This window comes from Stappia sp. WLB 29 (genome assembly GCF_023507705.1).
Taxonomy (GTDB): domain Bacteria; phylum Pseudomonadota; class Alphaproteobacteria; order Rhizobiales; family Stappiaceae; genus Stappia.
In genome coordinates this window covers 509,125-565,985 of the sequence record NZ_JALBGD010000001.1, presented here as the reverse complement: position 1 = coordinate 565,985, position 56,861 = coordinate 509,125, and the positions used below count along the sequence as shown (strand labels likewise).

The following is a 56,861-nucleotide window of genomic DNA, read 5'->3' as shown; positions in this document are numbered from 1 at the left end:
TGGGTGTCGATGGCGTTGGCCTTTTCCTTCGGTGCCTATGGCTATCTGCGCAAGACGGTGGCGGTGGGCGCCTCGCCCGGGTTGATGGTCGAGGCCATCGTGCTGGCTCCACTGGCCTTTGCGTATCTGGTCTATGCGGGCCTTTCCGATGGTGGCGCTGCGATGGCCGATGTGGTGCCGGTGGATCGGCCGGGCCTGTTCCTGCTGTTGATGGGCACCGGCGTGGTGACGGCGGTGCCGCTGGCGCTGTTCGCGGCCGGTGCAAGGCGCCTGTCGCTGACGGCCGTCGGGCTGATGCAGTATATCGCGCCGAGCATCCAGTTCCTGTTGGCGCTCTACGTCTACGGAGAGGAAGTGGAGCCGGTGCGGCTGGCGACCTTCGGCCTCATCTGGGTTTCGCTGGCGATCTTCACCACCGATACGCTGGTCAGGCACGAGCGCTCGCGCGGCTGAAGAAAAGCTAAGCCCTCGCTTGTCGGGGAGCGGCAGGCAGACTAAAACCCATCCATCGGTAAATTACGATGAATGGGTACTCCATGCGCGACCGAACCGCTGCCCGGCTCCGCGACGAGCCGGCCCGCCCCCCTGCTGCCGCCATCGACAGCGAGCGGCTTGCCCGCATCTTCAAGGCCCTGTCGCATCCGGTGCGGGTGGAGATCGTCTCCTCTCTCGCTGCCTGCGCTGGTGCCTTTTGCGGCGACATCGTTCGCGGTTTGCCGCTGGCGCAGTCCACGGTCTCGCAGCATCTCGCCATCCTGCGCGAGGCGGGCCTGATCGAGGCGGAGGAGAACGGCCGCTGCTGCCACTATCGCCTCACCGACGGCGCGCGGTCGCTGGTCGAGGGCGCCGCGGCAGAGCTTTTTGCGGCGGCCTGCTGCGCAGAGGCGCCGGCAGAGGCGAGCGGAACGCGCATGGATGCCTGTCGAAAGGACACGGAATGACAAGCCGCCGCTCAGGCGTACCCGGCCCCGCGCCCCGCATATCGGCGGACGAGGTCTCGACCTTCCGCACCCTAGGCCAGCTGTGGCCCTATATCTGGCCGTCCGATCGTCCGGACCTGAAGGCGAGGGTCGGCCTTGCCGTTCTGGCACTCGTCGTGGCGAAGATCGTCACGGTGCTCTCGCCCTATTTCTTCAAGTGGGCGACGGATGCGCTGACCCTGCAGCAGGGCGATGCGTCGGCTGCCGGCGGCACGCTCGGCCTCGACGTGCTGCCTGCGTGGCTGGTGGCGCCGGTGATGCTGGTCATCGCCTACAACGTCGCGCGGGTGCTGTTCGTCGGCTTCAACCAGCTGCGCGACGCGCTGTTCGCCCGCGTCGGCCAGCATGCGGTGCGCCAGCTGGCGTTCCTGACCTTCCGACACCTGCATGCGCTGTCACTGCGGTTTCACCTGGCCCGGCGCACCGGAGGCCTGTCGCGGGTGATCGAGCGCGGCGTCAAGGGCATCGAGAACATCGTCCGCTTCACCATCCTCAACGGCATCCCCACCGTGATGGAGTTCGCCGTGATGGCGGCGGTGATCTGGTACCAGTTCGGCTGGATCTACGTTGCTGTCGTCGCGATCATGATCGTTGCCTACACCTGGTTTACGGTGCAGACGTCGAACTGGCGCATCACCATCCGCCGGGAGATGAACGACAACGATACCGAGGCGAATTCCAAGGCCATCGACAGCCTGCTGAACTTCGAGACCGTGAAGTATTTCGGCAATGAGCAGATGGAGGCGGAGCGCTTCGACCGCTCGATGGCCGGCTACGAGCGCGCGGCCACCCGCACCTGGACATCACTGGCCTGGCTCAACTTCGGCCAGGCGGTGATCCTGGGCGTTGCCACGGCGATCTGCATGGTGATGTCGGCCCGGGCGGTAATGGCCGGCACCCAGACGCTGGGCGATTTCGTGATGATCAACGCGCTGCTGTTGCAGCTGTCGATCCCGCTGAACTTCATCGGCTTCCTCTACCGGGAAATCCGCCAGGGCCTTACCGATCTCGAGGCGATGTTCCAGCTGCTCGGTCAGCCGGCGGAGATCACCGACCGGCCGGGTGCCGCTCCGCTTGCCGTTCAAGGCGGCACGGTGCGCTTCGAGGACGTGACCTTCCATTACGATGCCGACCGGCCGATCCTGCAGGGCATCGCTTTCGAGGTTCCGGCCGGGCAGACGGTCGCCATCGTCGGGCCGTCGGGAGCAGGCAAGTCGACCATCTCGCGGCTGCTCTTCCGCTTCTACGATATCACGGGCGGACGCATCACCATCGACGGACAGGATGTGCGGGAGGTAACGCAGGAGAGCCTGCGCCGAGCGACCGGCATGGTTCCGCAGGACACGGTGCTGTTCAACGACACGGTCGCCTACAACATCCGCTACGGGCGCCCCGAGGCGAGCGAGGAGGAGGTGCGCGAGGCGGCCCGCATGGCCCAGATCGCCGACTTCATCGAGGCGCTGCCGCAGGGCTACCGTACCGAGGTCGGCGAACGCGGGCTGAAGCTGTCGGGCGGCGAGAAGCAGCGTGTGGCGATTGCCCGCACGATCCTCAAGGCGCCGCCGATCCTGATCCTCGACGAGGCGACCTCGGCGCTGGATACCCATACGGAACGGGAAATCCAGGCCGCGCTGGACCAGGTCTCGCGCAACCGCACGACGCTGGTGATCGCGCACCGCCTGTCGACCGTGGTCAATGCCGATGAGATCCTGGTCCTGGAGAAGGGCCGGATCGTCGAGCGCGGGCGGCACCAGGAACTGCTGGCAAAGGACGGGCTCTACGCTTCCATGTGGGCACGCCAGCAGGAGGCGAGCGAGGCGGAGGAGCGGCTGCGGGCCGCCACGGCCGACAGCGAGGGCTTCGTGGTGCGCGGGCCGCGCGCCGGCGAGGAGGTGCCTGCGGAATAGGGGCGAAAGGTGCCTTGCCTGGGGCAAGGTGCCGCCATGGATTGATTTTGCGACCCGCTCCGGTGCAAAAGGGGCGGGTTCGCCTTGTCTGCGGAACCCTTTCTTCCGCGACCGGCCGCCACAAACGGAACCGTCCATGTCGCTGACCGATACGATCACCAAGACCTTTGTCCCCATTCACCGTGAGGGCTGGCCCTTCGTTGCCGCAGCCGGTGCGGCGACGCTGATCATCGGGTGGTTCGTCGACCCGCTGTTCTGGATCGGCCTGATCCTGACCGCGTGGGTCGCCTATTTCTTCCGGGACCCGCAGCGTGTGACGCCGATCGACGACGATCTGGTCGTCTCGCCGGCCGACGGGACGGTGTGTCAGGTGGGTCAGGCTGTGCCGCCGCCGGAGCTGGATCTCGGCAGCGAGCCGATGATGCGCGTCTGCATCTTCATGAATGTCTTCAACTGCCACGTGAACCGCGCGCCCTTTGGCGGCCGGATCACCCGCGTCGCCTATCGCGCCGGCAGCTTCCTCAACGCCGAGTCCGACAAGGCGAGCGAGGAGAACGAGCGCAACGGCCTTGTCATCGAGAGCGGGGAAACCCGCATCGGCGTTGTGCAGATCGCCGGCCTTGTCGCGCGGCGCATCGTCTGCTTCGTGCGCGAGGGCGAGAATATCGGCGCGGGCGAGCGTTTCGGCCTGATCCGCTTCGGCTCGCGGCTCGACGTCTACCTGCCGGAGGAGGCCAGCGTGAAGGTCGCCGTCGGCCAGACGATGATCGCGGGCGAGACCGTGGTCGCAGACCTCACCAGCGAGACGCGCGGCAGCGTGCTCGCGCGTGTCAGTTGATCGGCAGCCACGGATGACCGGACCCTTCGCGCCCTACGATCCAGGCCCCACGCGTCGCCGGCGCGGCCATGCCCCGCGTTTTCGCCGGGTCCCGTTGCGGCTGATCCTGCCCAACCTGGTGACGCTGCTGGCGCTGTGCTCGGGTCTGACGGCCATCCGCATGGCGCTGGAGTCGCGCTGGGACTATGCCATCGGCGCCATCGTCATCGCGGCGGTGTTGGATGCGTTGGACGGGCGGGTGGCGCGGCTGCTCAAGGGCACGTCGAAATTCGGAGCGGAACTCGATTCCCTTGCCGACTTCGTCAATTTCGGCGTGGCTCCGGCGCTGATCCTCTATTCCTGGCTGCTGCAGGAGGTGCGCTCCATCGGCTGGATCGCGGCGCTGATCTTCGCGATCTCGGCGGCCTTGCGGCTTGCCCGCTTCAACGTCTCCATCGACGATCCGAACAAGCCCGCATGGTCGGTGAACTTCTTTACCGGGGTGCCGGCACCGGCCGGTGCCTTGAGCGTGCTGTTTCCCGTCTATCTCGAATTCGTCGGCATCCTGCCGCACTGGCCGGAACTGGCGCCGGCCGTCGCGGTCTATGTGGTGGCGATCGCGCTGCTGATGGTCAGCCGCTTGCCGACCTTCTCGGGCAAGAAACTGGGCACGCGCGTGCGCCGCGACCTCGTGCTGCCGCTCTTCGTGGCCGCCGTATTCCTGGTGGCGTTGCTGGCGAGCTATCCGTTCGAGGTGCTGGCGCTGGGGGCGGCCGCTTACCTGGTGTCGATCCCCTTTGCCTGGCATTGGTACGAGCGCTATCGCAAGGCCGACCCGGCGGTGGAGGATTCGGACGAGGCAACGCTGGCGGTCGAGGACGAGGACACCGATCTCGATCACCTGAGCGAAGACGATAAGGACGACGCACCGTAGTCCGCGGCCTTCCGCTTTCTGGAAAGTGTATCGCCTCAAGAAAAAAGCCCTGCGCCGCGGACGCAGGGCTTTTTCGTTTCTAGCCGTCCGTGAAACTCGGGGCGGCGTTACGAGGACACTTGCACGAAGTCGCGCAGCTCCTTCGACGGGAAGTCGAAAAGCTGGCCGTTCGCAGTGTTTTCCGGTGCCACGAAGTCGAGCAGGGATGCTGCCACCTCGGACGGATGCGGCAGGGTCTGCGGATCTTCGCCCGGCATCGCCTCGGCCCGCATCGCGGTGCGGGTTGCGCCCGGATTGACCAGCATGCCGGTGATCCGTGTCTGCGCGGTCTCGGCGACATAGGTGCGCACCAAGGCCTCGAGGGCCGCCTTGGATACGGAGTAGGGGCCCCAGAACGCCTTGCACTTGTGCGCGGCACCCGAGGACAGGAACAGCACGCGGCCGGCATCCGACTGGCGCAAGAGCGGGTCGAGCGAACGGATCAGCCGCCAGTTGGCGGTGACGTTGATCGCCATCACCTTGTCCCAGATCCGCGGCGAGACATGTCCGAGCGGCGACAGGCCGCCGAGGATGCCGGCATTGCCGACCAGGATGTCGAGCTTGCCCCACCGCTCATGGATGGCGGCGCCCAGCCTGTCGATGGCGTCGTAGTCCGTCAAGTCGACAGGAACCAGCGTCGCCTGACCGCCGTCCGAGCGGATCTCGTCGTCGAGTTCCTCCAGGCCGCCGACCGTGCGGGCGAGCGCGATCACATGCGCTCCCTCAGTGGCCAGCGCCTTGGCGGTGAAATAGCCGATGCCGCGGGAGGCGCCGGTGACGACGGCAACCCGTCCCTCGAAGCGTTTCGTCATGTCCTGTCCGTTATCCTACTTCGACGAGACGAGGCATGTGCGTGACGTCCCCGTCTTCAGCCATGTCGGTCAGCGGCGTCGGGTAGTCGCCGGTGAAGCAATGGTCGGTGAACTGCGGCGCCTCGTTGTTGCGCCCCTCATAGCCGATGGCCTTGTAGATGCCGTCGACCGAGAGGAAGGCGAGCGTGTCTGCGCCGATGTAGTTGCGCATTTCCTCGAGGCTGTACTTCGCGGCCAGCAGCTTCTCGCGCACCGGCGTGTCGATGCCGTAATAGTCGGAGAAGCGGATCGGCGGCGAGGCGAGGCGGAAATGGACCTCGCGGGCGCCGGCGTCGCGGATCATCTGCACGATCTTCAGCGACGTGGTGCCGCGCACCAGGCTGTCGTCGACCAGCACCACACGCTTGCCCTCGATCTGGGCGCGGTTGGCCGAGTGCTTCAGCTTGACGCCGAGGGTGCGGATCTGCTGCGTCGGCTCGATGAAGGTGCGGCCAACATAGTGGTTGCGGATGATGCCGAGCTCGAAGGGGATGCCGGAAGCATCGGCGAAGCCGAGCGCCGCCGGAACGCCGGAATCCGGCACCGGGACAATGACATCCGCCTCGACCGGGGTCTCCAGCGCCAGCTGGCGGCCGAACTCCTTGCGCACGTCATAGACGCTGCGCCCGCCGAGGATCGAATCCGGGCGGGAGAAGTAGATGTATTCGAAGATGCAGGGGCGGGCGGGGCGACGGCCGAAGGGGAAGAAACTCTCGATCCCGCCGGGAGTGCAGACGACCACCTCGCCGTTCTCCACCTCGCGGATGAACTTGGCGCCGATGATGTCGAGCGCGCAGGTCTCGGAGGCGAAGATCGGTGCGCCGTTGAGATCGCCGAGGACCAGCGGGCGGATGCCGAACGGATCGCGTGCGCCGATCAGCTTCTTGCGGGTCAGGGCGACCAGCGAGTAGGCGCCCTCCATCTGCGTGATGGCGTCGATGAAGCGGTCGACGATCTTGTCCTTGCGCGAGCGTGCGACGAGCTGGAGAACCACCTCCGAATCGGAGGTCGACTGGCAGATCGCGCCCTCCTTGATGAGCTTGCGGCGCAGGGTCATCGCGTTGGTGAAGTGGCCGTTGTGACAGACGGCGATGCCGCCGCCGTCGAGCTCGGCGAAGAGCGGCTGGACGTTGCGCAGGATGGTCTCGCCGGAGGTCGAGTAGCGCACATGGCCGATGGCGTAGGGGCCGCTGAGCCGGCGGATCGTCTCGGCGTCGGAAAAGTGGTCGCCGACGAGGCCAAGGTGCCGCTCGGAGCGGAACTGGTTGCCGTCGAACGTGACGATGCCGGCGGCTTCCTGGCCGCGGTGCTGCAGGGCGTGAAGACCGAGTGCGGTAATCGCGGCGGCATCGTCATGACCGAGAATGCCGAACACGCCGCATTCCTCGTGGAGGCGGTCACCTTCGATTTCCTCGCGCCAGAAGTCCCTGGCGGCTGCGTCGCGGTCGGAACTGTGGCTGTCTGCGTGATGGGCGGTGTGATTATCGGCGTAGGCCATGGCCTTGGCTCCTGGTTGCCCGCGGGCGGCGGAGGCGTCCGCCGGACGGGCCTTCAAAACGCACCAGGGACGGCACCGCGGGGCGGTCCGTCCATGGCAACGAGAATTTCAGTCACATGATGCGGTCCGTTCCAGCGGACGTGCCTTAGTTGGTGGACGACCCCGAAGTCGTCAACTGCTCGATCCCGCGACGCTCGCTGTCGGTATAGCCCTGCTCCTCGCCGGTCGGGGCCGGCGCTGCAGGCGTTTCCGTCGTGCCGGCGGGGGCGCTGTCGGAGCGATTGCGGATGCGGTTGAGGATGGTGTTTTCCGGGCTTTCGGGAAGTGCGTTGACCAGCCGGTTGCCGATCGAGTCGATCACAGGCTTGGACTTGGCCGTGGCGATCCAGGCAGGCTGGTCCTGCGGCACGAACCAGTTGAAGAACATCATCGCGACGACGACCAGAAGAAGGCCGCGCAGGGCGCCGAAAACGAAGCCGAGCGTCCGGTCGAGCGCGCCGATGCGGCTGTCCAGTACGAAGTCGGAAACGCGCATCGTGATGTAGCTGACGATGATCAGGGTCACCAGGAATACGGCGGCAGCGGCAACGCCGAGGGCGACGTTGTCGTTGTTGATGTACTGGCGCACGAACGGAACAACGTGGCCGTACAGGTAGAAGGCAGCAACGGCGGCGGCGATCCAGGACGCGATAGACAAGACCTCGCGGACGAAGCCGCGGATCATGGCCAGGACGGCCGACAGGAGCATGATGACGAGAAGGATTCCGTCGAGAAGCGTGATCGGCATCGCTCGGCCTGGTCCCTGATCGCGTCGCAAGACGCCCTGTCGACCCAGTTCTCCGCGTGGGTCGGGCGCGGTGTTCACTGCCTTACCCGGCGCGTGCAGCGATCGAGCGCTGCCGGCTGCGGGGTCCGTCCGGGTCCTAGTCCCGCTCGGATGCGCCTGCGGAGCGTGCCGCCACCTGGGCGACCAGATCCGTCAGTTCGCTCAGCCCCGTCACCTGACCGCCGTCGGTTGCGCCGTCTCCGGCATTCGATTCTGGTACGAAGGCCGAAGTGAAACCGAGCTTGCGGGCTTCCTTGAGACGGCTTTGGGCCTGAGAGACCGCGCGGACCGCCCCCGAGAGGCTGACCTCGCCGAAATAGACGCAATCGGCGGGAAGGGCAACCCCGCTGAGCGAGGAGATAAGCGCGGCGGCAACGGCAAGGTCCGCGGCCGTCTCATTGACCCTCAAGCCGCCGGCCACGTTGAGGTAGACGTCGTTCTGCGCGAAGCGCACGCCGCAGCGCGCCTCCAGCACCGCAAGGATCATCGAAAGGCGGGCGCTGTCCCAGCCGATGACGGCCCTGCGCGGCGTGCCGAGGGGCGACGGCGCGACCAGCGCCTGGATCTCGATCAACAGCGGGCGCGTGCCTTCCAGCCCCGCGAAGACGGCGGATCCGGGCGTGCGGCCCGAGCGCTCGCCGAGGAAGAGCGCAGACGGGTTGGCCACCTCGGCCAACCCCTTGTCGGTCATCTCGAAGACGCCGATCTCATCGGTGGCGCCGAAGCGGTTCTTGACCGAGCGCAGGATGCGGTACTGGTGCGCGCCGTCGCCCTCGAAATAAAGCACGGCATCGACCATGTGCTCCACCACGCGGGGGCCGGCGATCTGTCCGTCCTTGGTGACATGGCCGACGAGAATCACCGTGGCGCCGCTCGCCTTGGCGTAGCGCACCAGCGCCTGCGCCGAGGCGCGGACCTGGGTGACCGTGCCGGGCGGGGAATCGACCATTTCCGACCACAGGGTCTGGATCGAATCGAGGATGACGAGGGCCGGCGGCGGGCCGTCGGTCAGCGTGGCGAGAATGTCCTCGACGCTGGTCTCCGCCGCGAGGCCGACCGGCGCGTCGGACAGGCCGAGGCGCATGGCGCGCAGCCGCACTTGATCGATGGCTTCCTCGCCGGAAATGTAGATCGCGCGGTGGCCGAGCCGGGCGATGCGGGCGGCAGCCTGGATCAACAGCGTCGATTTGCCGATGCCCGGATCGCCACCGACGAGCAGGGCCGAGCCGCGCACGAAGCCGCCGCCTGTGACGCGGTCGAGTTCGCCGACCCGCGTCTCGATACGCGGCGGGGTGTCGCTTTCGCCGGCAAGGCCGACCAGAGGCACGACGCGTCCGCGCTTGCGGCCAGCCGCTGTCGGCGAGCCGCCGACCCCGCCACCGCTGCGTTCCTCGACCAGTGTGTTCCACTCGCCGCAGCTGTCGCAGCGCCCCGCCCATTTGGACGCGGCCGCGCCGCAGGACTGGCAGACATAGGCCGTGCCGCGCCTGGCCATCAGGACTGCTCCCCGCCGGTCGAGGCCATGCCGACATAGCGGCGGGCGAAGCGGCGGCCGAGGGACGTCAGCAGTTCGTAGCCGATGGTGCCGGCCCGGCTGGCTGTTTCGTCGACGGACACGTTGCGGCCGAACAGTTCCACGAAGCTGCCGCGCACGGCAGTGCCGTCGGGCACGTCGCTGATATCGAAGGCGCTCATGTCCATGGAAATGCGACCGAGCGCGGGCAGGCGATGGCCGGCGAGCCAGGCCTCGGCGCCGGGCTTGCCGTCCGTGGAGCCGGCCGCGCGCAGGAACCCGTCGGCATAGCCGGCCGCGACAATGGCCACGCGCATGTCGCGCGGCGCGGTGAAGGTCGCGCCATAGCCGATTGGGGTGCCCTTGGGCAGCGTATGAACCTGGAGGATGCGTACCTCGAGCGTGACGACGGGATCGAGCCGGCTTTCCTCAAACGCCGAGGCCTGTCCGCCGTAAAGGGCGATTCCCGGGCGCGCGAGCTCGAAATGGAAGTCCGGACCAAGGAAGATGCCAGCGGAGTTGGCGAGCGAGCGCGGCACGCCGGGGAACAGGTCTGCCAGCGCCCGGAAGCGCGCCAGCTGGGTCTGATTCATCCGGTCACCGGGCGCATCGGCGCAGGCCAGATGCGACATGATCAGCGACAGCTCGAATGGGGTGTCCTGTGCCAGCGCCGCTGCTTCCTCCGCCGTCAGGCCTAGGCGGCTGATGCCGGTGTCGACATGAAGCGCGGCCGGCAGCGGCGCACCGGCCCCGCGCCACTCCGCGACCTCGTCCGGCGAACCGAGGCAGGGGCGCAGTCCGTTGGCGGCGTAAAAGCTTGCTGCACCCGGATAGAGCCCGTTGAGGATATAGATCGCGGCGTCCGGAAGATGGCGGCGCACGGTGGCGCCTTCTTGCGGCGTTGCGACGAAATAGGTGCGGCAGCCGGCCGTCCATAATGCCTGCAGGCAGGGCGCATCGCCGAGGCCGTAGCAGTCGGCCTTCACGGCTGCACCGCATGCGGTTCCCTCGCTCAGCAAGCCGGCGAGGCGGCTCCAGTTGGCGGCGAGTGCGGCAAGGTCGATGGTGATGCGGCCATTGTCGATTGAAGGCGTGGCGCTGGCGCCGGAGTGGGTATCGATCACATCCCTGGTCCAGGCTCTGGCCGCGTCAATGCGGCTCGGGGAATCGGTCCGGATCGGCAAGGTCGGAGAAGCGGGTGAACTCGCCCTGGAAGTGCAGTTGGACGTTGCCGGTCGGACCGTGACGCTGCTTGGCGATGATCACTTCGGCCCGGTTGCGCACCCTGTCAAGCTTCTCCTCCCATTTCGCTAGTTCTTCTGCATATTTTTCCGAGCCTTCCTGCGGCATCGTTTTAGAAAGATAATACTCCTCGCGGAACACGAAGAGCACCACGTCGGCGTCCTGCTCGATGGAGCCGGATTCGCGCAGATCCGACAGGATGGGGCGCTTGTCGTCGCGCGATTCGACCTGACGCGACAACTGGGAGAGCGCGATGATCGGAACGTTCAGCTCCTTGGCCAGAGCCTTCAGGCCGGTGGTGATCTCGGTGATCTCCTGCACACGGTTGCCGCTGTTCTTCTGCGAGCCGGTGAGGAGCTGGATGTAGTCGACGATCAGCAGGTCGAGGCCGCGCTGGCGCTTGAGCCGGCGGGCACGGGCGACCAGTTGGGCGATGGAGATGCCGCCGGTCTGATCCACGTGCAGGGGGACGAGCTGCATTGTCTGGGCGGCGGCGGCCAGCTTTTCGAAGTCGTGCTCGGAAATGTCGCCGCGGCGGATCTTCGAGGAGGAAATTTCGGTCTGCTCGGAAATGATACGGGTTGCGAGCTGCTCGGCCGACATTTCCAGCGAGAAGAAGCCGACGACGCCGCCGTTGACGGTCTTCATCGAGCCGTCCGGCTGCTCCTCGGCCATGTAGGCCTCGGCGACATTGTAGGCGATGTTGGTGGCGAGCGAGGTCTTGCCCATGGCGGGACGGCCGGCGAGCACGATGAGGTCGGAGGGTTGGAGCCCGCCCATCAGCGCGTCGAGATCGCGCAATCCGCTGGAGATGCCCGACAGCGCGCCTTGGCGCTGGAAGGCGGCGGCGGCCATATCGAGGGTCGAAGTGAGCGCATCGCCGAACGAGACGAACCCTGTATCGGTGCGGCCCTTTTCCGCCAGCTCGAACAGGCGGCGCTCGGCGTCGTCGATCTGGGCTGCCGGCGGCATGTCGATCGGCGCGTCGAAGGCGATGTTGACCATGTCCTCGCCGATGCGGATCAGGGTGCGGCGAATGGCGAGGTCGTAGATGGCGCGGCCATAATCCTCAGCATTGATGACCGATGCGGCGTCGGCGGCCAGCCGCAGGATGTATTGCGCGGCCGACATGTCGGCGATGCGCGCATCCTGCGGAAAGAAGGTCTTCAGCGTGATCGGGGAGGCGACCTTGCCGGCGCGGATGAGCTGGCCGGCCTTCTCGTAGATCTCCCGGTGCGGGGCAATGAAGAAGTGCTCGGGCTCCAGGAAGTCCGACACACGGTAGTAGGTCTCGTTGTTGACGATGATCGCGCCCAGCAGCTGGCGCTCGGCCTCCGCGTTATGCGGGGCAACGCGCATCGATGCGGCGCTGGTGTCGTTCGCCGGAACCGGACCCTTCATTCTCATTTCCCCTCGTGTGCCCCTGTTCCTACCGGAGGGAGGCGAAGGGAGGAAGGGGAATCCAGAAAGGATGCATTTCGTGTGAAAGGAACGGGGAAAACCCCGCTGTCCGGTTGACGCGGAGGGCGATCTTCGTTCCGCCGGCAAAGGGCCTGAGCGCGGCCTCGACCTCACGCATGACGCGCATGTGACCGACTGGCCCACATGCCCCAGGGGAACGGTGTGGACCGGCAATTTCCTACTTGTATTCGGGCTCTTGCGTCTGTCATGGAAGTGTCGCTTAATGTTCATGTGAGCGACATCTGGCGTTCATATGAAACAAATACGAAATGCGGACATTTTCGTTCAATGGGGCTTCCGCCGAGGAGGCCGTATTGCCCAGAACCGCATATCGGGCCGGGTGCCCGAGCTTTGGGAGAGCAAAACATGGCTTATCGCAAGACGCTGGCCGGTCTGGTCGCCGCAACGATGCTTGCCGGCAGCACCACCGTGTCCTTCGCCGCCACCGAAATCCAGTGGTGGCATGCCTTCACCGGCCGCCTCGGCGATCTGCTGAACGAGCAGGTCGAGAAGTTCAATGCCTCGCAGAGCGACTACGTCGTGGTCGCATCGCACAAGGGCAACTACTCCGAGGCGCTGAATGCCGGCATCGCCGCCTTCCGCGCCGGCGAGCAGCCGCATATCCTGATGGTCTTCGAGGTCGGCACGGCCACGATGATGGCCGCCAAGGGCGCCATCAAGCCGGTCTACGAGCTGATGGCCGAAACGGGCAAGGAGTTCGACCAGGACGCCTATCTCGCCTCGGTCGCCGGCTACTACACCACCACCGAGGGCCAGATGCTGTCGCTGCCCTATAACTCGTCGACCCCGGTTCTGTATGTGAACCGCGACGCGCTCGAGGCAGCCGGCATCGATCCCAACATCGACCTGACGACCTGGGAGAAGGTCGGCGAGGTGCTAGACACGCTAAAGGCGTCCGGCTCGGCCTGCCCGCTGACCACTGCCTGGCAGAGCTGGGTGCATCTGGAGACGCTGTCCGCCTATCACGATGTTCCCTTCGCCACGAAGGAGAACGGCTTCGGCGGCGTCGACACCGAACTGGCGTTCAACGGGCCGGTTCAGGTCGCGCATGTCGAGGCGATGGGCCAGTGGGCCAAGGACGGCAAGTTCATCTATGCCGGCCGCCGCAACGAGAGCGGCGCCCAGTTCCGCGCCGGCGAGTGCGCCCTGTTCACCGAATCCTCTGCCGGTTACGCCGGCGTGAAGGCTGAGGCACAGTTCGCCTTCGATATCCGCCCGCTGCCCTACTGGGATTCGGTCGAGGCCGCTCCGGTCAACACGATCATCGGCGGCGCCTCGCTGTGGGTGATGGCCGGCCATGAGGCCGAGGAATATGCCGGTGTTGCGGATTTCCTGAACTTCCTGTCGTCCGCCAATATCCAGGCCAAGTGGCACCAGGACACCGGCTACCTGCCGATCACCCATGCTGCCTACGAGCAGACCAAGGCCTCCGGCTTCTACGACGCCAATCCGGGCACGGACATTGCGGTCATCCAGATGACCGGCAAGGCGCCGACCGCCAACTCGAAGGGCGTGCGTCTGGGCAACTTCGACCAGATCCGCGGTATCATCGACGAGGAGCTGGAAGCGGTGTGGGCCGGCGACAAGTCGGCCAAGGATGCGCTCGACAACGCGGTGCAGCGTGGCAATCAGCTGCTGCGTCGCTTCGAGCAGGCCAACCGCTGATCCCCTGAAACGCTCGTGGATGCGGAGTAGGCCTGCGCATCCACGGTGCATCTGAGAAACGGGAAACGGTCCGGCAGACTGCCGGGCCGTTTTCGCCCGTCGGAAAGGCCCGGCGGACAGACCAGCTGGAACAGCGCGCCATGCACAAACGCGTCGTCTTCAACAGCCGGGTGTTGCCCTATCTGCTGCTTGCGCCGCAGATCCTGGTGACGCTCGTCTTCTTCTTCTGGCCGGCGGGCCAGGCGATCTACCAGTCCGCCTATATTCCCGACCCCTTCGGTCTGTCGTCGCAGTTTGTCGGCTTCGGCAATTTCGAGTTCCTGCTGAGCGACCCGTATTACCTCGCCTCGTTCAAGACGACGGTGATCTTCTCGACGCTGGTGACGCTCGTCTCGATGGGCGCCGCGCTCTGGCTGGCCGTCATGGCGGACCGGGTGATCAAGGGATCGAGCGCCTACAAGATGCTGCTGGTGTGGCCCTATGCGGTGGCTCCGGCGGTCGCGGGCGTGCTGTGGCTGTTCATGTTCAATCCCAATGTGGGTCTGGTCGCCTGGTACCTGAAGGTGTTGGGCTACAACTGGAATCACGTTCTGGACGGCGAAGAGGCAATGGGGCTCGTCGTCGTCGCATCCGCCTGGCGCCAGATCAGCTACAATTTCCTGTTCTTCCTGGCCGGCCTGCAGGCGATCCCGAAAAGCGTGATCGAGGCGGCGGCCATCGACGGGGCGAGCTTTGCCCGCCGGTTCTGGACCATCGTCTTCCCGCTGCTGTCGCCGACCACATTCTTCCTGCTGGTGGTCAACGTCGTCTACGCGTTCTTCGAAACCTTCGGCGTGATCCACACGATCACCGGCGGCGGGCCGCAGCAGGCGACGACCATCCTCGTCTACAAGGTGTTCTCCGACGGCTTCGTCGGGCAGGACCTCGGGTCCTCGGCTGCCCAGTCGGTGATCCTTCTCTTCGTGGTCGGGCTGCTGACGGTCGTCCAGTTCCGCTATATCGAACGCAAGGTGCATTACTGATGAGCGGCATGGTCGAAAAACGCGGGCTCGGCCTCTGGCTGACCCATGTCGGGCTGATCGTCGGCATCGCGATCATCTGCTTCCCGATCTACATGGCCTTCGTCGCCTCGACGGTGACGCAGCCGGAGATCGCCCGTCCGCCGATGCCGCTCATTCCAGGGCCGCATCTGATCGAGAATTACACGGCGGCGCTGACGCGGGGCGTTAACTCGCCGGTCCTCCTGATGCTGTTCAACTCCAGCGTCATGGCTCTCGGTATCACCATCGGCAAGATCGTGATCTCGATCATCTCCGCCTATGCGATCGTCTATTTCCGCTTTCCGTTCCGGATGGCGTTCTTCTGGATGATCTTCCTCACCCTGATGCTGCCCGTCGAGGTGCGCATCGTGCCGACCTACGAGGTCGTTGCCGGGTTCGGGATGCTCAACTCCTATACGGGCCTGATCCTGCCGCTGGTCGCCTCCGCGACTGCGACCTTCCTGTTCCGCCAGTTCTTCCTCACCGTTCCGGACGAGTTGATCGAGGCGGCGCGGGTCGACGGGGCAGGGCCGGTGCGCTTCTTTCTCGACATCCTGCTGCCGATGTCGCGGACCAACATCGCCGCGCTGTTCGTGATCCTCTTCATCTATGGCTGGAACCAGTATCTCTGGCCGCTGCTGATCACCACCAAGCCGGAAATGAACACCATCGTGATGGGCATCAAGCAGATGTTCCCGTCCGGCGACGATATCGCCGACTGGCCGGTGATCATGGCCACCACGCTGCTGGCGATGCTGCCGCCCGTCGCCGTCGTCATCTTCATGCAGGGGCTCTTCGTGAAGGGCCTCGTGGAAAGCGAGAAATAGGTTCCATGGCGAAGATCGCTTTTTCGAACATCCGCAAGTCCTATGGCACCACCGAGGTCATCCACGGGGTCGACGCGGAGATCGCCGACGGCGAGTTGATCGTCATCGTCGGGCCGTCGGGCTGCGGCAAGTCCACGTTGCTGCGCATGGTGGCGGGACTGGAGACGATCACCTCGGGCGAGATCCGCATCGGCGACCGGGTGGTCAACGATCTGGAGCCGCGCGAGCGGGACATCGCCATGGTGTTCCAGAACTATGCGCTCTATCCGCATATGTCCGTCTTCGACAACATGGCCTACGGACTGAAGATCGCCGGCGTTGCGAAGGCGGAGATTGCCGAGCGGGTCGCGCAGGCCGCGAAGATGCTGGAACTGGAGCCCTATCTCGACCGCAAGCCGCGGCAGCTGTCCGGCGGTCAGCGCCAGCGCGTCGCCATGGGCCGGGCCATCGTGCGCAAGCCATCGGTCTTCCTGTTCGACGAGCCGCTGTCCAATCTCGATGCGAAGCTGCGCGTGCAGATGCGCGTGGAGATCAAGACGCTGCAGCGCCGTCTCGGCGTCACCTCGCTCTACGTGACCCATGACCAGGTCGAGGCCATGACCATGGCCGACCGCATCATCGTGATGAACGGCGGCAATGCGGAGCAGATCGGGACGCCGCTGTCGGTGTACCACAAGCCGGCGACGGTCTTCGTCGGCGGCTTCATCGGCTCGCCGCCGATGAACTTCCTGCAGGCGGCGCGTCTTGCGGCGAGCGGTTTGTTGCACAAGGTTGCGGAGACCGGCGGGACGGCCGGCGCGCTCGACACGGTCGGCGTGCGGCCCGAGCATCTTGCCTTCTGCGCGGAAGGCGAGGCGGTGCTGTCGGGTAAACTGATGATCGCCGAGGCCCTGGGCGCGGAAACGCTGGCGCATGTGGAGCTCGACGATGGCGAGCGCATGATCGTGCGCATCGAGGGTGGGCGCGAGGTACCGGCGGCCGGCGCGCGGGTGCATCTTTCCTGTGCGTCCGAGCACCTGCACTACTTCGGCGCCGACGGAAAGCGGCTGCCCGACTGACATTGAAGCAATGCCGGCCGGTGCTCGACAGTGCCGGCCGGCCGGCGTCTTCCTAAGTCCAGCGTTTCTATCAGTCGCCGCACCCGCTGCATCCGCTCCCCGGCGAGGGGATGAGGATGTGCTCGTTGCGGGTGAGGTCGTCGTCTTGCGCCGGGCCTTGCCCGCCGCTGCGTTCAGCGACCTGGCGCGGGCTCAGGAGGGCATCTGGAAGCGCGTGCAGCTCCTGACGCGTTCGGCGGTTTTCGTAGGCCAGTCGACGAACCCGTGTATGGCCTTGATAAGACGGACATCCGTCGAGAAATCAATCCCGCGCAAGCGCCCGTCGTTGTCGAAGAGAGCCGCATTGGCGGTGGGTTTGGAAAAGTCCGTGCTTTCCGATGCGTGAAAGGCGATGGCGCCAAGGGCGCTCAACTCGCTCGGCGCGTAGCAGCCCAGCCTCGCGATTCTGGTTCCGAGGATTTCCGCCGCCTTCTCGAACGCATTCGCCCCCGTGAAAAGCGCATTGTCGGTCGCGTCGAATGCATTGCCGGAAAAACGTACGAAGAATGCGTCCTCGTCCTCCACCGCCAACGACTTCAGCACCGCTGGATCCGCCGCGGTTCCGGAGAAAATAGCCCTTTCGAGAGCTGCCATCTGCGTGTTGACGTTCCGGTTGCTGAAGTCGCCACGTGGTTGGGCAAGGGTCCATGTTTCGTTGTGCAAGCGTAATTGCGCGAGCTCCTCCTGCGAGAAGCAGGCATCGCTGTGGGCGTGCGGCGCGGCAGCGTAGCGTACGCCGCCGGTCATTTCCTCGAGCACCGACCACATGGCAATCGTCGCGTCCCGTCTGGACAGCATCAACTGGCTTCGCAGCGTAGAGCGCAGTTTGTTGCAAATATCCCTGAAATCGACGCCAGCATTCCGGTCGGAGAGGTCAACTGCAATATCGGAAGCATGTATTCTCAGTGGAGTATTTTCATTGAGAAGTTTCGAGCGGATTGTACGCTCATTCTCGGCGAAGATCGGTCTGTCGAGCACGTCGGATCCTCGAGCAATACTGATGTCGTCTCGGTCGAAGAACAGCGATTCAAGATAGCTCAAGCGAATATCGACGATTCCGATCGGCTCGCGCGACGCAGTGTTGGACGATGCGGCTAGCAATCCGGTCCTAATGATCGTGTGAACGTCATGGCTTGCGATCGGGAAGGTTTCCTGGGCCTCGATCTGAGCGCCCAGTCGATTGTTAAAGCTACGCTGTAGATCTTCCAGCATTTCCCGCGACTCATCGGTGGCAAGCACCCTGCCGGCCCAGCCGGCGACGCCGAAGATATCGCGGGCGCTCGCTGCAAGGCGCTGGATGTCCGACAACATGGTTATGTCGACAGCATCGGTCTTCGATAAGCCGAGCGTCATCGAGAAGCGGGCGTTTCTCCGAACGGGAAAAATGGGCGTCACCTTTCCGGTGACGACGCCCGAGATACAATTCTCGTCAGCGTCTCCGGAACGGACGTCTGTATATGTCACATGCAGGAACGGCAGGTTCTCGACGATGAAGTTGCCGTCATAGTCCTTAATGGACAGTGTCAGTTGTGCCGACTGGCTTTCCCGCCTGACCAGTGTCCGTAGAACCCTCCAAATCGTGTCGGTTTCGTTGCACTTGAGGACCGTGTAGCCGCTCAGTGCTCCAATTCCGATCTGGTTCTGAAGTTCAACCGCAACATAGTTGTCTTCGGATGGTGTCGGTAGCGTTGCACCTCCGGCCTCGGTGCTCTCGATAATCTCCAAAGCCTCGAACGAGGGGTAGAACTCATCCGCCCGGGTCTCTTGAACCAATAGTGAAACAGCGAATAGCCAAAACAAAGCAAAGGGTCGCAACGTCATTCCCGTCCCCCCAGATCGAGATCATGGGAAAATTCAATTGCAATTTACGGTGGATGTCAAATTGAGCGCTCGTCCTAGAGGCGGTCCTCACTCCAGCGTTTCGATCAGCCGGACCATGAGCTGCATCCGCTCGCTCAACGAGGGGATGAAGATGTGCTCGTTGAGGGTGTGCACGTCGTCGCCGTCGGGTCCGAGACCGTCGAGGGTGGGAACCTTGTCGGCGATGAAGTTGCCGTCGGATCCGCCGCCCGTCGTCTCGCCGATCAGTTCGAAGCCGATCTCGTCGGCGAGCCGTGCCGCATGGTCGAACAGCGCCTTGCTCTCGAGCGATTGTTCGAAGGGCGGGCGGTTCATGCCGCCGGTGATCGTCAGCGTCGTGTCCGGCGTCTTCGGCGTCAGTCCGGTGATGCGGGCAACCATCTCCTCGGCAGCAGCGAGCGTCGGCACACGCAGGTCGATCTCGGCGCTTGCGAATTGCGGCACGACATTGGTGCCGGTGCCGCCGCGGATCTCGCCGACATTGACGGTGATCTCGCGGTCGTAGTCCGTCATCGCCTCCAATGCGATGATCTGGTGGGCAAGTTCGGTCACCGCGCTGCGGCCCTGCCAGTGGCGGGCACCGGCATGGGCCGGTCTTCCTTCCACCCTCAGCGTGAAGCGGCCGACGCCTTTGCGGGCGGTGACCACATGGCCGCCGTTGCGGGCCGGCTCGGTCACGAGGGCGTATTTGGCCGCGCTGCCGATGCGCTCGATCAGCGCCTGCGAGGTCGGGCTGCCGACTTCCTCGTCCGAGGTGAAGAGGATGCTGACCGCAAGGGCAGGGGGCAGGCCACCGGTCTCGATGCTGGCGGCGACGGCGCGCATGGCGGCAAGTCCGTTATAGGCGCCGCCCTTCATGTCGCAGATGCCGGGGCCGTAGCAGCGGTCCCCTTCGATCCGGATCGGCAGATCCTTGTCGATGGTGCCGCGCGGATGCACCGTGTCGAGATGCGACAGAAAGAGGATGCCGGGCCTGGAGTGGTCGCCCCAGGGCGAGCGCACCAGCAGGTGGTCGCCATGGCCGTCGCGGCCCGGGAAGCGCTCTGTCGTCGCGCCGAAGGCTGTCGCCTGCGAGGCGACAAGATCCATCAGCCGATTGAGCCCTTCGACATCCGGCGTGTGCGTCTCGATGCGTACCCAGTCGAGCAGGCCGGCGAGCAAATCCTCCGACGACGGCTTCATGTCTATCCCCATGTGCGTGAACGAAAATCGGGCGAGGAGGCGATGATAGCCTGTCGATCTGGCCTTCGCGAGAGGCAATGCCGGCGGACTGGGCGGCACAGTTTGCGCGTGGCCGATGCCGCAGCGTCGGCGATGCAAAAAAAAGCGCCGACCCGAAGGTCGGCGCTCTGGTTTCGTCGCTTGCGGGCTTGCCCGGGGCAGATCAGGCGGCGCGGACGCCGGCGAGGAAGTTCTCGACTTCCTGCTTGAGCGCTGCAGCATCTCGGTTCACCGCGGCGGCGGCCGAAGCCACGTCGCCCGCGGCGCTGCGGGTGTCGCTTGCGGCATGGGAGACGCCGAGAATGTTCTCGGTGACGTCCTGGGTGCCGCGCGAGGCCTCTTCGACATTGCGGGCGATCTCGCCGGTCGCCGCACCCTGCTCCTCGACCGCAGCGGCGATGGCGGCGGCGATGGCGTTCATCTCCTCGACGGTCCGACCGATCGACTGGACGGCGCCGACAGCGGTGCGGGTTTCGGTCTGGATTGCCGCGATCTGCGCCGTGATCTCCTCGGTCGCGTTGGAGGTCTGGGAGGCGAGCTCCTTGACCTCGGCGGCGACGACCGCGAAGCCGCGGCCGGCTTCGCCGGCGCGGGCGGCCTCGATGGTTGCGTTCAGCGCCAGCAGGTTGGTCTGCTCGGCGATGGCCGCAATCATGCTCACCACCTGGCCGATCTTTTCGGCCGCATTGGCAAGACCCTGGATCTGACTGTCGGTGCGCTGAGCCTCGCCGACCGCCTGGGAGGCGATCTGCGACGACTTGGAGACCTGCGAGCTGATCTCGGAAATCGACGATGACAGTTCCTCGGTCGCGGAGGCGACGGTCTGCACGTTGGCAGCTGCCTGCTGGGCGGCGGTGGCGACCGTCGTCGAGCGGGCATTGGTGCTTTCGGCGATGTCGGCCATGGAGCGGGCGTTGTTTTCCATGGCGCCGGCCGACGAGGTGACGGCCGTCAGCAGCGCGGTGGCGCTGTTGTCGAAGCGCCGGGTCATTTCCTCGATACGCTGCGCGCGCTGCTCGCGGCTGCGCTGCTCCTCGATCTGCGAGGCGGACAGGTCCTGCGCCCGCAGCATGCCATCGCGGAACACTTCGGTGGCATCCGCCATCTGGCCGATCTCGTCCTTGCGCCCTGCACCGGGAACGGACACCGACAGGTCGCCGTCGGCAAGGTGACGCATGGCGTTGGTGATCGCGGCGATCGGCCGGCTGATGCTGTTGGCCAGCAGGAAGGCGGCGATACCGATCAATGCGGTCAGCGGCAGGATCCAAAGCGCGCTGGTCAGCAGCTCGCCATAGAAGGCCTCGGTCACATCATCGACATAGAGCGAGGCGGAGACGGCCCAGTTCCACGGGACGAAGCCGTCGGAATAGGCGACTTTCGGAGACGGCTCCTGTTCGCCGAGGCGCGGGAATTCGTAGTCGGTGAAACCGCCGCCGGCACGCGCGGATTCGACCTGACCCACCACGTATTCGGTCCCGTGAGCATCCTTGGACGCCCAAAGATTCTGGCCGACAATCTTCGGGTTCGGGTGCGTGACGACGACACCTTGCGTTGCCTGGTTGGAGTCGATGACGACGAAGTAGTCGGACCCGTTGAAGCGCATGGCGGTCATCAGGCTCTTGGCGATGCGCTGAGCCTCTTCTTCCGACATTCGCCCGGCCTGCGCTTCCTGCGCGATGGCCTCGATCATCGTCGTGGCGGTCTCGACCTGGGTGCGGACCATCTCGCGACGATCGTGCATCATGGAGCCGTAAAGCGAATAGATCTGCACGCCGGCTACAAGCAGCAGAGCGGCCAGCGAGCCGCCGACTAGCGCCAGCATTTTCTGTTTGATGGACATGGGGAGAGGCGACCTTGTGACACTGAAGATGTCGCAGTAGGTGGGAAAACTACTGAAGCTTCAGTAAATATTCCCGTGGAGTGGATCATTTTGACTCCTTGCCACGGCGTCAAAAGCCCTGCATCTCAATTTTGGGTTTTAATTGGCATCATTTATGTTTCTTTCAGGTTGTAAGTTGGCGTTGACGCACGAATCGTCAACGTTTGGTTGGCTCGGTGCCAGACGGGCGATAGGGTTCGCTTCGACATCGCGTTGTAATCCAATGAAAAGCGGGAGCGAAACCTTTGAACATTGTTCTGTATGAGTTGTGCGGCGCAGATGTAGGGCGCCCTTTCAGCCCCTATGCCTGGCGGGTTCGGATGGCCTTGAAGCACAAGGGGCTCGATTTCGAATGCCGACCGAAGCCCTTCACCGAGATTCCGGCCATCGCGCCGCATGCCGGCAAGACCGTGCCGATCCTCGTTGATGGCGAGCGGACGATCTGCGACAGCTGGGCAATTGCCACCTATCTGGAGGATGCCTATCCGGATCGGCCGAGCTTGTTCGCGGGAGAGGGTGGCCGAGCGGCGGCCAAACTGATCGAGGGCTGGGTCAATGCCTCGATCAGTTCGCTGATCGTGCGGCTCATCATCAAAGATATCTGGGACGTCCTGGGGCCGGCCGACCAAGCCTATTTCCGCGAGACGCGCGAGGCGCGCTTCGGCATGAGCCTGGAGGAGGTGCAGGCCGGGCGCGAGGGGCGGTTGGCGGAACTCGGCACCGCGTTGCTGCCGCTGCATCTGATGCTGAAGAGCCAGCCCTTCATCGGCGGCGACGCGCCGCTTCACACCGACTACCTGCTGTTTGGCACCCTGCAATGGGCGCGGATCACAAGTCCGTTCCAACTCGTCGATCCCGGCTCGCCCGTCGGGCAATGGCGCGAGCGCTGCCTCGATCTGTTCGACGGCTTCGGACGCAGCGTTACGGCGGCCTGAGCCTTTCCCGAACACAGCGGAATCCGGCACCCCTTGCGCCTTGCGGGGGCGCGCGTCCCCGGCTATACGCATGGCGCGTCCGCTATCGGACGCAACGAGATCAAGGAGTGTCCGGCTTTCAAGGCGCGGACAGGCAGGGCTAGCGAGGGCGCGAGGCCCGGCCGTACAACCACGGGAAAATGATAATGGCGATCGAGCGCACCTTTTCGATGATCAAGCCGGACGCGACGCGTCGCAACCTGACCGGCGCGATCACCAAGATGCTTGAGGATGCCGGCCTGCGCGTCGTCGCGTCCAAGCGCGTGTGGATGTCCCGCCGCGAGGCCGAGGGCTTCTACGCGGTGCACAAGGACCGTCCGTTCTTCGGCGAGTTGGTCGAGTTCATGTGCTCGGCCCCGACCATCGTGCAGGTTCTGGAAGGCGAGAACGCCATTGCCAAGAACCGCGAAGTGATGGGCGCCACCAACCCGGCCAATGCCGACGAGGGCACCATCCGCAAGACCTTTGCCCTGAACATCGGCGAGAACTCGGTGCACGGCTCCGACGGCGCGGACACCGCCGCCCAGGAGATCGCCTACTGGTTCTCCGAGACCGAGATCGTCGGCTAAGGCTGCAGGTCGCGTCGCGATAGCGCACCGAACGAGATCTGGAAGGGCCGGCCGTTGCGCCGGCCCTTTCGTTTGTCGGTCGACCGGTTCTTGACATTGCGGTTGCATGGGAGCGAGCCTTGCCGCCGTCCACCTGACTGCGAGAGACGCATGAACGCCCCCGTTGCAAAAGACCCCGTCCTGAAGGCTTCCGCCTGTCCGCACGACTGTCCATCCACCTGCGCGCTGGAGGTGGAACTGTTCGCCGACGGGCGGATCGGACGGGTTCGGGGCGCTCGCGCGAACGCCTATACGGCCGGCGTCATCTGCGCGAAGGTTGCGCGCTACTCCGACCGGCTTTACCACCCGGATCGGGTGACGCAGCCGTTGAAGCGCGTCGGAGCCAAGGGGGAAGGGCGCTTCGAGCCGATCTCCTGGGACGAGGCGCTGGATCTGGTGGCGGCAGCGTTTTTGAAGGCCGAGGCCGAGCACGGACCGCAGTCGGTCTGGCCCTATCACTATGCCGGAACCATGGGCCTGGTGCAGCGGGACTCGATCCATCGCTTGCGCCACGCCAAGGGCTATTCGCGCCAGTTCGACACGATCTGCACCAATCCCGCCTGGACCGGCTATATCGCCGGGACCGGCCGGCTGGCGGGGCCGGATCCACGCGAGATCGCCGTTGCCGACATGGTGGTGATCTGGGGGACCAACGCGGTCTCGACGCAGGTCAACGTGATGACCCACGCCATCATCGCCCGCAAGACGCGCGGGGCGAAGATCGTCGCCATCGACGTCTACCCCACCCAGACCGTGAAGCAGGCCGATCTCGGTCTCATCCTGAAGCCAGGAACGGATGCGGCGCTCGCCTGTGCGGTGATGCATGTGCTGTTCCGCGACGGGCATGCCGACCGCGACTACCTTGCCCGCTTCACCGACTGTCCGGACGAGCTGGAGGCGCATGTGGCGCAGCGCCCGCCGGAATGGGCGGCTGCGATCACCGGACTGTCTGTGGAGGAGATCGAGCTCTTCGCGCGCATGGTCGGCGAGACGAAGCGCACTTTCTTCCGCCTCGGCTACGGCTTCACCCGCCAGCGTAACGGCGCGGTTTCGATGCATGCGGCCTCCTGCATCGCGGCTGTGACCGGCGCTTGGCAATATGAGGGCGGAGGCGCGTTCCACAACAACGGCGCGATCTACACGCTCGACAAGTCGATGATCGAGGGGCATTCGCTGATCGATCCGGCGGTGCGGCAGCTCGACCAGAGCCAGATCGGCCGGGTGCTGACCGGCGATGCCGAGGCCTTGCGACACGGCCCGCCGGTGACCGCCATGCTGATCCAGAACACAAATCCGGTGTCGGTGGCGCCCGAGCAGGAGCTGGTAAAGCAGGGCTTTGCGCGGGAAGACCTTTTCGTCTGCGTGCACGAGCAATTCATGACCGAAACGGCGATGATGGCCGACGTGGTTCTGCCGGCGACGCAGTTTCTCGAGCACGACGACATCTACAAGGGCGGCGGCCACCAGTATCTGCTGCTGGGGCCGAAGCTGGCGGAGGGGCCGGGCGAGACCCGCGAGAACCTCTACGTGCTCAACGAGATCGCCCGCAGGGTCGGCGCCGCCGAGCATCCGGGCTTTGTCATGAGTGCGCGCGAGCATATCGACTGGATGCTGAAGGCCTCCGGTTTCGGCTCGCTGGAGGAGATCGAGCGCGATCGCTGGGTCGACTGCCAGCCGGACTTCCGCGCCGCGCATTATCTCGACGGGTTCAGCTGGCCGGACGGCAAGTTCCGCTTCAAGCCCGACTGGACGACGGTGCCGGCCCCCAATGACGGGCCGATGGGACCCTTCGCCGATATGCCGGCCTTGCCCGATCACTGGGCGGTGAACGAGGCGGCGGACGAGGAGCATCCCTTCCGCCTTGCGACCTCGCCGGCGCGGTCCTTCCTTAATTCGACTTTCAACGAGACCGCATCCTCGCGCGACAAGGAAGGGCGGCCGGACCTGATGATCGGGCCGATGGATGCCGAACGATACGGGATCGCCGACGGCGATCGCATCCGGATCGGCAATCGCCGCGGCGCGGTGATCCTGCATGCCCGGTTGACCGAAGGGCTGAAGCCTGGCGTCGTGGTGGCGGAAGGGATCTGGCCGAACGAGGCCTATCCGGACGGCCGGGGCATCAATACGCTGACTGGTGCGGATGCGGTGGCGCCCTACGGCGGCGCGGCGTTTCACGATACGGCGGTGTGGGTGCGCAAGGACTGACCGCGCGCATCCGCAACCGGCCGGGGGAGGCTCAAGCGGCCTGTTCTCCGCGCAAGTTGGCGGGGATGCGTGCCGCCGGGCCGAACACCGTGCGCTCGAACCGCAAGGCATAGTCGGCCAGCGTCGGGATCGCGGCTGCGTGGCGCATCAGCGGCGTGTCGATGTCGCTCGCCAGGATGTTGAGCACGACGCCGACAAGGCTGGCATCGACCGTGGTCGGCCGGTCGCCCATGAAGAAGGGCTTGTCGTCCAGAAAGGCGGCGATGGCGTCGAGATCCGCGCGGCCGAAGGCGTAAATCTCCTCCGGCGTGTGCCGGCCGAGGCCCTGTGCATGCAGCGTCTCGCGAATGCTCTCCCGCAGGCTCGTGAGGACGTCCCGCCGCATTTCCTCGGGCACGTCGGCGAGCGCTGTTCCCATTATCATCTCCTCGCCGGCAGGGTCGATCCATCGGGCATGGACCATCGTCCAGCGCAGGTGCTCCTCGGCCATGCGGCGGAAGGCTTCGGCCATGGCCAGTTCGACGCCGGTCAGCGTCTCGTCGATGGCAAGTCCGTGGTGGCGTTCCAGGTGGCGCTGGATCAGGGAACTGTCGGGAATGACGAGATCGCCGTCCTTCAACACGGGCACCTTGCCGTGCGGCAGGGCGGAAAGGTCAGTCGCATGTTCCATGCGATAGTCGCAGCCGGCAAGCGCCAGCAGCGCTTCCGCCTTGTAGCAGAAGGGCGAGAGACTGCGAATTTCCGGGGGCGCAGGAAAATTGACGAGAACGAGCATGGAGGCATCTCCTGGGTTTGCGTCTGGCTCGCGTCTTGTAGCCAACCCATCCTGACAGCATACTGTCAGTATCGGGTGGCAATATGTCAGCAGAAGGAAAAGTGATGCGTCGCGCCGACAGGTTGCTGCAGGTGCTTCAGATCTTGCGCCGGTACCGCAGGCCGGTCAGCGGCGCGGCCATAGCCGCCGAGCTCGAAGTGTCGCTGCGCACGCTCTATCGCGATATAGCCGCGCTGCAAGCCTCCGGCGTTCCGGTCGCCGGCGAGGCCGGCGTCGGCTATGTGCTGGAGGAAGGCTACGATCTGCCGCCGCTGATGTTCACGTCGGAGGAACTGGAGATCGTCATGCTTGGCCTGCGGATGGTCGAGGGGCGCGGCGACGAGGCGATCCGGCGCACCGCGCGCGATGCCGTCGCCAAGATCGCCACGGTCCTGCCCGAAGGCTTGCGCGACGGGTTCCTGGATGCGCCGCTCTACGCTCCGCCTCCGTGCGAGCTGCCGGGCGACCGGATCGAGCTGGTGCGGCTGCGGGAGGCTCTTCGGCTGGAGCGGAAGGTGGAGATCCTCTACCAGGTGCCGGACCGCCCGCCCGAGCGCCGGGTGGTCTGGCCTATCGTGCTGGCGTTCTTCGAGCATGCCCGGGTGCTGGCCGCCTGGTGCGAGCTGCGGCAGAGCTATCGCAACTTCCGCACGGACCGGATGCTGGAGATGACGGTGCTGGAGGCGCGCCCGCCGCGCGGGCGCAAGCGGCTCTACACGGAATGGCGAAGGCACCGTATGGAGGAAGCGAGGGCCAGGGACGCGGAGCCGGCGAACGAAGGCGCCGCAGGTTGTCGCGCCACCGGCTGAGCCGGCGGAGAGCTGGGTTCAGCCTTGAGGGGCGATGAGCGGCGGCTGGGCCACGTCCGCTCCGGTCGTCGTCAGCCGTACCCGCATCCCGTCGATCTCAAAGGCGCCTGCCGCAACGAGCGCAAGCGCCTGCGGGTAGATGCGGTGCTCGACCTCAAGCACGCGCGCGCCGAGCGTTGCCGGGGTGTCGTCGTCGAGCACGGCCACCGCACCTTGCGCGATGATCGGCCCGGCGTCCATTTCCGCGCGCACGAAATGTACCGTCGCGCCATGCAGCCGGCAGCCTTCCTCCAGCGCCCTTGCATGGGTGTCGAGGCCCTTGAAGGCGGGCAGCAACGCCGGATGGATGTTGAGCAGGCGGTCGTGCCAGCGCTCCACGAACCATGGCGTCAAGATGCGCATGAAGCCGGCAAGGCAGACCAGCTCTATGTTGCGGGCGCGCAGCTCCGCGTCGAGCTTTTCCTCGAAGGCCTGCCGCCCGCCCTGGCCGCGGTGGTTCACGGCGACGGCCTCGATGCCGGCCGCACGGGCCTTGTCGAGGGCAGGTGCGTCCGGCACGTTGGCGATCACTGCGACGATTTCCGCCGGGAAGGCCGGATCGGCAGCCGCCGACAGCAGGGCGGTCATGTTCGATCCGCGTCCCGAGACGAGGATTGCGGTGCGCTTGCGGCCGGAAGCGGAAGAGGTCAAAGTTTCAAGGCTCCGTCGAAGATCACGGCCGCGTCGCCCGTACGGGGCTCGAGCGTGCCGATGCGGCTTACCGTCTCGCCCTCGGCGGTCAGGATCGCGATTGCCTCGTCGGCGCTCTCTGCGGCAACCGCGACGACCATGCCGACGCCGCAGTTGAAGGTGCGCAGCATCTCCGACTGGGCAACGCCACCGGCCTTGGACAGCCAGCCGAAGACAGGCGGAACGGAGATTGCGGACAGGTCGATGCGGGCGCCGAGGTGATCGGGCAGCACGCGCGGCAGGTTTTCCGGCAGGCCGCCGCCGGTGATGTGGGCGAGCGCCTTGATGCCGGTGCCGGCCTTCAACGCCGCCAGCAGCGGCTTCACGTAGATGCGGGTCGGCGTCATCAGCGCTTCGCCGAGGGTCGCGCCGGGTGCGAACGGGGCGGCCGCGCTCCAGTCGAGGCCGGAGTGTTCGACGATCTTGCGCACCAGGGAGAAGCCGTTGGAATGAACGCCGGAGGAGGCGAGCGCAAGCAGCACGTCGCCTTCGGCGATGTCGCCGCGCGGCAGCAGGGTGCCGCGCTCGGCAGCGCCGACGGCGAAACCGGCGAGATCGTAGTCTCCCTTGCCGTACATGCCCGGCATTTCCGCGGTCTCGCCGCCGATCAGCGCGCAGCCGGAAATGCGGCAGCCCTCGGCAATGCCCTTCACCACGTCGGTGGCGACATCGACGTCGAGTGCGCCGCAGGCATAATAGTCGAGGAAGAAGAGCGGCTCGGCGCCCTGCACGACGAGATCGTTGACGCACATGGCGACCAGATCGATGCCGACGGTCGCATGCGCGCCGCTGTCGATGGCGATCTTGAGCTTGGTGCCGACGCCGTCATTGGCCGCGACCAGGACAGGGTCGGTGAAGCCGGCCGCCTTCAGGTCGAACAGACCGCCGAACCCGCCGATCTCGCTGTCGGCGCCGGGGCGTGCCGTCGCCTTCACGAATGGCTTGATCCGCCGCACGAGGGCGTTGCCCGCGTCGATGTCGACGCCCGCGTCGGTATAGCTCAGGCCGTTCTTGGGGGAGGGGGTCGCCTCGCTCATGCTTGTCATGTCTCCGAAACCCGTACAGGGCGCGCATACAAACACAGAAGCGCCGGAATGCAAGCGAAACCGGGCCCTGTGTGCACAGGCGAGGGCGGCAAACGCCGACTTGTCCGCCGGCGGAGCAGTCGAGCCCCTGTCGGCCTGTGGTGAAGAGGGAAAATGGCGAATCCCTGCCGGTGGCCTCCTTGACGCTCTGCGGCGTGGCTGCCTATCTGCTGAGGGTCAGGCAACAGGCCGCACCAGCAAGGGACGGGATTTCGTGACGCTCAAGCGACAGATCAATTTCTGGCTGGTTTCCTTCGCGCTGTTTGCGCTGTTCGTCTATCTGTTCAGCCCGATCCTGCTGCCCTTCGTCGCCGGCATGGCGCTGGCCTATCTGCTCGATCCCGTCGCGGACCGGCTGGAGATGCTCGGCCTGCCGCGGCTTGGCGCGACCATCGTCATCCTCGTCCTCTTCGTTCTTGCGTTCATTCTCATCCTGCTGCTGCTGCTGCCGATCCTCGGAAACCAACTCGCGGCCTTCCTCAAGGCTTTCCCGAACCTCGTCAGTTCCCTGCAGGAACTCATCACCTCCGGGTTCGGTAGCCGCCTGTTCGATTTGCTGGGCATCGGCGGACAGGAACTCAAAGCCAATGTGGGCAGCCTGCTGGGCGAGGGCGCCGGCTGGATCGGCGGGTTGCTGAAGTCGGTGTGGAACGGCGGTCAGGCGCTGTTGTCGGTGATCTCGCTCTTCGTCGTGACGCCGGTGGTCGCCTTCTATCTTCTTCTCGATTGGGACCGGATGGTCGATAAGATCGACAACTGGCTGCCGCGGCAGCACCGCGACACGGTGCGCCAGCTGGCGCGCGAGATGGATCTGGCTGTCGCCGGCTTCGTGCGCGGCCAGGTCAGCGTGTGTTTCCTGCTCGGCGCCTTCTACGCAATCGGCCTTGCGGCGGTCGGGCTGAATTTCGGCCTCCTGATCGGCATCGGCGCCGGTCTCGTCAGCTTCATTCCCTATGTCGGCGCGACGCTCGGTCTCGTCGTTTCGCTCGGTGTCGCCATGGTGCAGTTCTGGCCCGATTGGCCGATGGTTGCGGCTGTGCTTGCGATCTTTGCCGTCGGCCAGTTCCTGGAAGGCAACGTGCTGCAGCCCAAGCTCGTGGGCAACAATGTCGGCCTGCATCCGGTTTGGCTGATGTTCGCGCTGTTCGCCTTCGGTTATCTGTTCGGCTTCGTCGGCATGCTGATTGCCGTGCCGGCGGCGGCGATGATCGGCGTGCTGATCCGGTTTGCATTGAACCAGTACATGGCGAGCGCGCTCTACACCGGTAAGGCGACGGCGATGGCCAGCGGTGTGCCGGGTGATGCGGTCGGCATGCTGCCCGAGGAAAGTGCGGAGAGCCGCGATGGCTGACACCTTGCGCGGGGGCGGCGAGCAGCTTCCGCTGATCCTGCCGCACGAGACGGCCTACGGGCGGGACGATTTCCTGATCGGCTCGTCCAACCGGGCTGCCTTTGCGCTGATCGACGCCTGGCCGCAGTGGCCGAGCGCGGCGGCGCTCCTTGCAGGGCCTGTGGGCTCGGGCAAGACGCATCTTGCCCATATATGGCAGGCGGCGAGCGGCGCGGTGATCCTGCGGGCGTCCGATCTGCGCCGTGAGCAGGTGGAGGACCTTGCCCGGTCGGGCGCGGTTGCGCTGGAGGATGCGCATACGGGCTTCGACGAGACAGCGCTGTTCCATCTGTTCAATGCCGTTCGAGAGACTGGCGGCAGCCTGCTCGTGACCTCGCGCAGCTGGCCGCAGTCCTGGGGCTTGCGTCTGCCGGACCTTGCCTCGCGTCTGCGTGCCGCGACCCCGGTGGAGATCCTGGAGCCGGACGACGATCTGCTGCGGCGAGTGCTGGTCAAGCTTTTCGCTGATCGCCAGATCGACATCGACCCGGCCGTGGTAGAATTTCTCGCGGTGCGGATGGAGCGGTCCGTGGCGGCGGCGCAGGCGCTGGTCGACCGACTCGACCGGGCTTCGCTGTCGGCTGGCCGGCGGATCACGCGCCCGCTCGCCGCATCGGTGCTGGCGGAGCAGGATCCGGCTGCCTGATACCTTTTGCCGGGTCAGGCAATTTGCCGGGTGATGTAAATCCGTCAAATCAATCCGGTATGGTCGCTCCCAGCAGTGACCACGGATGACCGGCGCGGCCCGGTCCGCAGGAGGCAGACATGAACGAGATCAGCGTGAACCCGAAGGATGCGGAAGCTGCCCCCTCGCCAGCCCGTCCGGCCCAGCCCGTGTCGGACGCCGCCGAGGCGCTGGCCGATCATCCCAGCCGGTTCATCAATCGCGAGGTCTCCTGGCTGCAGTTCAATCGCCGGGTGCTGGAGGAGGCGGAGAACACCTCCCATCCGCTGCTGGAGCGTCTGCGGTTTCTCTCGATCTCGGCCAACAATCTGGATGAGTTCTTCATGGTGCGCGTCGCCGGTCTGCGCGCCCAGCAGCGCGAAGGCGTCTCGACGCGCTCCATCGACGGCCTGACACCGGCCGAGCAGCTTGAACGGGTTTCGGCCGCGGTCCTGTCGCTGCAGCACGAGCAGCAGAGCGTCTGGCGCGAGATGCGCAGGCTCATGGCCGCCGACCGCATCGCCATCGTCGACGGGCCGGATCTCAGCCCGCAGGACCTTTTGTGGCTGGAGGACTATTTCCTCGCGCACATCTTCCCGGTGTTGACGCCGCTGGCCATCGATCCGGCGCATCCGTTCCCCTTCATCGCCAATCTTGGCTTCTCGCTGGTGCTGGAACTGGCGCCGGAAAAGGGCGGGCGCGGCATGACGGCGCTGCTGCGCATTCCCGCCCAGCTCGACCGCTTCGTGCGTCTGCCGGCAAGCGAGGCCGAGGAGGGCGAACGCTACATCACCATCGAGAACGCGCTCGGCCTGTTCATCACACGGCTGTTTCCAGGCTATGAGATCCGCGGCAAGGGCGCCTTCCGCGTGATCCGCGATTCCGACCTCGAAATCGAGGAGGAGGCGGAAGACCTCGTGCGCCTGTTCGAGAGCGCCCTGAAGCGTCGTCGCCGCGGGTCGGTCATCCGGCTTGAGATCGAGGAGACGACGCCGCAGTCGCTGCGCGATTTCGTCGCCGAGGCGCTCGGTGCCACCGGCGACGAAGTGTTCCTGGTCGACGGTCTGCTGGCGCTGAACAACCTCTCGCAGCTCGTCTCCATCGACCGCGACGACCTGAAGTTCGAGCCGTTCGCTCCGCGCTTCCCCGAGCGTATCCGAGAGCATGGTGGCGATTGCTTCGCGGCGATCCAGCAGAAGGACATCATCGTCCACCACCCGTACGAGTCCTTCGACGTGGTGGTGCAGTTCCTGCGCCAGGCGGCGCAGGATCCGGACGTGGTGGCGATCAAGCAGACCCTCTACCGCACCTCCAGCAACTCGCCGGTGGTCAAGGCTCTCGTCGAGGCGGCGGAGGCCGGCAAGTCGGTGACGGCGCTGGTCGAGCTGAAGGCGCGCTTCGACGAGGAGGCCAACATCCGCTGGGCGCGCGACCTGGAGCGCGCCGGCGTGCAGGTGGTCTTCGGCTTCCTGGAACTGAAGACCCACGCCAAGCTGTCGATGGTCGTCCGCCGCGAACATGGCGAGCTGCGCACCTATTGCCACCTCGGCACCGGCAACTACCATCCGATCACCGCACGCATCTACACGGACCTGTCCTATTTCACGGCCGATCCGCGCATCGGCCGGGAGGTCGCCAAGATCTTCAATTTCATCACTGGCTATGCCGAGCCGGTGGAACTGCAACACATGATGGTGTCGCCGGTGACGCTGCGCGACGGTATCACCCGGCTGATCGCGGCAGAGGCCGAGCATGCTCGGGCCGGGCGCCCGGCGCAGATCTGGATGAAGATGAACTCGCTGGTCGATCCCGGCATCATTGATGCCCTGTACAAGGCGAGCCAGGCCGGCGTGCAGATCGACCTGGTGATCCGCGGCATCTGCTGCCTGCGCCCGGGCATCCCGGGTCTTTCGGAAAACATCCGGGCCAAGTCCATCGTCGGCCGCTTCCTGGAACACAGCCGCATCTTCTGCTTCGGCAACGGTCATGGGCTTCCCTCGCCGGATGCGGTCGTCTATATCGGCTCCGCGGATCTGATGCCGCGCAACATCGACCGGCGGGTGGAAACGCTGACGCCGCTCATCACTCCGACGGTGCACGAACAGGTGCTCGATCAGATCATGGTCGCCAATCTTAAGGACAACCAGCAGAGCTGGCGACTGCTCCCGGATGGCGGTCATGAGCGCGTGCGTCTCGGCCGCGGCGAGAAGCCCTTCAACGCCCATCAATATTTCATGACGAATCCGTCGCTCTCCGGCCGTGGCAAGTCGCTGCGCAGCCATAGCCCGAAACCGTTTGCGGAGCCGAGGAAGCGTGGCTGACAGCCCAAAGCATGAACTGGTCCGCGGTCGTCTCAACGGCAGCGGACCGATTGCCGTGATCGATATCGGATCGAACTCGATCCGCCTCGTCGTCTACGAAAGACACGCGCGCACCCCCACGGTGCTGTTCAACGAAAAGGTGCTTGCCGGCCTTGGGCGCGGCGTCGGCGCCACGGGCCGCCTGTCGGACGAGGCGACGGACCAGGCGCGCCGGGCGCTGGTGCGGTTCCGCCGCCTGTGCGACCAGATCGGCGTTGCCGATCTGCACATCCTTGCTACCGCCGCGACCCGCGATGCGGCCAATGGCGAGGAATTCTTGACGTCGGTGGAAGAGATTTGCCGCACGCCGGTGCGGCTGTTGTCGGGCCGAGACGAGGCGCGCCTTGCCGCCTTTGGTGTCGTCTCCGGCATGTGGCGGCCGGACGGGATCGTCGGCGATCTCGGCGGCGGCAGTCTCGAACTCGTCGAGATCAAGCACGACGAGATCGGCCGTGGCCAGACCCTGCCGCTCGGTGGCATCCGCCTGCAGGAAGATGCGGACGGAAAGATCGCCAAGGCGCAGAAGATCGCGGAACAGGCGCTCGGCGATGTCGAGTGGCTGCCCATCGGGGCCGGCAAGCCCTTTTATGCGGTCGGCGGCACCTGGCGTTCGCTTGCCCGGTTGCACCTGCATCAGAACGGCTATCCGCTGCATGTGATGCACGATTACGCCATCCCGGCGGAAGAGGCGATCGAGTTCTGCCAGCTGGTCGCCCGGCGCGATCCGGAAAGCCTCGACATGATCGAGGTGGTCTCGCGCGCCCGCCGCCCACTGCTGCCGTTCGGCGCGGCGGTAATGGAGAAGGTGCTGCGGGGCTCCAAGGCGTCCAAGGTGGTGATGTCGGCGCTCGGCCTTCGCGAGGGGCTGCTCTTCGACCTGCTTCCGGACGATCTGCGCCAGCAGGACCCGCTTGTGGAGGCTGCACGCGAACTGTCGCAGCTGCGCTCGCGCTCACCCGCCTATGGCGAGGAACTGGTCAAGTGGACCGACCGCCTGTTCCCGGCCGTCGGCATCGACGAGACCGAGTACGAGGTGCGGCTGCGGGCCGCCGGCTGCCTGCTGTCGGATATCGGCTGGCGCGCGCATCCCGATTATCGCGGCGAGCAGAGCCTCAACATCATTTCCAACGCCGGCTTCGTCGGCATCGACCACGCGGGCCGTGCCTATCTGGCCCTCTCGGTCTTCTACCGCCATCAGGGGCTGGTGGAGGACGCTCTGGGGCCGCGCATTCGCGAGCTCGCCCATACGCGCCTGAAGGATCGCGCCCGCATTCTCGGCGGCGCGTTGCGGGTGGCGTCGGTGCTGAGCGCATCCGTCGCCGGCATCCTGCCGCAGGTGCCCGTTGCTGTGGACAATGGCGAGGTGGTGCTGACCTTGCGTGGTGAATTGATCGCGCTGGAAGGGGAGCGGCTGAACAAGCGGCTCACCCAGTTCGCCCGCCTGCTGGGCCTGAAGGCGCGGGTCGTGGTCGAGGTCTGACGGGTCTCTCGCCGGTAGTCGGAAGACAAAAAAACGACCGCACAAACGCAAACGGGCAGGGAAGACCTGCCCGTTTGCTTGTCGATTGTCGTTGGTGCGTGCGGTCGCCGGCCTACTCGGCTGCCGCGTCCGCATCTGCGTCCGCCTTCTGCCGATTGCGGCGACGCTTGGACGGCTCGGGCCTGGGTGCCAGCACCGGCTCGCTCTGCTCGACGGCGACGATGCGCTTGCCGTTGAAAGCGAGGGCGATCTCGCCGCGCTTCAGCTTCAAGGCGGCTTCGCCGAACAGCTCCATCCGCCAGCCCTTCAACGCATCGACATCGGCATCGTCGCTGGCAGCGATCTTTTCCAGGTCTTCCATGGTGGCGATAACCTTGGCGGCAACGCCGTTGGCTTCGCTGACCAGCTTGAGCAGGACCTTGAGAAGGTCGACGGCCGCCGCCGACCCGTCGGGCGCGGCGCGTCCCTTGGGCACGGCCGGGAGCTTGTCCTTGGGGATCGCCATCGCCCGCTTGACCGCGCCGAGGATCTCTTCGGCCGTGCGCGAGCGCTCGAAGCCGCGCGGAATGGTGCGCAGGGCGGCGAGCGCCTGGGTGTTGGTCGGCTGCTGGGCGGCGATCTCGTAGATCGCGTCGTCCTTGAGGATGCGGTTGCGCGGCACGTCGCGCTCATGTGCCTCGCGCTCGCGCCAGGCGGCCACCTCCTGCAGCACCGCGAACTCGATCGGCTTGCGTACCCGCAGCTTCAGCCGCTTCCACGCATTTTCCGGATCGGTGCGATAAGTGTTTTCGGAGGTGAGGATCTCCATCTCGTCGCCGACCCAGTGGCTGCGACCCTGTTCGGCGAGGTTCGCCTTCAGGAAGTGGTAGACCTCGCGCAGATGCGTCACGTCGGCCAGCGCATAGTCGAGCTGCTTTTCGCTCAAGGGCCGGCGCGACCAGTCGGTGAAGCGAGACGACTTGTCGATCCTGACCGCTGTGATGCGGTGGACCAGCTGGTCGTAGGAGATCGAATCGCCGAAGCCGCAGACCATTGCCGCGACCTGGGTGTCGAACACCGGGTGCGGGATGAACCCGCCGAGGTGATAGACGATCTCGATGTCCTGCCTTGCGGCGTGGAACACCTTCACGACGCTCTCGTCGCGCATCAGCTCGAAAAACGGCGCAAGGTCGAGGCCGTCGGCTAGCGCGTCGATGATCACGGCATCCTCGACGCTCGCCATCTGGATGACGCAGAGCTTCGGCCAGAAGGTCGTTTCGCGCAGGAACTCCGTGTCGACAGCGACGAAATCGTGTTGCGCGAGACGCCGACACACATCGGCCAGTTCTTTGGTGCTTGAAATGATATGCATAGTAATCGCGAGATATAGCGGATGCTTGCCCGCTTGTCGCCACGAAACCGCCTTGTTATGGCCTGTTCGTTCGGCGGGCTTTCAGGGGCCGCCAACCGGCTCGCCGCCTTGACTTTGTCGTCATCCCATGGCTTGTGCACGGGCGCGCCATCGCGCCGGCCGGCAGCTGCTTCGCCTTGTCAGCCGCCACTTTTTTCAAACTTCGGGCCATCGAGGACCACATGCATCGCTATCGCAGTCACACGTGCGGGGAACTGCGCGAAACCCATGTCGGTGCCACGGCGCGCCTGTCGGGCTGGGTGCACCGCGTGCGTGATCACGGCGGCCTGCTCTTCATCGACCTGCGCGACCACTACGGCATGACGCAGTGTGTGATCGATCCCGATTCGCCCGCCTTCAAGCTCGCCGAGACGGTTCGCGCCGAGTGGTGCATCCGCATCGACGGAGACGTGAAGATGCGCACGCCGGAGACGGTCAACGAGACGCTGCCGACCGGCGCGATCGAGATCTTCATCCGCGAGCTGGAAGTGCTGGGTTCGGCGCGCGAGCTGCCGCTGCCGGTCTTCAACGAGCCGGACTATCCCGAAGACATCCGCCTGACCTACCGTTTCCTCGACCTGCGCCGCGAGACGCTGCACGAGAACATCATGACCCGCACGCGCATCATCGGCTCGATGCGCCAGCGCATGGGGGCGGCGGGCTTCACCGAGTTTCAGACGCCGATCCTCACGGCGTCCTCGCCGGAAGGCGCGCGCGACTTCCTGGTGCCCTCGCGGCTGCATCCGGGCAAGTTCTACGCGCTGCCGCAGGCGCCGCAGCAGTTCAAGCAGCTGCTGATGGTCTCCGGCTTCGACCGCTATTTTCAGATCGCGCCGTGCTTCCGCGACGAGGACCCGCGCGCCGACCGTCTGCCGGGCGAGTTCTACCAGCTCGACCTGGAGATGAGCTTCGTCGAGCAGGAGGACGTGTTCTCAACGATGGAACCGATCATGCGCGGCATCTTCGAGGAGTTCGCGAAGGGCAAGCCGGTCACCGGGACATTCCCGCGCATTCCGTATGCGGACGCGATCGCCAAGTACGGCAGTGACAAGCCGGACCTGCGCAACCCGATCGAGATGCAGGACGTCGGCACCCATTTCGCCGGCTCCGGCTTCAAGATCTTTGCGCGCCTGCTCGAGGATCCGAAGAACGCCGTGTGGGCCATTCCGGCCCCGACCGGCGGCAGCCGTGCCTTCTGCGACCGGATGAACTCCTGGGCGCAGGGCGAGGGCCAGCCGGGCCTCGGCTACATCTTCTGGCGCGAGGAGGGCGGTGCCCTCGAGGGTGCCGGCCCGCTCGCCAAGAACATCGGCGAGGAGCGCACCGAGGCGATCCGCACCCAGCTCGGCCTGAAGGCCGGCGATGCGGCGTTCTTCGTCGCGGGCGATCCGAAGAAGTTCTCCGACTTCGCCGGCAAGGCGCGGACCCGCGTCGGCGAGGAACTGGACCTCGTCGACCGCGACCGCTTCGCGCTCGCCTGGATCGTCGACTTCCCGTTCTTCGAATGGGACGAGGAAGAGAAGAAGGTCGAGTTCGCCCACAATCCGTTCTCCATGCCGCAGGGCGGCCTGGAGGCTCTGGAGACGATGGACCCGCTTGACATCAAGGCGTTTCAGTACGACCTCGTGTGCAACGGCTACGAGATCGCCTCAGGCTCGATCCGTAACCAGTCGCCGGAGCTGATGGTCAAGGCGTTCGAGAAGGTCGGCCTGTCGAAGAGCGACGTGGAGGAGCGCTTCGGCGGCCTCTACCGTGCCTTCCAGTACGGCGCGCCGCCGCATGGCGGCATGGCTGCCGGTGTCGACCGGATCGTCATGTTGCTGGTCGGGGCAAAGAACGTGCGCGATGTCAGCCTGTTCCCGATGAACCAGCAGGCGCAGGACCTGCTGATGGGCGCACCGTCCGACGTTTACCCCAAGCAGTTGCGCGAGCTTCATATCCGGCTCAATTTGCCCGAGAAGGGCTGACGGTTATCGTCAGCCGCCCGGGGCAGGGGCGGATGCGGCGGCACGGGTCGCCGGAGAGCTGCAAGGACAAGGCCGACGCATTGAAACGCATCTGGTCCCACCTGTTCGCCGATCCGGAAGGCACGCCCTTCCTGGTCCGGCGGCTGGTCCTGGAAAACGCCCGCGACTATGTGTGGCGCTATATCCTGGCCTTCGTCTTCATGGGCCTGGTCGCCGCCAGCACGGCGGCGAGCGCCTGGATCATGAAGGACGTCATCAACGAGGTCTTCCTGGAACGCGATGCGACCATGGTGATGGTCATCGCAGGCTTCGTGATGTTCATCTTCACGGTGAAGGGGCTTGCCACCTACGGTCAACTCGTGGTCCTCGGCGAGATCGGCAATGCCATCGTCGCGAAGACGCAGTCGCGCCTGTTCGAGGCGATTACCCGCCAGGACGTCGCCTTCTTCGAAACGTCCGGCATCGGCGACCTCGGTACGCGGCTTTCGCATAACGCCACGGCGGCCCGGGTTGCGCTCGATCTCATCGTCACCGCGCTCGGGCGCGACCTCCTGACCGTGATCGCGCTGGTCGCGGTGATGATCGCGCAGGATCCGTTGATGAGCCTGATCGCGTTGGTGATCATGCCGCCGGCGATTATCATCATCGCCGGTCTGGTGCGACGCGTGCGCCGGGTGGCGAAGTCGCAATTCGTCTCGCTCACCCGCATCCTCTCCATCGCTCAGGAAACCATTGCAGGCATTCGTGTGGTGAAGGCTTTTGCGGTGGAGCAGAGGCTGCGCCGCGACATGGATGCGGCGGTCGAGGACGTACGCCTGCGCGCCAACAAGATGACCCGCCTGTCCGCGCGCACCTCGCCTGTGATGGAAACCCTCGGCGGCGTCGCCATCGCCCTGGTGATCCTCTACGGCGGCTTCAGCGTGGTGGAACGCGGCAGCGACCCCGGCGCTTTCTTCGCCTTCATCACGGCGCTTCTGCTCGCCTACGATCCTGCCCGGCGTCTCGCCCGGCTGCATGTCAATCTGTCGGCCCACATGGTCGGCGTCCGGCTGATGTACGAGGTGCTGGACCGTGCCTCTGCCGAGGCTTCGGGTGAGGGTACCCAGTTGCCGGGGGCGCCGTTCCAGCCGGGAAGCGTGCGCTTTGAGAACGTCGCCTTCCACTACGGCGAGGCACCGGCGCTGGCCGGGCTCGATTTCACCGCCCGTGCTGGTGAGGTGACCGCGCTTGTCGGACCGTCGGGAGCGGGAAAGTCCACCGTGTTTTCGCTGCTCGAGCGATTCTACGAGCCCGTCTCGGGCCGCATCACGGTCGGTGGACGCGACATTCGCGACACCACCATTACCGACATCCGCGCGGCCATCGCGCTGGTTTCGCAGGACACGTTCCTGTTCGACATGTCCGTGCGCGACAACATTGCCATGGGGCGACCTGCCGCCAGCGAGGACGAGATCGTGCAGGCGGCGCGCGAGGCGAATGCGCACGACTTCATCATGGAGCTCGACGAGGGCTACGACACGCGGGTGGGCGAGGGCGGCGGCCGGCTGTCCGGCGGCCAACGCCAGCGCATCGCCATCGCGCGGGCGATCCTGCGGGATGCGCCCCTGCTGCTGCTCGACGAAGCGACCTCGGCGCTGGATTCGGAATCCGAGGCCAAGATCCAGGCAGCGCTCGCCAACCTGATGCGCGGGCGCACGACGCTGGTCATCGCGCACCGCCTGTCGACCGTGCGCGAGGCGAACCAGATTGTCGTGATGGATCGCGGCCGCGCCATCGAGAGCGGCACCCACCGCGAGCTTTTCGCGCGTGGCGGGCTCTACAAGCGGCTTTGCGACCTGCAGTTCTCCGACAGCGGATCGACCGACTGACGCCGCTGGCGCTGACCGGTTGCGGCTCGCTGGACATGAAAAAACCCCGCCGCAGGGCTCTGCGGCGGGGTTCTTTGTTCTTGGATCGGGCGACCCGGTCAGCGGCCGGAATTGGCCATGACGGTTGCGTTGAGAAGCTGCGGCAGGGTGTCCGGTGCGGTCGCCAGCACGCCCATGATCTGCATCGCGGGGACCGGTGTCTCCGGCTCGACGGTGATCACCAGTTCGTCCGGCGACACGAGGAAGCTCTTCAGCGCGCCGTGTAGGTTCTGACCGAACGGTGTGTCCTTGAGCGGGCCCATTTCGTTGGCGGCCTGATCGGCAAGGCCGAGCGCCAGGGTTTCCGGCGACAGACCGGCGGGCTTGGCCTGCTGCTCGATAAAGGCGGAGACCAGACGGGCATCGCGCACCGTCAGGCTCGCCTTGTTCACCATCGCGGTAGCGATGACCATCTGCGCCTGCTCAGGGCTCTCGAACACCACGCGCGGCACGCCGCCGATTTCCATCTTCAGGTCCATGGACCCGCCGCCCTCGATGGTGAAGGAGAGCGGATCGATGCTGAGCGTCTGGGTGTCGGCGTTCCAGCTGATCCGCGTTTCGTCGGAATAGCTGACGACCTTCAGGTCGAGCGCTTCGAAGAGTGCGCGCGCCTCGTCCTCCTCGATCAGCGAGACCGGGAAGGAGGCGTTCTTCGTCATCGCCTCGATCCGGGTCGGGATCGGGTTGATGAAGTCGCTCATGGCGAGCCGGTAGCTCTCGATCGAGACGGGAGCGGGCAGTTCGTCCGAGGCTACCTTGATGCCTTCCATCTCCAGCAGGCCGAGCGTGGGGACCACCGAGAGGATCTCGGGCAGCGTCGGCTCGCGGTTGCTCGAGGCGACGAAGAAGTCGATGTAGCGCGACAGCGGCGCCAGCCGCAGTTCGCTCATGCGGAACAGTTTCGCATCGACAGCGGCGTTGTTCTCTTCCGCCTTGATCGACAGGTCGGCCATAGAGAAATCGCCGAAGCCGCGATAGGACGCGTCCTTCGCCTGGATGCTGCCGATGGCGCCGTTGAGAATGGGCGAGGAGATGGCGAGGGCGGACAGGTCGAAGCTGTCCAGCGAGGCCGCCGCCAGCGCATCGGCCGCCTGGCCGCCCAGGGCGGTCAGGGACGCCTCGTCCTGCGGCAGCTTGCCGAGAGCGGCCTGGTCGCCGATGGAGGCGATGTCGAAAGCCGGAGCATCCGGATCGATGCGCAGGCCCGCCATCGACAGGCTGCCGATGGCGGCGGAGCCTTCCGCGAACGAGAAGTTCATGCCCTCGACGGAGGCGCTGGCGATGATCTCGTCGCCGGTCAGGCGGTCGGCGGGAAGGGCGCCGAACAGCCTCAGAAGCGGCTTCATGTCGGTGCCGGTGACGACCTGCAGGCCGGTTTCCTCGCGCATCGCGACGGTGTCGGTGGTTACGCCCGGTTCCGTCTTGATCGTGGTCTCAGAGATGGTCTTCTCGATGCGCTGTTCTTCGATCCGGCCGTTGGCGAAGCCGGTGATGGTCATGCCCTCGTAGGACTGTGTGCCCGAGGTGCCGTCGGGCATCTTCGAGGTCGATTCCATCCGGCGGACGAACATCTTGCCGATCGTCGTATCGAGGCCGGCGACGATGGCCGGAAGGAAGCGGGAAACCGGACGTTCCGGATCTTCCTGCGCCTCGAACGGCACCTGCAGGTAGTCCTCGGCGACGAGGTCGTACTGGATGACCGACATGTCGAAGCCGTTGCGCACGCCGTCCTCGGTCACGCCGCCGGAAAACGCGAACTCGTGCGCTCCAGGCTGCTCGTAGCGGTCGAGACGATAGCCCTTGTCGGTCTTGGTGACGCCGATCAGCCGGGTTTCCGGGCTGTTGATGCGGATGTCGAGATCGACGTTCGCGCCGGCAATCGAAAAGGCGAGATCCCAACCGAATTTCGCATCGCGCACGATGGCGTCGCCGGTTCCGGTCTCGGTGACGCTGCCGTATTCGGCGATGGTTGCGCCGTGATCCTTCGCCCACTGGAGGAAGGCATCGGCGGCATCCAGGGCCGGGTTGGCGGTGGCGGGGGAGGCAAGGGCCAGGGTGACGAGGAGGGCGCCGGCCGTCGGGGTGTGTCGCAAGCTTCTGGGCATCGTCCGTTGTCCGTGATCTGGTGGCAACCCGCCTTTCAAAGCGGGCGTTCATGCCGAAACCGGCGCAGACGTGCTGCGCCGGCTTCGGCTGTTCGTCGATGTCGTGGACGGAGCCCCCCTTGGCCGCCCGACGTCGAGGTCAGTCCTGATTGGCCGCGACCGTCACGCCGAGAATGGTCGGCAGGGTCTGCGGTGCCATCATCGCGGTTCCCAGCAACTGGGCGAAGGGAACCGGCGTAGACGGAGCCGCGGTTGCTGAGATCGACTGCGGATCGTTCAGGAAGGTGGTGGCGGCGCCGGAGACGCTCTTCTGGAACTCGGGATTGCCGATGGCGGCGAGCAGCATGGGCAGAGCGGCGCTCAACTGGCCGACGAACTGTTCGCGGGTCGAGCCGGACTCCTTCGCCTGCGCGTCGAGCAGACGGTCGACCAGCGATTCGTTGTCCAGCCGCAGGCTCAGGCTCACCACCTGCAGGCCCTGCATGATGCCCATAGCCTCTTCCGGCTTGCCTTGCGCTGCCTCCAGCTTGGCGAAGACCTCGCGGGTCAGGCCGTTCAGCTTCAGCGATGCGTTCAGCGTCGCGGCCTCGGTGCCGGAGATCGTCAGGTCGGAAATCTCCAGCGCGCCGGTGTCCGGATCCCAGTCCGCCTCCAGCGACAGGCCGAGGACGACCTTGTCGTAGCCAAGATCGGTCAGGGTCTTGCGCTCTTCTGCATCGAGGCTTTCGGCCGAGATCTCGACGCCCTCGACGGTGAGGGAGCCGGCGGTCGGCAGCTCGTCATCCATCTCGTCGATCACTGCGACCACGCTGGCGACCGGGATCTTGCCGTCAGCGCCGCTGTCGACGAGGACGCCGGTGATTTCGGCGCGCGAATAGGACGGGGCGATCGCATCGGTGCTGGCCTTCGCCTTCACCGTCGCGGCAGAGGGCAGGACCGGATCGTCGATGTCGATCAGGGCGACAGTGACGCCTACGTCCTTGCCGTCTTCCTGGTTCTGGATGGCCACGCCGCTCATCGACATGCTGCTGGCCGTCAGCCCGCCGTCGGAGGCGACTTCGCCTTCCTCGAACGACATCGTGGCAATGGTCATCTCGGTTTTCCGGCCGCTGTCGTCGATGGCGGCGCGTATGCCGGTGATCGTCACCGTGTCGCCGTTCTCCTCGACGCTGTCGTAGCCGGCCACGGTCGCTTTTCCGGCCTCGAAAATCTCGAAGAACGTGTCCGCGATCTCGTTGCCGGACGCATCGAAGGCGAGTGCGGGCGTGGCAAGGAGAAGCGGGCAGGCGAGCGCGATGGCGCGTGCGCGGCGAAGGGCAAGATTAGTCATTCAGACGTCTCCGACTGGTGTTTGGGGGTCCGCTCCCTGCCTGCGGACCGCTACGATGCGCCAAATGCGGCGCGAGAACAAGCTGCGCGCTCAGATTGTTCAGCGCGATTCCTCACCCCGACCGTCAGTCGCGGGCCGGCTGCTTCTCCGTCCATTCGGCCATTGCCGTCTCGACATCGGCGAGCGCCGGCAGGCTCTCCTCGTTGCCCAGATGCTGGATTGCATGGGACGACGCGGCGCGGGCGAAGCGGAAATGCTGCTCCCACGCAGCGGCGCTGTCCCGCATCCAGGAATAGACATAGGCGCCGTGGAACACGTCGCCGGCGCCGTTGGTGTCGACGATACGCGCCTTCGGCACGTCCAGCGCCGGGAGCCGACGCGTCGGGCCGCGGTTCTCGTACCAGAACATGCCATCTTCGCCGACAGTGACGCCGGCAACCGGGCAGCCGCGTTCGCGCAGATACTCGAGAGTCTCCTCGAAGCCGAGGCCGAGCTGCTCGCAGAACCGCGCCGAAACCACAGCGACGTCGATATAGCGTAGCAGCTCGTCGGTGTTCTCGCGCACCGCGCCGCCGTCGAGCGAGGTGAGGATGCCGGCCGCCCGCGCCGCCTTGGCATAGTGGAGGGCGGCGTCCGGCATGTGGCCGTCGAGATGCAGCGCGCGGCAGCCGGCAAGGTTGAGCTCGGGGAAGGGGTGCAGGAAGTCGTTGTCGCGGCAGCGGACGATGGCGCGCTTGCCGTCCTTGGGCATGATGAAGGAGAGGGAGGATTCCCGTACCTTTCGCCCGTGGATCGAGATGCCGTACTTGGCGGCCATGTCCAGAAACATGCGGGCAAGCCAGTCGTCGGCCTGCGAGCACAGGATGTCCGGGGCGATGCCGAGCCGTGCGCAGGCGAAGCCCGCCGTCACGGCGTTGCCGCCGAAGCTCACCGCATAGTCGCGTGCGATGGTCTTTTCGTCGCCTGTCGGCAGTGTGTCGGTGAGGAAGGTGATGTCGATATAGGCCTGACCGATGAATAGGGCCTGCATGCTTCGGCGCGCTCCTTGCTGGCGGGTTTATCTCTCGTTCTCAAGTCGCGGTCCCTGCGGAATTTTCTGCCTTTGCAGAGGCCGCCTTCAGGGGTCATTTACCAAAGGAACCGATACTGGTCCGACTGTTCAATGCCGGATCGTTGCGTGCCTCATCGTTACACCCGTTTCCTGAAGACACTGGCGATTGCCCTCGGCCTGGCGATTGCGCCCCTCATTGCGGCCAATTACATCCTTGCCAACTACGCCGTAACACAGGCTCGGACCGAGATGAAGGCGATTGCCGAGCGCTACGTCCTGCGGGCGGAGAAGGCGATCGGAGATGCGGTCTCGGTGCTTCAGACCCTGCATCAGAACGGGCATGTGACCTGTTCCGCGGACGACCGCCGGGCGTTCCACTCGGGCCTCATCGATGCGCCGTTCGTGCAGATGATCGGCGTGGTCAATTCCGGCGGCGTGATCATCTGCAACGTTCCGGATCAGCCCGGACAGGGGCGGCAAGTGCTGCCCGTGCTGCAGGCGGATTCGCCCCTGGTGGGCATCGGCATGCGCGATCGTGTCTACGAGGGCGCGCGGGTCGCGCTGGTCAGCTGGCGCATCGGCACCGGCAACCGTCTGCTGGCGGAGATTTCTCCGGTGGCGATCGCCATCGATCCGGGGCCGGAATACCTGCGTGCCCACCGGCATGTGGAGTTGCGCCTCGGGGACGGCGTCACCTGGCTGCGGTCGGGCGAGTACAGCAACATCAGTTCCCGCGAAGGCGAAAGCGAACTGGTCGTCGAGGTGCCTTCCGAGAAGTATCCGATGCTCGCGACCGTTTCGGCGCCCGCCTCCGCTGCAGCCAACCTGGTCCGCGACCTGAAGGTCGTGGCAGCCATTGCCTGTGTCGGCTTTGCGATCCTCTTCGTCGCCGTCAGCGTCTGGTTCTCCTGGCGGCCGGAAAGCGAGGCAGAGGACGAGTTCGTCCAGGCGATCCGGCGCGGAGAGTTCATTCCCTACTATCAGCCTGTGATGGACATCGAGACCGGCCGGCTGCGCGGCTGCGAAGTGCTGATGCGCTGGCAGCGGCCGGACGGTACGGTGATTTCGCCGGGCGCCTTCATGACCTTTGCAGAGACCTCCGGCCACATCTTCGAGATGACGCGGCAGGTCATGCGCAAGACCTGCGACGAGGTCGGCGAGCTCTACTTCCAGAACCCGGAATTCAAGCTGTCGATCAATCTGTTCGCCGGCCATTTCGAGGATCGGCAGATCATCGAGGACATTACCGAGATCTACGGTGGCTCGAAGATCGCCTTCCAGCAGATCGTCATGGAGGTGACCGAACGCCAGCCTCTCTCCAACATGGACACCGCCCGCAAGATCATTGCCGAAATGCAGGCGACCGGCGTGCGCGTGGCGCTGGACGACGTGGGCACCGGCCATGGCGGATTCGCCTATCTCCAGAAGCTCGGTATCGACATCATCAAGATCGACAAGATGTTCATCGACAGCCTGGGAACCGACGACAATTCGACGACCATCGTCGATACGATGGTCGAACTCGCCGACAACCTGGGTATGGGCATCATCGCCGAGGGCGTGGAGACGATGGAGCAGATCGAGCGGCTGCGCGAGCTGGGTGTCTCCGCGGCCCAGGGGTACATCTTCGCGCCGCCCCTGCCGGCCAAGCTGTTCATCGAGCTGGCGCAGGCCCTGTCCGGTGGGCGCAGCTCGGCTATGCCGGAAGGCATGGGGAAGGCGCTCGTCGCCTGAGGAGCGGACCCGCGCGCCTTGCATGCGCGGGGACCTTTTGCGGACGACCGCGATCCGATAAGGTGCGCGCCGATCAGCCTTCTCACTTGGAGCCGGACCTTTGCACGCTCTGACCACGGCGAACGTGACCGCCGCGCCTCGCTGGTGCCGAGCCGTCCTTGCCATTGCCGTTTCCCTGGCGCTCGCAGGGTGCCAGACCGCAGCTTCCACCTCTCCCCAGACCTCACGGGCACAGGCCTCGACCGTTCAGGTTGCCGCACTTCCCGCCCTGCCGGCGACGGCAGCAGCAGTGCCGGGCTCGGAACTGGCCCTTGCCCCGCAGGGCAGCGCCCTCCGGCGGGCGCATGCGGCCATCGTCGTCGATGCGGCGACCGGTACCGTGTTGCACGAGGAAGACGCGGACTCGCTCCGCTATCCGGCCTCCCTCACAAAGATGATGACGCTCTACCTGCTTTTCGACGCCCTGTCGGAAGGGCGGGTGAGCGTCGACACGCCGCTGGTCATTTCGGCCAAGGCGGCCAGCCAGCCGCCCGCGCGCATCGGACTGAAGGCCGGCGGCAAGCTGACCGTTTCGCAGGCGATCCAGGCGCTTGCGGTGAAGTCGGCCAATGACGTTGCCATTGCGGTCGCCGAGAACCTTGCCGGGTCCGAGGCGGCCTTTGCGGCACAGATGACGGCCAAGGCGCGCAGCCTCGGCATGCGCCACACCCGCTTCGTCAACGCCTCCGGCCTGCCTGATCCCAACCAGGTGACCACCGCTCGCGACATGGCGATCCTCTCGCGGGCCCTGAAGAGCCGGCACGCCTCGCGCGCCAGCGCCTTCACGGCACGCAGCTTCTCCTACGAGGGGCGCCGCTATCAGGCGACAAACAACCTGCTTGGCCGCGTGGCCGGGGTCGACGGCATCAAGACCGGCTACATCCGCGATTCCGGCTACAATCTTGCGGCTTCGGCGCATCGCGGCGGGCGCAGCGTCATAGCCGTCGTCTTTGGCGGCGAGAGCGAAGTTGCGCGCGACCGGAAGGTGACGGCCCTCATCGAACAGTATCTGTAGGGCTGGACTTCCGACGTCAGGAGGTCGGCGGGCGTGCCATCAAGAGGCTGGCAGGGCGGACAACCTATCTTCGCCCTTGTCTTTGGTGGTCGGGCGCCGGCTTTCCTCGTTACTCGGCGGCGGCGCGGCGGCCGGAGGACGCTCGAGCAGCGGTTCGCCGTCCTTGTGGACGACGGTTTCGAGGATCCCCGTATCCGCATCGATCAGCAGGAAGACCTCGTCTCCATCCTTGCGGGCGACGATCTCGATCCGGCTGTCCCTGTTGATGTAGCGAAGGGTGCTGTAGCCGTGGGCCGATAGCGTATTGGCGATTTCGTTGATATTTGCGCCCAGACGATCTCCGGGCGATACGTGATCGGCTGCGGCGGGTGATGCGACAGCCAGCATCGCCAGAAAGACGAGATGGCTCGCTGCCTTTCTCAGACGCGCCGGAATCCCGACGGTGACCTCATCCGTTCCGTCCATGGCCTCGCTCCCCGGAATGGCCGGGACCACTCCTCTCGTCCGGACCAAACGCCGGCGAGCCTATCATGAAAACGCGGGATTGTGACGCTCCGTTCAGACTGCTTGTCGGCAAAGTTACCGGCGATCGGTACCTTGGGACAGGTATCCTGACAGATGTTGCAGGGCCGCGCGGTCGCCGTCGGAATCGCTGAGTTCGGGAGGCATGCGCCAGCCGGGCTCGACGTTCTCCATGTTCGGCAACTGGTGGGCGATTCCTTTGTGGCAGTCGATGCAGGTCGCCTCGCCGCTGACGAGGTAGCGCTGGTGGATCGCCGCCGCCCGGTCGGTCTGCCGGGTAAAATCCATGGCGACCGAGGAGTGGCAGTTGCGGCACTCCAGGCTGTCGTTGGCCTTCAGCCGTGCCCATTCGTGCTTTGCCAGTTCCAGCCGGTGGTCGAGGAACTTGCGCCGTGTGTCGATGGTGCCGAAGAGATGGCCCCAGACCTCCTTGGAGGCCTGCATCTTGCGGGCGATCTTATCCGTCCAGTTGTGCGGGACATGGCAGTCGGGGCAGGAGGCGCGCACGCCCGAGCGGTTGGAGAAGTGGACCGTCTGCGTCAGCTCCTCGTAGACGTTGTCCTTCATCTCGTGGCAGCTGATGCAGAACGCCTCGGTGTTGGTCACCTCGAGCGCCGTGTTGAACGCGCCCCAGAAGATGACGCCGCCAACGAAACCGCCGAGCGTCAGGAACCCCAGGCCGAAATGCACGCTCGGCCTTGCGAAGACGGTCCAGGCCTGGCGAGCAAGCGATTTCACACGGCTCCACATGGCCTATTGGCTCCCGGCCGGCCTGGCGCCGAGCTCGCTCATGTCGCGGAACGTGTTGGGGACCAGCGGCGCTGCATCCGATTGCGGCACATGGCACATGGTGCAGAAGTAGCGGCGCGGCGACACATCGGCGAGCATCTGGCCCTCGCGGTCCATGTAGTGGGTGACGCTGATCATCGGCGCGCCGGAGCCTTGCGTGTATTCGCGCTTGTGACACGACAGGCAGCGGTTGGTATTCACCGACAGCTGGTATCCCTCGATCGAATGCGGAATGACCGGCGGCTGCTCCGGGTAGGCCCGCATTTTCCGGACGTCGTCCGTCACCCATTTCGCGACCGGGGGAGCAGTGGGGTTTTCCATCGGCTGAGGCGCGCCCCGCAGGCGCGGAGCATCCTGCGAGAAGGCCGGCAGCGCAAGGCCAGCGGCGAAGACGAGAAGGCCGGCAAGCAGTGCGGGCGCGGCTACGCGGTGGAGACCTTGACTGCGCATTTCTTGAAATCCGTCTGCTTGGAGATAGGATCGGTGGCGTCGAGCGTCACCTTGTTGATCAACTGGCTGGCGTCGAACCACGGCACGAAGATCACACCGCGCGGCATGCGGTTGCGCCCGCGCGTCTCGATGCGCGAGCGGATTTCGCCGCGCCGCGAAGTGACCACGACCTCGGTTCCCTGGTTCAGACCGCGGGCGCGGGCGTCGTCGGGGTGCATGAAGACCCGGGCGCCGGGGAAAGCCTTGTAGAGCTCGGGTACGCGCATGGTCATTGATCCGGAATGCCAGTGTTCCAGCACCCGGCCGGTCACCAGCCACAGATCAAACTCCTCGTCCGGCACTTCCGCCGGGGGCTCGTACGGCACCGCCAGGATGACCGCTCGTCCGTCCTTGCGGCCGTAGAAGCGCACGCCTTCGCCCGCCTTGACGTACGGATCGTATCTCTCGCGGTAGCGCCAGCGGGTTTCCTCGCCGTCGACCACCGGCCAGCGCAGGCCGCGCACCTCGTGGTAACGGTCGTAGGGTGCAAGGTCGTGGCCGTGGCCGCGGCCGAACTCGGCATATTCCTCGAACAGTCCCTTGTGGACGTAGAAGCCGAAGTCCTTGGCTTCCTGGTTCTCGTAGTCGGGATCGATTTCCGACAGGGGGAAGCGGTCGACATTGCCGTTACGATACAGAACATCGAACAGCGTCTTGCCGCGATAGTCGGGATTGGCATCGAGCATCTCCTTGGGCCACACCTCGTCCGTGGTGAAGCGCTTGGAGAACTCCATCAACTGCCACAGGTCGGAACGGGCCTCGCCCTTCGCGGTAACCAGCTGGTGCCAGACATGGGTGCGTCGCTCGGCATTGCCGTAGGCGCCTTCCTTTTCCACCCACATGGCGGCCGGCAGGATGACGTCGGCGGCGAGCGCCGTCACCGTCGGATAGGCGTCGGAGACGACGATGAAATTGTCCGGATTGCGATAGCCGGGATAGGTCTCCTGGCTGTTGTTGGGGGCCGCCTGGACGTTGTTGTTGACCTGGACCCAGTACCAGTTGAGCTTGCCGTCGCGCAGCATCCGGTCTTGCTGGACGGCGTGGTAGCCCGGCTTGTCCGGCAGCAGTCCCGCGGGGAGCTTCCAGATCTCCTCCGCATGCTTGCGGTGCTCGGGATTGGTCACCACCATGTCGGCGGGCAGGCGATGGGCGAAGGTGCCGACCTCGCGCGCCGTTCCGCAGGCGGAAGGCTGGCCGGTCAGCGAAAAGGGGCTGTTGCCCGGCTCGGAGATCTTCCCGGTCAAGAGGTGCAGGTTGTAGACCATGTGGTTGGCCCACACGCCGCGTACATGCTGGTTGAAGCCCATGGTCCACAGCGACATGACCTTGCGGTCCGGGTCGGCATAGAGGTCGGCGAGTTCGCGCAGGAAGTCGGGCTCGACGCCGGACAGTTCCGACACCCGCTCCAGCGTGTATTCTGACACCAGCTTGCGGAAGGTCTCGAAGTCGGCCGGCTCCATCTTTCCCGGATCGCCGGCGCCGGCGGCCTTGAGCTCCAGCTCGTTGTCCGGGCGCAGGCCGTAGCCGATGTCGGTCTGGCCGGTCATGAACACCGCATGGTCGCGCACGAAATCCTCGTTCACGCGCCCGGTCTCGATGATGTGGTTGGCGATGTAGTTGAGGATCGCCAGATCCGTGCCCGGCTTGAACACGATCGGAACGTCGGCAAGGTCCATGCTGCGATGGGTGAAGGTCGACAGCACTGCGACGCGGACATGCTCGTGACCGAGCCGCCGGTCGGCGAGGCGGGTCCACAGGATCGGGTGCATCTCCGCCATGTTCGAGCCCCACAGCACGAAGGCGTCGGCATGCTCGAAATCGTCGTAGCAGCCCATCGGCTCGTCCATGCCGAAGGTGCGCATGAAGGCAGTGGCGGCGGAGGCCATGCAGTGGCGGGCGTTCGGATCGAGATTGTTGGAGCGGAAGCCCGCCCGCATCAGCTTGGTGGCGGCGTAGCCCTCGAAGATCGTCCATTGACCGGAGCCGAACATGCCGAGCGCGGTCGGGCCCTTGGCTGCCAGCGTTTCCTTCGCCTTCTGCGCCATAAGGTCGAAGGCCTCGTCCCACGACACCGGCTCGAACTCGCCGTCCTTGTGGTAGCTGCCGCCGCGCTTGCGCATCAGCGGCGTGGTCAGGCGGTCCTCGCCATACATGATCTTCGACAGGAAGTAGCCCTTGATGCAGTTGAGGCCTCGGTTGACCTCGGCCTGCATGTCGCCATGGGTGGCGACGACCTGACCATCCTTCACGCCGACCATGACGCCGCAGCCGGTGCCGCAGAAGCGGCAGGGGGCTTTCGACCACTTGATGTCGAGCGTGCCGATGCCGCCGGGCACGGGCTGGGCGGCAGCGGGCATGGCGATGCCGGCAGCGGCCGCCGCGACGGCCGCTGCCTGCGCCTTGATCATGTCGCGTCTGGAGAGCTCGAGCTCCATCGTCAGATCTCCTCGATATGTTCGAACACCATGTTGGCCGACACCACGCCGTCGAGCAGGGCTATCTCGACCAGTTGCTTGCCGGTCTCGCCGCGCGGCGCCTCCAGGACGATGACGATCTTGCTGCCCGTGGCGGCGCGAACCTCTACCCCGAAGAGCTCGGAAAGGGTTGTGGCGACGCTGTCCAGCCGGCCCGGCAGGACCGAGACGACGGCGCTGGAAATGGCGAGGGGAATGGCGGGGACGTCAGGCATCGCAGGCCTCTGCCACGGGAGCGAGCGCGATTGCCGAGACGGGACAGGGCGCGACGCAGGCGCCGCAGCCGGTACACAGCGAGGCCGTCACCTGCGGCAGGAACGGACCGCCGCGCCGCGGCGGAAAGCGGATCGCCTCCTGCGGACAGGCATCGCGGCAGGCCTGACAGTCGATGCCGGCGCGGGGCAGACAGTGCCCGGCGATCTGCGGCCTGTAGGGCAGGGCTTCCCGCTCGCCGTCGAACAGGGTCTCCGGGCAGGCCTCGGCGCAGGCGCCGCAAAAGGTGCATTCGCCTGAGGCGAAGGACAGGACCGGGCGCTCGCGAGCCAGTTCCACGATGCCGCTCGGGCAGGCATCGACACAGGCACCGCATCCGGTGCAGCGGTGGAGCGCACCGGCCGACAGCCCGGGGGGCAGCAGCAAGTCGGGAAAGTTGGCGCGTGACGGGCGCCCGGTAAGAAAACGTCGTCTTTCGGCATCGAAGGGCATGGTCATCGTCGCCCCCTCAATGCAGCGCTGACGGAGGGCCGGGCGGGCCGAACACAAGCTGCAGCATCCACACGGCAAAGCCGAAGGCGCCGACGACAGCAACGGCCACGAAAGGCCAGACGCCGAAGGCGAGGACGAGAAACGCCAGAAATTCCGTGCGCCAACGCCGCCGATCCGCGGTGCTGGTGTCAGGTTCCCCCGGTCCTGTCATGTCGACACGTATCCCTTCGCATGGTTTTCGTGTGACCTTGAAAGTAGTCTGTCTGTCTATATGGATATCATCAATGCGCAAAATTGCTTATGCTTCAGAATTTTCGCCGTAATGGCGATTATCTCATGCGTATTTCTGTCAATATGGCTAATGTGTTCAAGGGAAGAATTTCAGATCTTCGATTTGTAGTATCTAATATTTGAATTTTGCATCTGCTCAATTGGCGCCACTGGCGCGAAGAGGAGAAACCTGCGCGGCGGCGAACAGCAGATAGGCAAGGCTCCAGAGGCCGGCGCCGGTACCGAGCAGGGACAGGTACTGCTCGGGCGCGACCGGGGCCGCCACGCGAAGGAGCGCGCCGGCATTGACGGCCAGCACGGCGATCGTGCACAGCCGCTGGCCGGCATGGCCGCCGGGCCCCCGGGTGGATGCCAGGCGGCTCATCACCGCAACCGTCATGCTGCCGATGGCACCGGCGGTGAGCGCGTGCAGGGCGCTGTCGGCCGGGACGCCGGAGTGCGGCAGAGCTGAAAGGGCGGCCAGCAGCAGCCCGACCACCAGCCAGGCATAGCCTGCGTGAAGGGCAAGGATGTCGCCGCGCCGCAGCAGCCAGCCGCGCCAGCGCAGCAGACGGACGAACTGAAACAGTCCGGCTGCACCCAACAAGGCGGCGCTGAACAGGGCATCCGGCGCCAGGACCCAGGCCGGCAGGGCGACGCTGGTCGCCAGCAGAACGAAGATGTCGAAGCGGCCGTAGGGAGCAGGAACGCGCTCGGCACCGCGTCCGGCCAGCGCATTGCGCGTCAGGCTGGGCACCAGGCGCCCGCCGACGGCAGCGATCAGAAGGGCGGCCACGGCAATGCCGGTACGCGTCATGGTCGCGGCCATTGCCGGATCGTCGCCCAGAAGCCGGTGGGCGAGGGCGGCGACAGCCAGTGCGGGGAACAGCATCAGCCCGTGCCGCGACTGGCCGCTGCGGCCGAGTCGCATTTCGCGGATCAGCAGCGCTGAGACCGCCAGCGGAAAGGCCGCGTCGACGGCAACCGTCAGGGGCAGGGGGGCGACGAGAGGCACGAGGCGCCCGGCCAGCCACAGGCCGACAAGCAGCGCCAGCGGCCTGCCGGCGGTCGGCAACCGGCCGGACCAGTTCGGCGTTGCCGACAGCAGATAACCTGCCATGATCGGCGGCAGGAAGCCGAAGACCATCTCATGCGCGTGCCAGGTCATCGCCGGCAGCCCGGCAACTTCTGCCACGCCTGCGGTGTAGATCCAGATCCACAGCGGCACCGCGGCCGCCCCCTGAAGCGCGGCGGCGAAGAACAGCGGCCGGAAGGCGACAGCAAGCCACCACCCGTTCGCCGGACGTCTCATGCCGCCGATGGCGGGCGAAGCCTGAGTTGCGTTTGCGGGAAGAGAGCGCGTCTGCGGTGCCATTGCCGGCGTCCTTGCAAGTTGGGGGACGCTTGCAGGAGTAACCGCGGAATTCGCCTGCTTCGTTGTTCCCGCGCAAAGACGCGAACGGCGGGGGAGCCTAGACCTTCACCTGACGTTGCAAGGGGAGTTCTCCCATGTCCAGCTATCACGGTTCCACCGCCGGAGCGGCCAGAAGGGTCGGGCCGGAGACGCTTGTCGGGGACTTGATGAGCGACTACCGCGCCACCATCGCCGTGTTCATCCGCCACAAGATGATGTGCATCGGCTGCCCGGTCGCGCGCATTCACGACGTCGAGGAGGCTTGCCGCGAACATGGCATCTCCCTCGAGCGGTTCCTCGGCGAGCTCGACGCCGCCATTCTCGGCGTCGCGTGACGTCATGACCGACACCACGGACGCGGCCGTCCCAGGCGACTTCGCCATCGATGCAGATGTGTTGGCCGAGGGCTTCGGCCTTTCGGCGGAAGACTTCCGCGAACGGCTCCGCGCCGGAGCGGTGACGGGGCGGCTCTATCGCGGCATCGACGAGGATGCCGGGACATGGCGGTTGGAAGCGTTCCATGCCAATGCCCGGCTGACCGTCATAACCGACGAGGAGGGCCGCCCGCTCCGGCGGTCGCTGGTCGATTTCGGCGACCGGCCGCTGCCGCGCGAGATGCGCATGCCGCCAAGCGGACGGATCAGTCGTCCGAACGCTCGGCAAGCATGAACAGCTTGTGCGCGTTGCAGACGATCACCTTCTTGCGGGCGCTGGAGACCAGCCCCTGGGCTTCCCATGAGGTCATCACCCGGCTCACCGTGTGAAGCGTCGTGCCGGTCATCTCGGCGATGTCCTGTCGCGTGACGGGGAAGTCGATCAGGATACCGTCCTCGGTCTTGCGGCCCGCCTGGTTGACGAGGCGCAGCAGGGCATGCGCCACCCGCCGTTCCACTTCCTCCGTCGACAGCTCGCGGATGCGTGTATGCGCGTCCTGCAGGCGTTGCCCCACCGTCTGCAGCGCATTCATCGCCAGCACCGGACTGCGGGCAATGAAGGAGTCCCATTGGCCGGATGGCCAAACGAGGGCGAGGCTGTCGACAACTGCGGAGGCGGTCGCGGGATAGTCCGTGCGCCGCATCGCCTTGGCGATGCCGAAGATGTCGCCTGGGCTGACATGGCGTACCACCACCTGCTGCCCGTCCGGCGTCGTCTGCACCACCTTCAGCCGGCCGTGCAAAAGGGCGAAGAACTCGCTCGCCGGTTCTCCTTGCGCGAAAACGGTCGCACCGATGGCGTATCTGCGGCTGACCGCCATGGCCAGCACCGCGTCGAGGTCCTCGTCCGACATCGACTGGAAGATCGTCAGGTCCCGGATCAGGGAGCGGTCAAGTTGTGCAGGCGGCATTCCGTGGTTCCCTCCTCAGATGCCATTTTGTCGCAGGGTGTCCGGTCTTGGATGCCGGCCTTGTTTGCCTTTTCGCAAAAAGAAAATCGCCGAGCGGGTGTTTCCTGAACTTGTCGAAAACGACGCACGACAGGAAAGGAATACATCATGATCACGAGACGTACCGCACTGATCGGGACCGCAATGGCCACTCTGATGGCGGTCGTCCCGGTCCTGGCCGACGAAACGGCGAACCCGACGCTGAACGCGCTGGACCTGCCGGATCAGACCGCGACCCTGGAGCGTGTGCAGGCGACCCTGGTGCCGCCGCCCGCCGTGATGGATCACGACCGTGTCGCCCCCGGCGCCCCGAAGATCGTCGAATTCACCATGACCATCGAGGAGAAGACGGTCGTCGTCGATGACCAGGGAACGACGTTCCAGGCGATGACCTTCAACGGCACGATGCCCGGACCGACCATGGTTGTCCATGAGGGCGATTACGTGGAGCTGACGCTGGTCAATCCCGAAACCAACGAGATGCCCCACAACATCGATTTCCACGCCGCGACCGGCGCGCTCGGCGGCGCCGCGCTGACCCTGATCAATCCGGGCGAGCAGGCGACGCTGCGCTTCAAGGCGACCCGCACGGGCACCTTCGTCTATCACTGCGCGCCTCCGGGCATGGTGCCCTGGCATGTGGTGTCGGGCATGAGCGGCACGCTGATGGTTCTGCCGCGCGAGGGTCTGAAGGACGAGCAGGGCAATCCCGTCGCCTACGACACCGCCTACACGATCGGCGAGTTCGACCTTTACATCCCGAAGGACGAGAACGGCAACTACAGGACCTACGAGAGCCTTGGCGAATCGTATGCCGACACTCTGGAGGTGATGCGCGGGCTGATCCCCACCCACGTGGTCTTCAACGGTTCGAAGAACGCACTCACCGGCGAGAATGCCATGACCGCGAAGGTCGGCGAGAAGGTGATGTTCATCCACAGCACCGCCAACCGCGACACCCGTCCGCACCTGATCGGCGGCCATGGCGACCTGGTCTGGGAGACCGGCAAGTTCGCCAACCCGCCCGAGCGCGACTTGGAGACCTGGTTCGTGCGCGGCGGCAGCGCGGCGGTGGCGATCTACGAGTTCCTGCAGCCGGGCATCTACGCCTATGTGAACCACAACCTCATCGAGGCGGCCGAACTCGGTGCCACCGGCCACGTCAAGGTCGAGGGCCAGTGGAACAACGACCTGATGATGCAGGTCAGCGCACCGGCCCCCATCGCGGTCCAGTAACCGCCAAGCCGAAACGACAGCCCGCCATGGCGGGCTGTCGCCTTGCCAATCGGGAGAGGCTGCCATGTTCGCGAAAGGGAAAACGACGCTCCTGCCGCTCGTTGCGGTTCTGTCGCTGCCATTTGTTGCCGGCGCAGCGCTGCCGGGAGCATCCGAACCGGCGGACGTGCCGGAGGTGGTGCTGATCGAGGAAAGCACCATCATCTACCGCCTGCCGGGCGAATATCTGGTCGGCCGCACG

Annotated in this window: 50 protein-coding genes (2 of these 50 only partly in view); 25 read left to right on the top strand and 25 right to left on the bottom strand. The window is 65.6% G+C overall.

Going from position 1 to position 56,861, the window contains the following annotated elements; all coding sequences use genetic code 11:
- The 5 genes from rarD to pssA all read left to right on the top strand — a co-directional run.
- On the top strand, positions 1 to 453 hold the 3' end of the coding sequence (gene rarD / locus MNI96_RS02610) for an EamA family transporter RarD (protein WP_249690121.1). The gene continues 477 nt to the left of window position 1, outside the view; 453 of the gene's 930 nt are visible here — the last part of the coding sequence; its start codon lies beyond the left edge, outside the window; it ends in the stop codon at positions 451 to 453.
- 83 nt (positions 454 to 536) lie between these two features.
- The gene (locus MNI96_RS02605) at positions 537 to 941 is read left to right on the top strand and encodes an ArsR/SmtB family transcription factor (protein ID WP_249690119.1); all 405 of its coding nucleotides are present in this window, start codon (positions 537 to 539) and stop codon (positions 939 to 941) included.
- Positions 938 to 2,887: an ABCB family ABC transporter ATP-binding protein/permease gene (locus tag MNI96_RS02600; RefSeq protein ID WP_249690117.1), complete on the top strand. Its 1,950-nt coding sequence runs from the start codon at positions 938 to 940 to the stop codon at positions 2,885 to 2,887. Before MNI96_RS02605 ends, MNI96_RS02600 begins: the two co-directional genes overlap by 4 nt.
- Before the next feature lie 28 nt (positions 2,888 to 2,915).
- On the top strand, positions 2,916 to 3,725 hold the full coding sequence (locus MNI96_RS02595; protein WP_349629115.1) for a phosphatidylserine decarboxylase: 810 nt from the start codon (positions 2,916 to 2,918) through the stop codon (positions 3,723 to 3,725).
- A gap of 13 nt (positions 3,726 to 3,738) precedes the next feature.
- Positions 3,739 to 4,638 (top strand): CDP-diacylglycerol--serine O-phosphatidyltransferase, encoded by a 900-nt coding sequence (gene pssA, locus MNI96_RS02590; protein ID WP_249690113.1) that lies wholly within the window; start codon positions 3,739 to 3,741, stop codon positions 4,636 to 4,638.
- A gap of 107 nt (positions 4,639 to 4,745) precedes the next feature.
- On the opposite strand, the gene MNI96_RS02585 is transcribed toward pssA, so the two are convergent.
- The 6 genes from MNI96_RS02585 to MNI96_RS02560 form a co-directional block, all read right to left on the bottom strand.
- Complete coding sequence (locus MNI96_RS02585; protein WP_249690111.1) at positions 4,746 to 5,489, bottom strand: SDR family NAD(P)-dependent oxidoreductase; 744 nt, start codon at positions 5,487 to 5,489, stop codon at positions 4,746 to 4,748.
- 10 nt (positions 5,490 to 5,499) lie between these two features.
- Positions 5,500 to 7,026 (bottom strand): amidophosphoribosyltransferase, encoded by a 1,527-nt coding sequence (purF, locus tag MNI96_RS02580; protein ID WP_249690109.1) that lies wholly within the window; start codon positions 7,024 to 7,026, stop codon positions 5,500 to 5,502.
- Positions 7,027 to 7,171: 145 nt separating this feature from the next.
- On the bottom strand, positions 7,172 to 7,813 hold the full coding sequence (locus tag MNI96_RS02575; RefSeq protein ID WP_249690106.1) for a CvpA family protein: 642 nt from the start codon (positions 7,811 to 7,813) through the stop codon (positions 7,172 to 7,174).
- A gap of 136 nt (positions 7,814 to 7,949) precedes the next feature.
- Positions 7,950 to 9,347 (bottom strand): DNA repair protein RadA, encoded by a 1,398-nt coding sequence (gene radA, locus MNI96_RS02570; protein ID WP_249690104.1) that lies wholly within the window; start codon positions 9,345 to 9,347, stop codon positions 7,950 to 7,952.
- Positions 9,347 to 10,489 carry an alanine racemase gene (alr, locus tag MNI96_RS02565; protein ID WP_249690102.1) on the bottom strand — a complete coding sequence of 381 codons (1,143 nt, stop codon included), beginning with the start codon at positions 10,487 to 10,489 and terminating at the stop codon, positions 9,347 to 9,349. Before alr ends, radA begins: the two co-directional genes overlap by 1 nt.
- A gap of 25 nt (positions 10,490 to 10,514) precedes the next feature.
- Positions 10,515 to 12,008 (bottom strand): replicative DNA helicase, encoded by a 1,494-nt coding sequence (locus MNI96_RS02560; protein ID WP_249690100.1) that lies wholly within the window; start codon positions 12,006 to 12,008, stop codon positions 10,515 to 10,517.
- 426 nt (positions 12,009 to 12,434) lie between these two features.
- Here MNI96_RS02560 and ugpB point away from each other — a divergent pair, with 426 nt between their 5' ends.
- From ugpB to MNI96_RS02540, 4 genes are all read left to right on the top strand, one after another.
- Positions 12,435 to 13,754: a sn-glycerol-3-phosphate ABC transporter substrate-binding protein UgpB gene (ugpB, locus tag MNI96_RS02555; RefSeq protein WP_249690098.1), complete on the top strand. Its 1,320-nt coding sequence runs from the start codon at positions 12,435 to 12,437 to the stop codon at positions 13,752 to 13,754.
- Positions 13,755 to 13,894: 140 nt separating this feature from the next.
- Positions 13,895 to 14,776: a sn-glycerol-3-phosphate ABC transporter permease UgpA gene (ugpA, locus tag MNI96_RS02550; protein ID WP_249690096.1), complete on the top strand. Its 882-nt coding sequence runs from the start codon at positions 13,895 to 13,897 to the stop codon at positions 14,774 to 14,776.
- Between the two features lie 8 nt (positions 14,777 to 14,784).
- The gene (gene ugpE, locus MNI96_RS02545; RefSeq protein ID WP_249690397.1) at positions 14,785 to 15,621 is read left to right on the top strand and encodes a sn-glycerol-3-phosphate ABC transporter permease UgpE; all 837 of its coding nucleotides are present in this window, start codon (positions 14,785 to 14,787) and stop codon (positions 15,619 to 15,621) included.
- Positions 15,622 to 15,626: 5 nt separating this feature from the next.
- Positions 15,627 to 16,679 carry a sn-glycerol-3-phosphate import ATP-binding protein UgpC gene (locus tag MNI96_RS02540; RefSeq protein WP_249690094.1) on the top strand — a complete coding sequence of 351 codons (1,053 nt, stop codon included), beginning with the start codon at positions 15,627 to 15,629 and terminating at the stop codon, positions 16,677 to 16,679.
- Positions 16,680 to 16,871: 192 nt separating this feature from the next.
- Here the strand turns inward: MNI96_RS02540 and MNI96_RS02535 are convergent, their stop codons facing one another.
- The 3 genes from MNI96_RS02535 to MNI96_RS02525 all read right to left on the bottom strand — a co-directional run bounded on the left by MNI96_RS02535 (position 16,872) and on the right by MNI96_RS02525 (position 21,639).
- On the bottom strand, positions 16,872 to 18,539 hold the full coding sequence (locus MNI96_RS02535; protein WP_249690092.1) for a hypothetical protein: 1,668 nt from the start codon (positions 18,537 to 18,539) through the stop codon (positions 16,872 to 16,874).
- 87 nt (positions 18,540 to 18,626) lie between these two features.
- On the bottom strand, positions 18,627 to 19,760 hold the full coding sequence (locus MNI96_RS02530) for a M20 family metallopeptidase (protein ID WP_249690090.1): 1,134 nt from the start codon (positions 19,758 to 19,760) through the stop codon (positions 18,627 to 18,629).
- Positions 19,761 to 19,962: 202 nt separating this feature from the next.
- Entirely contained in the window at positions 19,963 to 21,639 is a 1,677-nt protein-coding gene (locus MNI96_RS02525) for a methyl-accepting chemotaxis protein (RefSeq protein WP_249690087.1), read from the bottom strand.
- 284 nt (positions 21,640 to 21,923) lie between these two features.
- Between MNI96_RS02525 and MNI96_RS02520 the strand changes: the two genes are divergently transcribed.
- From MNI96_RS02520 to MNI96_RS02510, 3 genes are all read left to right on the top strand, one after another.
- Positions 21,924 to 22,613, top strand: a complete 690-nt coding sequence (locus MNI96_RS02520; protein WP_249690085.1) for a glutathione S-transferase family protein — start codon at positions 21,924 to 21,926, stop codon at positions 22,611 to 22,613.
- Between the two features lie 185 nt (positions 22,614 to 22,798).
- On the top strand, positions 22,799 to 23,221 hold the full coding sequence (ndk, locus tag MNI96_RS02515; RefSeq protein WP_067215500.1) for a nucleoside-diphosphate kinase: 423 nt from the start codon (positions 22,799 to 22,801) through the stop codon (positions 23,219 to 23,221).
- A 150-nt stretch (positions 23,222 to 23,371) separates the two neighbouring features.
- On the top strand, positions 23,372 to 25,468 hold the full coding sequence (locus MNI96_RS02510; protein WP_249690083.1) for a molybdopterin-containing oxidoreductase family protein: 2,097 nt from the start codon (positions 23,372 to 23,374) through the stop codon (positions 25,466 to 25,468).
- 31 nt (positions 25,469 to 25,499) lie between these two features.
- On the opposite strand, the gene MNI96_RS02505 is transcribed toward MNI96_RS02510, so the two are convergent.
- On the bottom strand, positions 25,500 to 26,243 hold the full coding sequence (locus MNI96_RS02505) for a glutathione S-transferase family protein (protein WP_249690081.1): 744 nt from the start codon (positions 26,241 to 26,243) through the stop codon (positions 25,500 to 25,502).
- Positions 26,244 to 26,347: 104 nt separating this feature from the next.
- Between MNI96_RS02505 and MNI96_RS02500 the strand changes: the two genes are divergently transcribed.
- On the top strand, positions 26,348 to 27,091 hold the full coding sequence (locus MNI96_RS02500) for a helix-turn-helix transcriptional regulator (protein WP_249690079.1): 744 nt from the start codon (positions 26,348 to 26,350) through the stop codon (positions 27,089 to 27,091).
- Between the two features lie 18 nt (positions 27,092 to 27,109).
- On the opposite strand, the gene purN is transcribed toward MNI96_RS02500, so the two are convergent.
- Together purN and purM are read right to left on the bottom strand one after the other, a co-directional pair.
- The gene (gene purN / locus MNI96_RS02495) at positions 27,110 to 27,781 is read right to left on the bottom strand and encodes a phosphoribosylglycinamide formyltransferase (protein ID WP_283776287.1); all 672 of its coding nucleotides are present in this window, start codon (positions 27,779 to 27,781) and stop codon (positions 27,110 to 27,112) included.
- Positions 27,778 to 28,857: a phosphoribosylformylglycinamidine cyclo-ligase gene (purM, locus tag MNI96_RS02490; RefSeq protein ID WP_249690077.1), complete on the bottom strand. Its 1,080-nt coding sequence runs from the start codon at positions 28,855 to 28,857 to the stop codon at positions 27,778 to 27,780. Before purM ends, purN begins: the two co-directional genes overlap by 4 nt.
- Positions 28,858 to 29,119: 262 nt before the next feature.
- Here purM and MNI96_RS02485 point away from each other — a divergent pair, with 262 nt between their 5' ends.
- From MNI96_RS02485 to ppx, 4 genes are all read left to right on the top strand, one after another.
- A complete protein-coding gene (locus tag MNI96_RS02485; protein WP_249690075.1) occupies positions 29,120 to 30,256 on the top strand; it encodes an AI-2E family transporter in 1,137 nt (378 codons plus the stop codon).
- Positions 30,249 to 30,941, top strand: coding sequence for an HdaA/DnaA family protein (locus MNI96_RS02480; protein WP_249690073.1), 693 nt, complete (start codon positions 30,249 to 30,251; stop codon positions 30,939 to 30,941). The genes MNI96_RS02485 and MNI96_RS02480 overlap by 8 nt, the downstream gene beginning before the upstream one ends.
- Positions 30,942 to 31,060: 119 nt before the next feature.
- Positions 31,061 to 33,280: an RNA degradosome polyphosphate kinase gene (locus tag MNI96_RS02475; protein WP_249690071.1), complete on the top strand. Its 2,220-nt coding sequence runs from the start codon at positions 31,061 to 31,063 to the stop codon at positions 33,278 to 33,280.
- A complete protein-coding gene (ppx, locus tag MNI96_RS02470; protein WP_249690069.1) occupies positions 33,273 to 34,799 on the top strand; it encodes an exopolyphosphatase in 1,527 nt (508 codons plus the stop codon). Before MNI96_RS02475 ends, ppx begins: the two co-directional genes overlap by 8 nt.
- Positions 34,800 to 34,911: 112 nt before the next feature.
- On the opposite strand, the gene rnd is transcribed toward ppx, so the two are convergent.
- Positions 34,912 to 36,150 (bottom strand): ribonuclease D, encoded by a 1,239-nt coding sequence (rnd, locus tag MNI96_RS02465; protein ID WP_249690067.1) that lies wholly within the window; start codon positions 36,148 to 36,150, stop codon positions 34,912 to 34,914.
- A 221-nt stretch (positions 36,151 to 36,371) separates the two neighbouring features.
- Here rnd and aspS point away from each other — a divergent pair, with 221 nt between their 5' ends.
- Together aspS and MNI96_RS02455 are read left to right on the top strand one after the other, a co-directional pair.
- Positions 36,372 to 38,156, top strand: coding sequence for an aspartate--tRNA ligase (aspS, locus tag MNI96_RS02460; RefSeq protein ID WP_249690065.1), 1,785 nt, complete (start codon positions 36,372 to 36,374; stop codon positions 38,154 to 38,156).
- An 80-nt stretch (positions 38,157 to 38,236) separates the two neighbouring features.
- A complete protein-coding gene (locus MNI96_RS02455) occupies positions 38,237 to 40,024 on the top strand; it encodes an ABC transporter ATP-binding protein (RefSeq protein ID WP_283776286.1) in 1,788 nt (595 codons plus the stop codon).
- Between the two features lie 98 nt (positions 40,025 to 40,122).
- Here MNI96_RS02455 and MNI96_RS02450 read toward each other — a convergent pair whose 3' ends face one another.
- From MNI96_RS02450 to MNI96_RS02440, 3 genes are all read right to left on the bottom strand, one after another.
- Positions 40,123 to 42,168 carry an aq_1923 C-terminal domain gene (locus MNI96_RS02450; RefSeq protein WP_249690063.1) on the bottom strand — a complete coding sequence of 682 codons (2,046 nt, stop codon included), beginning with the start codon at positions 42,166 to 42,168 and terminating at the stop codon, positions 40,123 to 40,125.
- 139 nt (positions 42,169 to 42,307) lie between these two features.
- Positions 42,308 to 43,498 (bottom strand): aq_1923 C-terminal domain, encoded by a 1,191-nt coding sequence (locus MNI96_RS02445; RefSeq protein ID WP_249690061.1) that lies wholly within the window; start codon positions 43,496 to 43,498, stop codon positions 42,308 to 42,310.
- Positions 43,499 to 43,622: 124 nt separating this feature from the next.
- A complete protein-coding gene (locus tag MNI96_RS02440) occupies positions 43,623 to 44,528 on the bottom strand; it encodes a sugar kinase (RefSeq protein ID WP_249690059.1) in 906 nt (301 codons plus the stop codon).
- Positions 44,529 to 44,675: 147 nt separating this feature from the next.
- Here MNI96_RS02440 and MNI96_RS02435 point away from each other — a divergent pair, with 147 nt between their 5' ends.
- Both MNI96_RS02435 and MNI96_RS02430 read left to right on the top strand, forming a co-directional pair.
- Positions 44,676 to 46,283: an EAL domain-containing protein gene (locus MNI96_RS02435; RefSeq protein ID WP_249690056.1), complete on the top strand. Its 1,608-nt coding sequence runs from the start codon at positions 44,676 to 44,678 to the stop codon at positions 46,281 to 46,283.
- A 100-nt stretch (positions 46,284 to 46,383) separates the two neighbouring features.
- A complete protein-coding gene (locus tag MNI96_RS02430) occupies positions 46,384 to 47,337 on the top strand; it encodes a D-alanyl-D-alanine carboxypeptidase family protein (RefSeq protein ID WP_349629114.1) in 954 nt (317 codons plus the stop codon).
- A 39-nt stretch (positions 47,338 to 47,376) separates the two neighbouring features.
- On the opposite strand, the gene MNI96_RS02425 is transcribed toward MNI96_RS02430, so the two are convergent.
- The 8 genes from MNI96_RS02425 to MNI96_RS02390 form a co-directional block, all read right to left on the bottom strand.
- Positions 47,377 to 47,802 carry a hypothetical protein gene (locus tag MNI96_RS02425; RefSeq protein WP_249690055.1) on the bottom strand — a complete coding sequence of 142 codons (426 nt, stop codon included), beginning with the start codon at positions 47,800 to 47,802 and terminating at the stop codon, positions 47,377 to 47,379.
- A gap of 114 nt (positions 47,803 to 47,916) precedes the next feature.
- Entirely contained in the window at positions 47,917 to 48,609 is a 693-nt protein-coding gene (locus tag MNI96_RS02420) for a cytochrome c3 family protein (RefSeq protein ID WP_249690053.1), read from the bottom strand.
- 3 nt (positions 48,610 to 48,612) lie between these two features.
- Positions 48,613 to 49,098, bottom strand: coding sequence for a nitrate reductase cytochrome c-type subunit (locus tag MNI96_RS02415; RefSeq protein WP_249690051.1), 486 nt, complete (start codon positions 49,096 to 49,098; stop codon positions 48,613 to 48,615).
- Complete coding sequence (napA, locus tag MNI96_RS02410; RefSeq protein WP_249690049.1) at positions 49,071 to 51,572, bottom strand: periplasmic nitrate reductase subunit alpha; 2,502 nt, start codon at positions 51,570 to 51,572, stop codon at positions 49,071 to 49,073. The genes MNI96_RS02415 and napA overlap by 28 nt, the downstream gene beginning before the upstream one ends.
- Positions 51,573 to 51,574: 2 nt before the next feature.
- On the bottom strand, positions 51,575 to 51,826 hold the full coding sequence (locus MNI96_RS02405; protein WP_249690047.1) for a chaperone NapD: 252 nt from the start codon (positions 51,824 to 51,826) through the stop codon (positions 51,575 to 51,577).
- Positions 51,819 to 52,322 (bottom strand): ferredoxin-type protein NapF, encoded by a 504-nt coding sequence (locus tag MNI96_RS02400; protein ID WP_249690045.1) that lies wholly within the window; start codon positions 52,320 to 52,322, stop codon positions 51,819 to 51,821. The genes MNI96_RS02405 and MNI96_RS02400 overlap by 8 nt, the downstream gene beginning before the upstream one ends.
- A 10-nt stretch (positions 52,323 to 52,332) precedes the next feature.
- Positions 52,333 to 52,527, bottom strand: a complete 195-nt coding sequence (locus MNI96_RS02395) for a periplasmic nitrate reductase, NapE protein (RefSeq protein WP_249690043.1) — start codon at positions 52,525 to 52,527, stop codon at positions 52,333 to 52,335.
- Between the two features lie 216 nt (positions 52,528 to 52,743).
- Positions 52,744 to 53,961: an NnrS family protein gene (locus MNI96_RS02390; RefSeq protein ID WP_249690041.1), complete on the bottom strand. Its 1,218-nt coding sequence runs from the start codon at positions 53,959 to 53,961 to the stop codon at positions 52,744 to 52,746.
- A gap of 134 nt (positions 53,962 to 54,095) precedes the next feature.
- Between MNI96_RS02390 and MNI96_RS02385 the strand changes: the two genes are divergently transcribed.
- Complete coding sequence (locus MNI96_RS02385; protein ID WP_283776285.1) at positions 54,096 to 54,335, top strand: DUF1858 domain-containing protein; 240 nt, start codon at positions 54,096 to 54,098, stop codon at positions 54,333 to 54,335.
- A 4-nt stretch (positions 54,336 to 54,339) separates the two neighbouring features.
- Positions 54,340 to 54,669: a DUF6522 family protein gene (locus MNI96_RS02380; RefSeq protein ID WP_249690039.1), complete on the top strand. Its 330-nt coding sequence runs from the start codon at positions 54,340 to 54,342 to the stop codon at positions 54,667 to 54,669.
- On the opposite strand, the gene MNI96_RS02375 is transcribed toward MNI96_RS02380, so the two are convergent.
- Complete coding sequence (locus tag MNI96_RS02375; RefSeq protein WP_249690037.1) at positions 54,641 to 55,345, bottom strand: Crp/Fnr family transcriptional regulator; 705 nt, start codon at positions 55,343 to 55,345, stop codon at positions 54,641 to 54,643. The genes MNI96_RS02380 and MNI96_RS02375 overlap by 29 nt on opposite strands.
- A 147-nt stretch (positions 55,346 to 55,492) precedes the next feature.
- Between MNI96_RS02375 and nirK the strand changes: the two genes are divergently transcribed.
- Positions 55,493 to 56,620 (top strand): copper-containing nitrite reductase, encoded by a 1,128-nt coding sequence (gene nirK / locus MNI96_RS02370; RefSeq protein ID WP_249690035.1) that lies wholly within the window; start codon positions 55,493 to 55,495, stop codon positions 56,618 to 56,620.
- 64 nt (positions 56,621 to 56,684) lie between these two features.
- Positions 56,685 to 56,861: the 5' end (the start) of an SUMF1/EgtB/PvdO family nonheme iron enzyme gene (locus tag MNI96_RS02365; protein WP_249690033.1), read on the top strand. The gene runs 678 nt beyond the window's last position; 177 of the gene's 855 nt are visible here — the first part of the coding sequence; the start codon lies at positions 56,685 to 56,687; its stop codon lies off the right edge, out of view.

Excerpts from the sequence above, each read along its gene's own strand:
- ugpA (WP_249690096.1), top strand. The coding sequence starts at position 13,895 with ATGCACAAACGCGTCGTCTTCAACAGCCGGGTGTTGCCCTATCTGCTG.
- MNI96_RS02450 (WP_249690063.1), bottom strand. The coding sequence starts at position 42,168 with ATGCCCAGAAGCTTGCGACACACCCCGACGGCCGGCGCCCTCCTCGTC.
- MNI96_RS02445 (WP_249690061.1), bottom strand. The coding sequence starts at position 43,498 with ATGACTAATCTTGCCCTTCGCCGCGCACGCGCCATCGCGCTCGCCTGC.
- MNI96_RS02475 (WP_249690071.1), top strand. The coding sequence starts at position 31,061 with ATGAACGAGATCAGCGTGAACCCGAAGGATGCGGAAGCTGCCCCCTCG.
- MNI96_RS02530 (WP_249690090.1), bottom strand. The coding sequence starts at position 19,760 with ATGAAGCCGTCGTCGGAGGATTTGCTCGCCGGCCTGCTCGACTGGGTA.
- MNI96_RS02385 (WP_283776285.1), top strand. The coding sequence starts at position 54,096 with ATGTCCAGCTATCACGGTTCCACCGCCGGAGCGGCCAGAAGGGTCGGG.
- ugpB (WP_249690098.1), top strand. The coding sequence starts at position 12,435 with ATGGCTTATCGCAAGACGCTGGCCGGTCTGGTCGCCGCAACGATGCTT.
- MNI96_RS02440 (WP_249690059.1), bottom strand. The coding sequence starts at position 44,528 with ATGCAGGCCCTATTCATCGGTCAGGCCTATATCGACATCACCTTCCTC.
- MNI96_RS02390 (WP_249690041.1), bottom strand. The coding sequence starts at position 53,961 with ATGGCACCGCAGACGCGCTCTCTTCCCGCAAACGCAACTCAGGCTTCG.
- MNI96_RS02535 (WP_249690092.1), bottom strand. The coding sequence starts at position 18,539 with ATGACGTTGCGACCCTTTGCTTTGTTTTGGCTATTCGCTGTTTCACTA.
- MNI96_RS02415 (WP_249690051.1), bottom strand. The coding sequence starts at position 49,098 with ATGCGCAGTCAAGGTCTCCACCGCGTAGCCGCGCCCGCACTGCTTGCC.
- MNI96_RS02375 (WP_249690037.1), bottom strand. The coding sequence starts at position 55,345 with ATGCCGCCTGCACAACTTGACCGCTCCCTGATCCGGGACCTGACGATC.
- aspS (WP_249690065.1), top strand. The coding sequence starts at position 36,372 with ATGCATCGCTATCGCAGTCACACGTGCGGGGAACTGCGCGAAACCCAT.
- MNI96_RS02395 (WP_249690043.1), bottom strand. The coding sequence starts at position 52,527 with ATGACAGGACCGGGGGAACCTGACACCAGCACCGCGGATCGGCGGCGT.
- MNI96_RS02575 (WP_249690106.1), bottom strand. The coding sequence starts at position 7,813 with ATGCCGATCACGCTTCTCGACGGAATCCTTCTCGTCATCATGCTCCTG.
- MNI96_RS02540 (WP_249690094.1), top strand. The coding sequence starts at position 15,627 with ATGGCGAAGATCGCTTTTTCGAACATCCGCAAGTCCTATGGCACCACC.
- MNI96_RS02505 (WP_249690081.1), bottom strand. The coding sequence starts at position 26,243 with ATGCTCGTTCTCGTCAATTTTCCTGCGCCCCCGGAAATTCGCAGTCTC.
- MNI96_RS02500 (WP_249690079.1), top strand. The coding sequence starts at position 26,348 with ATGCGTCGCGCCGACAGGTTGCTGCAGGTGCTTCAGATCTTGCGCCGG.
- MNI96_RS02425 (WP_249690055.1), bottom strand. The coding sequence starts at position 47,802 with ATGGACGGAACGGATGAGGTCACCGTCGGGATTCCGGCGCGTCTGAGA.
- MNI96_RS02585 (WP_249690111.1), bottom strand. The coding sequence starts at position 5,489 with ATGACGAAACGCTTCGAGGGACGGGTTGCCGTCGTCACCGGCGCCTCC.
- MNI96_RS02600 (WP_249690117.1), top strand. The coding sequence starts at position 938 with ATGACAAGCCGCCGCTCAGGCGTACCCGGCCCCGCGCCCCGCATATCG.
- MNI96_RS02605 (WP_249690119.1), top strand. The coding sequence starts at position 537 with ATGCGCGACCGAACCGCTGCCCGGCTCCGCGACGAGCCGGCCCGCCCC.
- MNI96_RS02405 (WP_249690047.1), bottom strand. The coding sequence starts at position 51,826 with ATGCCTGACGTCCCCGCCATTCCCCTCGCCATTTCCAGCGCCGTCGTC.
- nirK (WP_249690035.1), top strand. The coding sequence starts at position 55,493 with ATGATCACGAGACGTACCGCACTGATCGGGACCGCAATGGCCACTCTG.
- ugpE (WP_249690397.1), top strand. The coding sequence starts at position 14,785 with ATGGTCGAAAAACGCGGGCTCGGCCTCTGGCTGACCCATGTCGGGCTG.
- napA (WP_249690049.1), bottom strand. The coding sequence starts at position 51,572 with ATGGAGCTCGAGCTCTCCAGACGCGACATGATCAAGGCGCAGGCAGCG.
- ndk (WP_067215500.1), top strand. The coding sequence starts at position 22,799 with ATGGCGATCGAGCGCACCTTTTCGATGATCAAGCCGGACGCGACGCGT.
- pssA (WP_249690113.1), top strand. The coding sequence starts at position 3,739 with ATGACCGGACCCTTCGCGCCCTACGATCCAGGCCCCACGCGTCGCCGG.
- purF (WP_249690109.1), bottom strand. The coding sequence starts at position 7,026 with ATGGCCTACGCCGATAATCACACCGCCCATCACGCAGACAGCCACAGT.
- radA (WP_249690104.1), bottom strand. The coding sequence starts at position 9,347 with ATGGCCAGGCGCGGCACGGCCTATGTCTGCCAGTCCTGCGGCGCGGCC.
- MNI96_RS02420 (WP_249690053.1), bottom strand. The coding sequence starts at position 48,609 with ATGTGGAGCCGTGTGAAATCGCTTGCTCGCCAGGCCTGGACCGTCTTC.
- MNI96_RS02400 (WP_249690045.1), bottom strand. The coding sequence starts at position 52,322 with ATGACCATGCCCTTCGATGCCGAAAGACGACGTTTTCTTACCGGGCGC.
- purM (WP_249690077.1), bottom strand. The coding sequence starts at position 28,857 with ATGAGCGAGGCGACCCCCTCCCCCAAGAACGGCCTGAGCTATACCGAC.
- MNI96_RS02510 (WP_249690083.1), top strand. The coding sequence starts at position 23,372 with ATGAACGCCCCCGTTGCAAAAGACCCCGTCCTGAAGGCTTCCGCCTGT.
- MNI96_RS02380 (WP_249690039.1), top strand. The coding sequence starts at position 54,340 with ATGACCGACACCACGGACGCGGCCGTCCCAGGCGACTTCGCCATCGAT.
- rnd (WP_249690067.1), bottom strand. The coding sequence starts at position 36,150 with ATGCATATCATTTCAAGCACCAAAGAACTGGCCGATGTGTGTCGGCGT.
- MNI96_RS02560 (WP_249690100.1), bottom strand. The coding sequence starts at position 12,008 with ATGAAGGGTCCGGTTCCGGCGAACGACACCAGCGCCGCATCGATGCGC.
- MNI96_RS02480 (WP_249690073.1), top strand. The coding sequence starts at position 30,249 with ATGGCTGACACCTTGCGCGGGGGCGGCGAGCAGCTTCCGCTGATCCTG.
- MNI96_RS02525 (WP_249690087.1), bottom strand. The coding sequence starts at position 21,639 with ATGTCCATCAAACAGAAAATGCTGGCGCTAGTCGGCGGCTCGCTGGCC.